This window comes from Xenorhabdus sp. SGI246 (genome assembly GCF_040838225.1).
Lineage (GTDB): Bacteria > Pseudomonadota > Gammaproteobacteria > Enterobacterales > Enterobacteriaceae > Xenorhabdus > Xenorhabdus indica.
The window spans coordinates 57672-115342 of record NZ_JBFPEZ010000039.1 but is presented as its reverse complement, the minus strand read 5'-3'; the positions used below and the strand labels follow the sequence as shown (position 1 = coordinate 115342).

The window sequence follows — 57671 nt, the reverse complement described above, 5'->3', positions numbered from 1 at the left end:
GGTTCACTGCTTGGGGATTGTGTCTCTGTCAGTGCAGCAGAAAGTTTTACTTTAAATAATGAAGGGAAATTTATCGGCAAACTACCTGAAAATCCCAAACATAATATTGTCTACCAATGTTGGCAGCTCTTTCGCCAGCGACTGGGTAAAGAACTGCCTGTTGCCATGACACTGGAAAAAAACATGCCGATTGGCTCTGGATTAGGCTCCAGTGCCTGCTCAGTAGTTGCCGCATTAGTAGCATTAAATGAATATGCCGGCCGTCCTTTTGAACCTAGCCAATTACTGGACATGATGGGGGAATTAGAAGGACGAATTTCTGGTGGTGTGCATTATGACAATGTTGCACCGTGTTATTTAGGTGGACTGCAATTAATTCTGGCTCAGAAAGATAACGTTTGTCAGTCAATCCCTGCCTTTGATGATTGGTTGTGGGTGATGGCATACCCCGGCATCAAAGTTTCGACATCAGAAGCACGCGCAATTTTGCCTGCTCGCTATTCCCGCAGCGATATTATTAACCATGGCCGTTATTTTGCAGGATTTATTCACGCCTGCTATACCCAACAATCCGATTTAGCGGCCAAATTGATGAAAGATGTTATTGCCGAGCCTTATCGCACACAGCTTTTACCCGGTTTTGCCAACGCACGTGACGGCGTAAAAAAACTGGGTGCTCTGGCATGTAGCATCTCTGGCTCTGGCCCGACATTATTTGCGATTTGTAATGAGATGGGGATAGCGAAAGAAGTCGCCCAGTGGCTGCAACAACATTACGTACAAAATGACGAAGGTTTTGTTCATATTTGCCGTCTGGATCTCGCAGGCGCACGACAGGTAGGGTAACAATGAAACTATATAACTTAAAAGACAATCACGAGCAGGTCAGTTTTTCACAGGCAGTCAAACAAGGATTGGGGAAACAGCAAGGATTGTTCTTCCCGCAGGATTTACCTGAATTCAGTCGTGCCGAAGTTGATGAATTATTAAAACTGGATTTTGTCAGCCGCAGCCAGCGTATTCTTTCTGCATTTATTGGCGATGAAATTCCTACTGAACAACTGGCTAAACGCGTTAAAAATGCTTTCACTTTTCCTGCTCCTATATCAATTGTCGAAGATGACATAGCTTCATTAGAGCTTTATCACGGCCCGACACTGGCTTTCAAAGACTTTGGCGGCCGTTTTATGGCTCAGATCCTTGCACAAATTGCAGGAGAACAACCGGTCACTATTTTGACTGCAACTTCCGGTGATACCGGAGCGGCTGTTGCTCATGCCTTTTATGGTTTAGAGAATGTACAGGTGGTGATCCTCTATCCAGAAGGAAAAATCAGCCCATTACAGGAAAAACTGTTCTGCACATTGGGTCGCAATATTCATACTGTCGCTGTTCAAGGCGATTTTGATGCTTGTCAGGCGCTGGTTAAACACTCTTTCGATGATGAAGAACTGAAAAAAGCTTTGTCCCTCAACTCTGCGAACTCAATTAATATCAGTCGCCTGCTGGCACAAATTTGCTATTACTTTGAAGCCGTTGCACAATTCCCAGTGGAAAAACGCGAACAGTTGGTAATTTCCGTGCCTAGCGGCAACTTTGGCAACCTGACTGCGGGCTTACTGGCAAAATCAATGGGATTGCCGGTAAAACGTTTTATCGCGGCAACCAATGTTAACGATACCGTTCCCCGTTATCTGGCAGAAGGCACATGGCAACCGAACCAGACTGTTGCCACTCTCTCCAATGCGATGGACGTCAGTCAGCCAAATAACTGGCCGCGTATTGAAGAACTTTTCCGTCGCAAGGGTTGGTCACTCAGTGAACTGGGCAATGGTGTTGTAGATGACAATATCACTCAAAGCACAATCCAGGAATTAGCTGCCAAAGGCTATATTTCCGAACCTCACGCAGCCATTGCTTACCGGGTATTACGAGATCAATTGCAGGAAGGAGAATACGGACTGTTTTTGGGCACGGCTCATCCCGCCAAATTCAAGGAAAACGTGGAAGCAATCCTCGGCCAGCCATTATCGTTACCACAAGAGCTGGCCGAACGTGCCGATATGGCATTGTTATCCCACGTCCTGCCTGCTGATTTCGCCACCTTACGCGAATTCCTGATGGAAAGAGCCCCGAAATAAATAGATTTGTCACTCCACAAGTCATTGTGGAGTGGCCTTGATCATGGTTGTTCAGGGCGTTTAAACACCAATTCATTGCTTTTAGAAAGAGATTCATCAAAAGCATATCCTTCCAGGTTAAACTCCACCAACCGTGCTGGATCGGTCAGTTGGTTTTGAATAATAAAGCGGCTCATTAATCCACGGGCTTTCTTGGCGTAGAAACTAATAACTTTATATTTGCCATTTTTTTCATCCAGAAAAACCGGCTTGATGATGTTGGCTGACAGCTTCTTGGTATTTACCGATTTGAAATACTCATCAGAAGCCAAATTAATCAGAACATCATCACCTTGTTGCTCCAGTGCAACATTCAAATTTTCCGCAATACGATCCCCCCAGAATTTATACAAATCTTTACCACGAGGGTTCTCCAGTTTGATACCCATTTCCAAACGATAAGGCTGCATCAGATCGAGAGGACGCAAGACCCCATACAATCCAGATAAAATTCTCAAATGAGTTTGGGCAAAATCAAAATCGGCATCTGAGAAAATTTCTGCCTGCATACCGGTATAGACATCCCCCTTGAAAGCAAGGATCGCCTGACGAGCATTTTCCGGGGTGAAATCGGGTTTCCACTCACCAAAACGGGCTGCATTCAATCCCGCCAGTTTATCGCTGATACCCATCAGGCTACTGATTTGTGCAGGTGTTAAGGTGCGGCAGACATCAATTAACTGTTTTGACTCCTCCAGCAAAGCCGGTTGACTATACTTTTCTGTTGCAAGCGGGTTTTCATAATCGAGCGTTTTGGCGGGTGAAATAGTAATAAGCATGATTCTGTTCCGAGTTTCTGAATGATTTTCTCAATAATCGAGGATTTTCCACTTTAATTTAGCAAAATTAACCTGAAAAAGGGGAATAACAGCGATAGAATTTTCCGACCTGACGAGCTGTGCTTGACCATGTTATTATCACAAAATGGCGAGGCAAACGTGCCAAAGATTTTACGTATAACGATGAGATATTAACCATGACCGATAAACTGACTTCCCTGCGTAAACTGACAACAGTAGTAGCAGATACCGGGGATATCGCGGCAATGAAATTGTATCAGCCGCAAGATGCAACAACGAACCCTTCCCTGATTTTGAATGCTGCACAAATTCCTGAATACCGCCAACTGATTGATGAAGCCATTGAATGGGCTCGTCGTCAGAGCAATTCCCGTGAGCAACAAGTTATTGATGCCGGCGATAAATTGGCAGTTAACATCGGTCTGGAAATTCTGAAACTGATCCCTGGCCGTATTTCCACTGAAGTTGATGCCCGTCTCTCTTATGACACAGAAGCCAGTGTTGCGAAAGCAAAACGTCTGATCAAACTGTACAACGAAGCGGGTATCGGCAATGACCGCATCCTGATCAAACTGGCTTCCACCTGGCAAGGTATCCGTGCTGCGGAGCAACTGGAAAAAGAAGGTATCAACTGTAACCTGACTCTGCTGTTCTCTTTTGCACAAGCGCGGGCCTGTGCAGAAGCGGGCGTTTACCTGATCTCTCCATTTGTTGGTCGTATCCTTGACTGGTACAAAGCGAATGGCGATAAAAAAGAGTTCGCGCCACACGAAGATCCAGGTGTCATTTCTGTTTCTGAAATTTACCAGTACTACAAAAAACATGGTTACAACACGGTTGTTATGGGAGCAAGCTTCCGTAATTCCGGTGAAATTCTGGAACTGGCTGGCTGTGACCGCCTGACTATTTCTCCTGCATTACTGAAAGAGCTATCTGAAACAAAAGGCGAAGTTGAATGCAAACTGGGCTATGAGGGCGAAGTTAAGCCTCGTCCAGCTCCAATGACTGAAGCTGAGTTCTACTGGGAACACCATCAGGATGCGATGGCAACCGAAAAACTGGCGGAAGGTATCCGTAAGTTTGCTATTGATCAGGGCAAACTTGAGAGCATGATCGCTGATCTGCTGTAATATTGAACAATCCGCTATTTTTTATTCTATAAAGGCGACATAATAGTGTCGCCTTTTTCACTATTTTTGCTGTTTTTATTTTTTTACTGTTAATTAAGGTTCGTATGAATGTATTACGCATTGGCCTCGTATCTGTTTCTGATCGTGCTTCAAGCGGTATTTATCAGGACATGGGTCTGCCTGCATTGGAAGAATGGCTAGGGAAAGCAGTCATCACTCCTTTCAGTATCGAAGCCCGACTGATCCCCGATGAGCAAATCCTGATTGAGCAGACCCTGTGTGAATTAGTCGATGAATTAGGCTGCCATCTGGTGCTGACTACCGGGGGAACAGGCCCTGCCCGTCGTGATGTGACACCAGATGCAACATTGGCAATTGCTGATCGTGAAATGCCTGGGTTTGGTGAGCAGATGCGTCAAATTAGTCTGCAATTTGTGCCAACAGCGATTTTATCTCGTCAGGTCGGTGTGATCCGCAACCAGGCGTTGATCCTTAACCTGCCCGGACAACCAAAAGCGATTGCAGAAACGCTGGAAGGGTTGAAAGATGACAACGGCAAAGTTTTAGTACCGGGAATTTTTGCCAGTGTGCCCTATTGTATTCAACTGTTAGATGGCCCTTATATCGAAACTGATGAAACCGTTGTGGCCGCTTTCAGACCCAAAAGTGCCCGCCGTTAACCCTTGGCTTCCTGTGTTCAGTGGCTGATTTCCGGCCATCAGCATTCGGTGATTAATGCACCGTTGTCAGAAAGCACACATTAAAAAGGTTCTGGATAAGATCAGAACCTTTGAGAAAAAAGTTTGTTCCAGTAGCTCAGGTCAGACTGTCACCATGAGTTTCAATAACCTGCTTGTACCAATAGAAGCTTTTCTTACGGCGTCGTTCCAGTGTTCCTGTTCCCTGTTCATTCTGATCAACATAAATGTACCCGTACCGCTTGGAAACTTCACCCTTTGAGGCACTGACCAGATCAATCGCTCCCCAGCTTGTATATCCCATAACCTCCACCCCATCTTCAATTGCTTCCCTGACTTGCACAAGATGGTCATTAAGATAATCAATGCGATAATTATCCTGAATACTGCCATCAGCTTCCACGGTATCTTTGGCTCCCAGACCATTCTCAACAATAAACAGTGGCTTCTGATAACGATCCCACAATAAATTGAGTAAGGTACGCAAACCGACCGGATCTATCTGCCACCCCCACTCTGAACTGGATAGGTGTGGGTTCGGGATCATGCTCAGGATATTACCCTGTTTTTTCTGATATTCAGATTCATCCCCTGATGCACAGCTACTCATGTAATAACTGAATGAAATGAAATCAACCGTAGCTTGCATTTCCTGTTTATCTTGTTCAGTTATCGTTACCTCAATGCCATTTTCGCGGAAATAGCGCAGCATATAGCCGGGATAAGCACCACGACACTGTACGTCACCAAAAAACAACCATTTCTGATTTTTCCGCAGAGTTGCCAGTACATCATCCGGTTTACACGTCAATGGATACGTCAGGTCACCCAATAACATATTGCCAATTTTGGCATCAGGGATAACCTGATGGCACAGTTTCACCGCACGGGCACTGGCTACTAATTGATGGTGGATGGCCTGATAGATCTCTGATTGTGTGCTGCTTTTAGGTAATCCGACTCCTGTTAGTGGTTCATATAGTGACATATTGATTTCATTGAACGTCAGCCACAACTTCACTTTTTTCCGATAACGGGTGAAAACGGTACGGGCATAGTGCTCAAAAAAATCGATCAGCTTGCGGTTGCCCCATCCACCGTATTTTTTGACCAGTGCCCACGGCATTTCATAGTGGGACAATGTGATCAATGGCTTAATCCCATATTTCGCCATTTCATCGAATAACTTGTCATAGAATGCCAGCCCTGCTTCGTTAGGCTGCGTTTCATCACCTTGAGGAAAAATCCGGCTCCATGCAATGGACGTCCGCAAACAGGTAAAACCCATTTCAGCAAATAGTGCAATATCTTCGGGATAACGATGATAAAAATCGATAGCAATATCTTTAAGATACTGTGTGTTATCACTCTCTCGCTCAGTAACAGGTCCCATAATACCCTGCGGTTGAACATCGGATGTTGAAAGCCCTTTCCCATCGGTTAAGTAAGCCCCTTCAACCTGATTGGCAGCAACTGCACCACCCCAGAGAAAATGTGTTGGAAACGGTTTCATGCGTATCTCCTCTTTGGGCGCGTGATGAATAACGATGTTAGTGGCATCTTTCATCCTTATTTTCTTTTGTGGAGAGTTTGGTTGAGACAGGAAGCCCGAACAACCATGTCAATAAAGTTGAAACGACAAAAGCCAGCACAGTACCAATAAGCGCACCCCATACCGTATTATTGATACCCGTTGGTGGAATAAGCTGAGTAAGGGTAAGAATATTAACCAGCCCCAATGAATAGGCAGCACTTTGGTAATAACCAACCACTGAACTCCCCATCGCTCCAGCAATACAGCCAAAAATAAATGGGCGTCGATAAGGCAAGGTCACACCATAAACCGCAGGCTCAGTAATACCAAATATCCCAGAGGTTACAGCCGAGCCAGATAATATTTTCAATTTAGCATCGCGGGTACGCAGAAACACACCAAAGGCCGCTCCTGTTTGTCCTATCACTGCGGGGAGTATCAAAGGCATTAACGTATCGTAGCCAATAGTAGTTAAGTTATTGATAAAAATAGGAACCAATCCCCAATGCAGACCAAAAATAACACAAATTTGCCATACTCCTCCCGTAATCATCCCGGCCAGTACCGGAGCGAATCCATAAGCAATTTGGTAACCTTGCGCCAGCAACTGGCTTAACCAAGTCGCCGTTGGTCCAATGACAAGAAATGTAAGAGGAACAATTAACATAAGGCAAACAAGAGGGGTAATGAAGTTCTTGATTGCAACAGGAAGATGAGCATCTAATACCTTTTCAACCTTGCAGCTTGCCCAAGAGGCCAGAATAATCGGGATGACTGAAGAACTGTAGTTCAGGAAGGAGAGTGGAATACCCATGAAATACTCAGTTGTACCACCAGCTACCGTCGATGTTTGAAAGGCAGAGATGATCATGGGATGAACTAATGCACCACCAATACCCATCGAAATAAAGGGATTACCACCGAATTTCTTACCTGCTGTATAACCGAGCACCAGTGGAAAAAAGTAGAACAGAGAATCACTGGCAGCATACCAAACATGATATGTCCCACTGTCGGGAGACATCCATTTCAGAGTAACAGTAACTGCAAGCAATCCTTTTAAAATACCTGCTGCTGCCATAATACCCAAAAATGGGCTGAAAACACTGGAAACGATATCAATGAAGTGGTTAAAAAGGCTGTCTTTCTTATTAGCTGAGTCTGTCGTGGCTTCTATCTTATCGGGAAGAGTTAACACTTGCTGAATTGCCTGATAAACATCACGCACTTCATTACCAATAACAACCTGAAACTGCCCCCCACTTTCAATAACTGTCATAACTTCTGACTGAGTTTTCAGCTTACCGATATCAGTAAATGCACTATCCCGCAGTTTAAACCGCAACCGGGTTGCACAGTGGACAAGACTGACAATATTCTCTTGCCCACCGACATCCGCAATAATTTCCTGAGCTAGTCGTTGGTACTTCATGCTATTTCCCCATTTTTTCCATTAGATAGACTGGGAAGTGCAAAACGGTGAATTTTGTTCAGGCAAAAAAAACTGACAATCCTCCCTTGCATACCATGCGGGGGAATTATTGTCAGGTGTCATATCCTAAAGATTTTCAAGTGACGCAGCCGAAAAAACTGCAACTTGAACGACAACAGGTATACTTCCTGTTACCACTAAAAGCAGTAATAATTCGCTTTCTGATATTAGTTGCTTTTAGTTATTACTCAAATTTCGAATAATAGAAGTGTGACTGTGATCGCGAAGCTCTATTCATAGAGACTCATTAACCGATGGTATTAAGCAGTCTAAGATCCAACTTCGACTCCCATCCCTGCCTCTGTCCAGCCTGAAACGCCTTTTTTAAAACGGCTGGCACGAATACCTTTAGCACGCAATAGTTCAAGGGCATTAGCAGAAAGAACACAATAAGGCCCACGGCAATAGGCGATAATATCCTGACGAGAAGGCAGCTCATCCAGCCTGTTTTCCAGTTCATCAACAGGGATATTGATAGCATTGGGTAAATGACCTTGCTCAAATTCCTCTTTGGGTCTGACATCCAGCAAGAATTTTGACGCCTCATTACAACGTATGGGGGGACACCCTTCCTTGCCGGATATTGAAACTGTCATTGGACTACTAAAAAAGTTTCTGTAACGACTTCCCGTCCTATTGGGGCTGGCACAAAAAGCCCGGCAAATTTCAAGTTGCCAATCTAATACTGGCAACTTGAAAAATAAAGAGGATAAATCATCACAACCAATGAAGAACACTTAAATCCAATCTATCGATTATCAGAAACTTTTTATCACCAAAATCCATTGACTGACAAAAAATTCCATTACAGGAATTACAGAATAAATGTCTTTTTAATATTGAATAAATTTTGCTTTTTCATTTAATAAGGTCTGATAGAGTCATAACTCTTACTTTATGATTTATGAGAATTCCACTTTATAACTATAAATCGGTACATTATGTCAGAACATCAAAGTCGTTCATTAAACAAACAAGATTATAAGACTCTGTTTTTAGCTTCCTTAGGTGGAGCTTTAGAGTTTTACGATTTCATTATCTTTGTCTTTTTTGCCGTCGTGCTTGGTGAGCTTTTTTTCCCTGCCGACATTCCTGAATGGCTCCGGCAACTGCAAACCTTTGGAATTTTTGCTGCCGGATATCTGGCCCGGCCCTTAGGTGGGATCATCATGGCACATTTCGGCGATCTAATTGGACGCAAGAAAATGTTCTCTCTTAGCATTTTGCTGATGGCTTTACCGACGCTAAGTATCGGATTGTTGCCAACTTACGACACAATTGGCATTACTGCCCCATTATTATTATTACTGATGCGAATTATGCAGGGAGCAGCAATTGGGGGTGAAGTCCCCGGAGCATGGGTATTTGTAGCGGAACATGTTCCCCACAACTATATCGGCTTTGCCTGTGGAATGCTCACCGCAGGACTGACTCTCGGTATTTTGCTTGGTTCTTTGATAGCAACAGCTATTACTTCAGCTTATACCAGACAAGAAATTTTGGACTGGGCATGGCGCATCCCTTTCTTTCTTGGTGGAATTTTTGGCCTATTCGCTATGTACCTGCGCCGTTGGTTGCATGAAACTCCGATATTTAAGGAAATGCAGGCACGTAAGGTATTAACAAAAGAAATACCCCTAAAGTCCGTGATCCTGAATCATAAACGTGCAATCACTGTTTCCATGTTACTGACATGGCTTCTTTCAGCGGGCATTGTGGTTGTTATCTTGATGACACCTAGCTATATGCAGACCGTTTTCCATCTGGAACCATCAATGACGCTGAAAGCTAATAGCCTGGCAATTATTGTACTTTTTATTGGCTGTATATTAGCCGGGCATTTATGCGATAAATGGGGTGCCAGTAAGGTGTTACTGGCTGGTAGCCTGCTGTTGGCTGCCGCAACATGGTTTTTCTACAACAATATCAGTGATGACCCCATCAGACTCTTCAGTGCATATGCTATCGCAGGTTTCTCTGTTGGTGTTGCAGGCGCAGTGCCTTTCGTTATGGTTCAGAGCTATCCACCTGAAATTCGGTTCAGTGGCATTTCATTTTCATATAATCTGGCCTATGCCATTTTTGGCGGATTAACTCCAATTGTGATCACATTGTTAATGAAATATACCTCATTAGCTCCAGCATACTATATGCTGACGTTATCTGTCGTGGGGATATTTTTAGCTCTATATTTAAATAAAACAACAGTATTAGATAGCAAGACAAGACACTAAGACAATCATTAGGACAAGAAATATAAGATAAAAAAACAGGATGAGCTACTGCGCTCATCCTGTTTTTTTATTAATCAGCAAATGCAACTGAAATTAAGCCTGTTTTCTTTCACCAATTGGCAAAATAGTACGGCCATACTGTTCGTTCAGAACTTCGGCCATAGCCAGATAGAAAGCACTGGCACCACAAATGACACCTTCATAACCGGCAAAAGTCAGCATGCTGGCATTGCCGGTTATGTTACCAATCGCCAGCAATGCAAACAGCAGGGTCAGGCTACCAAAAATAAACTGCAAAGTGCGGTTAGCTTTGAATGTTCCAAAGAACATAAACAGGGTGAAAATACCCCACAAAGCGAGATAAACACCAAGGAACTCACGGCTAGTCGCTTCCGCCAACCCCATGGTTGGCAGGAACTGTAGGCCAATCAAACTGAGCCAGAACATACCATAAGAAGTAAACGCAGTTGCACCAAATGTATTCCCTTTTTTGTACTCAATGATGCCAGCCAATACCTGAGCCAAACCACCATAAAAAATTCCCATGCTTAAAATGGCTGATGCCAAAGGGAAAAAACCTGCGTTATGCAAGTTCAACAAAATTGTTGTCATGCCAAAACCCATCAACCCCAATGGGCCTGGATTAGCCAACTGATTAGAACTCATAATTCCCCTAAAAAAAAATAGATAAAACAAAATACTAAAAATTTTCGCATGACATATTTCTACGCCAGAAAATCATAAAAGGCGGCGGATCATAATGTGATGGCATCAACTACACAATGGCCCCAGAAAAATTTTTTTATTAAATCTCAATTTTTTTTCAATCAGCCCCTTGATGATGAGATGAATGACCCCATTTAAGTCTCAACTACAGTTACTACTGACGTTTCAGTAACAACTGAAAACATAAAATGAGGAATTTCTGGCTGATCGTGCCATTGAAAAGAAAACATTTGTCCTCATATAGCTTAGTAACTTGACCGAATATATGAATTCTTTGTGGAGGCGTTTAGATGGGTAAAATCATTGGTATCGACTTGGGAACTACCAACTCTTGTGTAGCAATTATGGACGGCACAACAACTCGTGTGCTTGAAAACAGCGAAGGTGATCGAACCACTCCTTCAATCATCGCATATACTCAGGATGGTGAAACTCTGGTTGGTCAACCAGCTAAACGTCAGGCTGTTACTAACCCGCAAAATACGCTGTTTGCTATCAAGCGACTGATTGGTCGTCGTTTTCAGGACGAGGAAGTTCAGCGTGACGTTGCTATCATGCCATACAAAATCACCAACGCAGACAACGGTGATGCGTGGCTGGAAGTAAAAGGCCAGAAAATGGCACCTCCTCAGATTTCTGCTGAAGTTCTGAAGAAAATGAAGAAAACCGCAGAAGACTATCTGGGTGAGCCAGTCACAGAAGCAGTTATCACTGTTCCTGCTTACTTCAACGATGCACAACGTCAGGCAACTAAAGATGCGGGCCGTATCGCAGGTTTGGAAGTTAAGCGTATCATTAACGAACCAACCGCGGCTGCTCTGGCTTATGGTCTGGATAAAGAAGTTGGTAACCGCACTATCGCAGTTTATGACTTGGGTGGCGGTACTTTCGATATCTCTATCATCGAAATCGACGAAGTTGATGGCGAAAAAACTTATGAAGTTCTGGCAACTAACGGTGATACTCACTTGGGTGGTGAAGACTTCGACAGCCGCCTGATCAACTATCTGGTTGATGAGTTCAAGAAAGAACAAGGTATCGATCTGCGTAACGACCCGCTGGCTATGCAGCGCCTGAAAGAAGCCGCAGAAAAGGCGAAAATCGAGCTGTCTTCCGCTCAGCAGACTGACGTGAACCTGCCATACATCACCGCAGATGCAACTGGTCCTAAGCACATGAACATTAAAGTGACTCGTGCGAAACTGGAATCTCTGGTTGAAGATCTGGTGAAACGTTCTATCGAGCCACTGAAAGTCGCACTGAATGACGCTGGCTTGTCTGTATCTGACGTTCACGATGTCATTCTGGTTGGTGGTCAGACCCGTATGCCAATGGTTCAAAAAGCTGTTGCAGACTTCTTCGGCAAAGAACCACGTAAAGACGTTAACCCAGACGAAGCGGTTGCAATGGGTGCAGCAGTTCAGGGCGGTGTACTGGCAGGTGACGTGAAAGACGTTCTACTGCTGGACGTAACGCCACTGTCTCTGGGTATCGAAACCATGGGTGGTGTGATGACTTCGCTGATTTCGAAGAACACGACTATCCCAACCAAACACAGCCAAGTGTTCTCTACTGCGGAAGACAATCAGTCTGCGGTAACTATCCACGTGCTGCAAGGTGAGCGTAAGCGTGCCAGCGACAACAAATCCCTGGGTCAATTCAACCTGGATGGCATTCAACCAGCACCTCGTGGTATGCCTCAGATCGAAGTTACTTTCGACATTGATGCTGATGGTATCCTGCATGTTTCTGCGAAAGACAAAAACTCCGGACGTGAGCAAAATATCACCATCAAGGCTTCTTCTGGCTTGAACGAGGAAGAAATCCAGCAGATGGTACGCGATGCAGAAGCAAACGCAGAAGCTGACCGTAAGTTCGAAGAACTGGTTCAGATCCGTAACCAGGCTGATCAACTGATCCACGGTACTCGCAAGCAAGTTGAAGAAGCTGGCGACAAACTGCCAGCAGATGACAAGACTGCAATCGAAAAAGCTGTTTCTGAGCTGGAAACCGCGGTGAAAAGCGAAGACAAGACTGAGATTGAAGCTAAGATCCAAGCTCTGGTTGAAGCTTCTAAGAAACTTCTGGAAATCGCTCAACAGCAAGCTCAGGCAAGTGCGGCTGATGCAGACGCAGGCAATGCGAAAAAAGATGATGATGCTGTAGACGCTGAATTCGAAGAAGTTAAGGACAAAAAATAATAGCCCTTAGCGGGCAAAGTAACAGGACGCCTGTTACTTGTTAACTAGCACGGGCGTTGAGGTAACTCTACGCCCGTTTGTGCGTGTTAGGGGTAAACAATACAATGGCAAAAAAAGATTATTACGAAGTTTTGGGTATATCCAAAACAGCAGATGAAAAAGAAATAAAAAAAGCTTACAAGCGTCTGGCAATGAAATATCATCCTGACCGTAATCAGGGGGATAAAGACGCTGAGAGTAAATTCAAAGAAATTAAAGAAGCGTATGAGATCCTGACCGACTCACAGAAACGCGCTGCCTATGACCAGTATGGTCATGCTGCCTTTGAACACGGCGGCATGGGTGGTGGCGCTGGTGGTTTCGGTGGAGCTGACTTTAGCGATATCTTTGGTGACGTTTTCGGAGATATTTTCGGTGGCGGCCGCCGTCAACAGCGTCCAAGCCGTGGTTCTGATTTACGTTACAGTATGGAATTAACGCTGGAAGAAGCTGTCCGTGGTGTGACCAAAGAAATCCGCATCCCAACGCTGGAATCCTGTGAAAGCTGTCATGGCAGTGGTGCAAAAGCAGGCACCAGCCCAGAAACCTGTTCTACCTGTCATGGTGCTGGTCAGGTGCATATGCGCCAGGGCTTCTTTACTGTTCAGCAACCTTGTCCTCAGTGTCATGGCCGTGGAAAAATCATCAAAGAGCCTTGCAGCAAATGTCACGGTCACGGTCGTGTTGAGAAATACAAAACATTGTCCGTTAAAATCCCGGCAGGAGTTGATACCGGTGACCGCGTTCGCCTGAGTGGTGAAGGTGAAGCAGGTGAACACGGTGCACCAGCAGGAGATTTGTACGTTCAGGTTCAGGTCAAAAAGCACCATATCTTCGAACGTGATGGCAGCAACCTCTATTGTGAAGTTCCAATCAACTTCGCAACTGCGGCATTGGGTGGCGAAATTGAAGTTCCAACCCTTGATGGCCGCGTCAGCCTGAAAATTCCTGCGGAAACTCAGACTGGCAAACTGTTCCGCATGAAAGGCAAAGGTGTTAAATCTGTCCGTGGCGGAATTCAAGGGGATTTGTTGTGCCGTGTTGTCGTAGAAACACCGGTTAAACTGAACGAAGAACAGAAAGATCTGATGCGTAAACTGGGCGAATCTTTTGGTGGAAAAAGCGGGGAAACCAATAGCCCGCGCTCCAAAAGCTTCCTTGATGGTGTAAAAAAATTTTTTGATGACCTAACTAAGTAAATTGCTCTCTCTATAAACCTTCTGATAATGATCCCCCCATTTATCTTATAAAGCAGAGTCAAATGCCGTAAGATATAAGAGGGGGATTCAATTTTTTAGGTGATTAATAATGATTAATGTTATTTTACAAGAGACAATTAAATATGCTCACAGTATGTTTAAACATAAAACCGCAAATATATTCTATCGTGATTTAGAATTTTGTTCCCAATCTCGGCAAACAAAATATTCACAAGAAAAGATTAAAGATAAAAATAATAGACTGTATAACCTTCAAAATATTCTCCACTCTTTATACACTCCTGAAAATCAGTATAAATATATAAACAGATACTAAAATCACCAACGCATACTAATTTCTTGCGCATTTATAAATACAGTAATTATGGAACATGAGTGAAAATAACCAGATGGTAATTTTTAAACTTAAATGAATAACATGACCCTCATATTAATAAATAGTAAATTACTGCATTTTATTAGTATGAGCCTATTGCTGACAATGATATATAGTAATTTTGATTTCCCTTGTCTTTAATTTAAAGTTAGGTTTCCCCACATTCAGAAATCGCATTCGAACATACCTGTTTAATAGGGAACATTTAGTATGAAAATAATTCATTATTTTCATACACTATTCTAAATAAAATAACTCAAAGGAACAATAATATATTTTACGATCTAACCTCCTAATTTATTAAAAAATTAATTTCCCTATAACATCTATTAATATCAAAAAGAAAATAATTATCTGATCCTTATAATATTTAGATATAAAATAAGAATATCACCTAACATTATTAATGGAGATAAATATAATGCGAGATCATTACCCTAATGTCATTATTGGCGGAGAGCCCGCAGGACTCAATATGGCCCTTAAGTTTAATAAGCGCAAGCTACCAATTGTTTTAGGTTTAATAATCGATACGGCTTGGGTTACGACTGCACATGCAGTGAGTTCCCGCCCGTCTTTTACTGAAAAAAGAATGAAGCTGGTTAATCTTGCAGGAGGCGGGATCGTAATTTTAATAGCGATTGTATTAGCTACTGCTATAAACTCTTAAGTCAATCAGCACTGATTTCAATCTATTTATCCTAAAAAATTAATTTCAAATTGAAACAATTCGTATATTACGATACATGTATCACAAATAATCGATTTTTTCCGAAGTCATGATTAGCATAGTATTCATAACTACATTTAATTATGAATACATTATTTATAACAACAACATTTACTACTATAGCTTTTATAAACATCGTGTTTACAAACATAGTATCTACAACCTAATTCATCTTATAGGTTACTAATCTATGACTGCAATTATTCGCCAATTTTTGAAATTAGAGGCCGCAGGCGGGATCATCCTCATTATTGCTGCCATTATTGCGCTGGTAATGGCGAACACGCCATTTCAGAGTATTTATCATCAACTTCTTAACCTACCGGTTGCAGTTCAATTTGCTGCTCTGGAAATCAATAAACCATTCCTGCTATGGATAAATGATGGATTAATGGCCATCTTTTTCCTGATTGTTGGCCTGGAAGTTAAGCGGGAACTGATGGAAGGCGCTTTAGCTAGCCGTGATAAAGCCATTTTTCCAGTCATTGCCGCCGTCGGTGGTATGCTTGCCCCTGCTTTGGTTTATTTACTCTTTAATGGCAATAATGAAATCACTCGTCAGGGCTGGGCTATTCCTGCTGCCACCGATATTGCATTTGCGCTTGGCGTTATGGCTCTGCTAGGAAAACGTATTCCTACAGCATTAAAAGTGTTTTTGCTCGCTTTAGCGATTATCGATGACTTGGGCGTCATCATCATTATTGCCTTATTCTATACTAAAAGTGTTTCTATAGTTGCACTGGGATTAGCCGCAGCTATGATAGGGCTTCTGGCCTGGATGAACTGGCGCGGAATTGCTAAAACATCAGCTTATCTGGTTGTCGGCCTAATTTTGTGGGTATGTATCCTCAAATCCGGCGTCCATGCCACATTGGCAGGCGTTATTGTCGGGTTTTTGATCCCTCTGCGTTGTAAAAAAGGCCATTCTCCTTCCGAAGCACTTGAGCATAGCTTACATCCGTGGGTAGCTTATTTAATTCTGCCACTCTTTGCTTTTGCCAATGCTGGAGTGTCATTACAGGGCGTTACGCTAAACGGCCTGACAGGGCTGTTACCTATGGGTGTAGCACTTGGCCTGTTTATTGGCAAGCCTCTGGGTATTTTCTTGTTTAGCTGGCTCTCAGTAAAACTGGGGATTGCCAAATTACCGACAGGAATTGGTTTGACGCAAATTTTTGCCGTATCTGTACTTTGTGGAATCGGTTTTACTATGTCTATCTTTATTTCCGGTCTGGCATTTGAAGGTTTGAGCGATACATTCAGTACCTATTCGCGTCTGGGAATATTAATTGGTTCAACTACGGCAGCCATCATTGGTTATGGGTTACTGAATGCGCTCTTACCAAAGAAAATGGGGCAAAGAAAAAAACATAGCCAAATGTAGTCGAATGGACTAATTTAGGCGCACAATCAGAAATCATTCCAAATTAATTCATCCTTTTAATACTCACGGCATAACATCTTATCTGCTGTGCCGTGAATATTCATATTAGAGAAAGACAGGAGAGCACCATAATCTGGCGGCCTGAAATATAAGGTCATGGCTGTTATACAGATGTAAGGTGATACACAAAGGATAAATATATGCGGGTTTCACATTTAAACTTTAACCACCTTTATTATTTTTGGCACGTGTGTAAAGAGGGTTCTGTTGTTGGGGCTGCTGAAGCACTATACCTGACACCACAGACTATTACTGGCCAGATTAAGGCTCTGGAAGAACGCCTTGGTGGAAAGCTGTTTAAGCGTCAGGGAAGAGGATTAGTTCCATCAGAACTGGGGCAACTTATTTTTCGCTATGCTGATAAAATGTTTATGCTCAGTCAGGAAATGCTGGATATTGTCACTTACAGCAGAGAATCAAACCTGTTGTTTGATGTAGGTGTTGCAGATGCCTTATCTAAACGTTTAGTCAGCAAAGTATTAGAAACCGCAGTCGTGGAACAGGAAAAAATCCACTTGCGTTGTTTTGAATCAACCCATGAAATGCTGCTTGAGCAACTCAGCCAGCATAAACTGGATATGATCCTGTCAGATTGCCCGGTCGACTCCACCCAGCAGGAAGGTTTGTTTTCCGTCAAGTTGGGAGAATGCAGCATTAGTTTTTACTGCCGTTCCCCCATTCCCGAAAAACCATTCCCTGAATGCCTGGAAGAACGCCGTTTATTGATCCCCGGTCGCCGTTCAATGTTAGGCAGGAAACTGCTAACATGGATACGTAATAAAAATCTGCAAGTTGAAGTATTAGGCGAGTTCGACGATGCAGCACTGATGAAAGCATTTGGCATGTACCATAATGCTATTTTTATTGCTCCTTCGTTCTATGCCAATGATACTTTTGCTGACAGTGATATTATTGAAATAGGCAGACTGGATTCAGTGCACGAAGAGTATTACGTCATCTTTGCTGAAAGAATGATTCAGCATCCGGCAGTTCAACGCGTGTGTAATAAAGACTTTTCGGGCCTATTCAACGTCCCGTTAAAAAACAGACCAGAAAAATAACGTTGAATCCGCATCAACAGAGATATCTATGGATTTCAAGATGCAGCTTTAAAAATGATGGATATACAAAAAAACCGGCAAGAGCCGGTTTTTTCAGCATCATTAAAGCAAAGAGTTACATTGCTTTAATTTGCGCTGCCAGAGCAGATTTATGACGTGCTGCTTTGTTTTTGTGGATCAGACCTTTGCAGGCGTGACGATCAACAATAGGTTGCATGTCATTGAATGCTTTCTGTGCAGCTTCTTTATCGCCAGTAGCAATAGCCGCGTATACTTTCTTGATAAAAGTACGCACCATAGAACGACGGCTTGCGTTGTGCTGACGGCGTTTCTCAGACTGTACGGCGCGTTTCTTAGCTGATTTGATATTAGCCAAGGTCCAACTCCCAAATATATTCTATCGAGGACAATTCAAAGGCCGAGGAATATGCCTGTTCAACCTTCTTTTGTCAATGGATTTGTGCAAATAAGCGTCGTTGTACGGCGACGCTGGTTACGTTGTGATGGGGCAGGATTTTATCAGCTTACTGAGAGGGAATACAGTCTTTCACAATAAAAAACTCAATGAATCACCGATAAATGCGATAAATTAAATATTTTTCGGGCATCCAACCTGTTTTTATTGTATGAATCAGGTTATTAATTAAAAACCCTTTGTGATCGTGGGTTAACCTTGTGCGTTGTACAAGGTATAATCCGGCAATTTTCACGGTATTGAGCCAGCTATGGAGCTAATTCGCGGTATACACAATATCCGGGCGCGTCACCATGGTTGCGTGCTGACGATTGGTAATTTTGATGGTGTCCATCGTGGGCATCAAGCTTTATTGAAGCATTTGAAGCAAGAAGGGCTGCGGCTCGGATTACCGACAATGGTTATGATTTTCGAACCACAACCACTGGAAGTATTTCTCGCAGATAAAGCGCCAGCTCGCCTGACACGGCTACGAGATAAAATAAAATATTTATCTCAGTATGGCGTTGATTATTTGTTGTGTGTGAAATTTGACAGACATTTTGCAGCCAATTCACCAGAAGCCTTTGTTTCTCGGTTGCTCGTTGAAAAACTGGGTGTTAAGTTTCTGGCTGTAGGTGATGATTTCCGTTTCGGTAAAAACCGCTCCGGTGATTTTCACTATTTACAACAAGCAGGTAAACAATACGGTTTTGATGTTGCCAGTACAGACAGCTTTTGTGACAGTGGATTGCGGATCAGCAGTACCGTTATTCGTCAATCGTTGCAAGATGATGATCTAACATTGGCCGAAACATTATTAGGGTATCCTTACAGCATAAGTGGCAGAGTTGTTCATGGTAACCGCCTGGGGCGCACGATTGGCTTTCCTACAGCGAACTTACCTTTAAAACGTCTGGTTGCCCCTGTAAAAGGCGTTTATGCTGTTGAAGTTTATGGATTAGGCAGTAACCCTTTACCGGGTGTTGCCAACATTGGAAATCGCCCCACTGTTGCAGGTCAGGGCCAGCAACTTGAAGTGCATTTGATTGATACCCAAATGGATCTGTATGGGCGTCATATCAATGTGGTATTACGCAAAAAATTGCGTGATGAACAGCGGTTTGCTTCGCTTGATGCGCTTAAACAGCAAATCGCAAATGATGTGGTTGCTGCGAAGGAATACTTTTTGCAGCGATCCGAGTCATATATCTGATACCCATATATTAAGGGTATAGCGGAAAATTGGAACTGAGAATCGAGAATGAGTGACTATAAAGACACCCTGAATTTACCGGAAACAGGGTTCCCTATGCGCGGGGATTTAGCCAAGCGCGAACCAGATATGTTGAAACGTTGGTATAAAGAAGGTTTGTATCAGGCTATCAGAAAAGCAAAATCAGGTAAAAAGACCTTCATTTTGCACGATGGCCCTCCATATGCAAACGGCGATATTCATATTGGTCACTCAGTCAATAAAATTCTCAAAGACATTGTTGTTAAATCCAAAGGGTTATCAGGCTACGATTCGCCTTATATTCCAGGTTGGGACTGCCACGGTTTGCCAATTGAGCTCAAGGTTGAGCAAATTATCGGTAAGCCAGGTGAAAAATTTTCCGCCGCTGAGTTCCGTGCTGAGTGCCGCAAATATGCAATGAGTCAGGTCGAAACACAAAAAGCGGGTTTCAAACGTCTGGGTGTTCTGGGTGACTGGGATAAACCTTACCTGACGATGGACTTCAAAACAGAAGCAGACATCATTCGTGCACTGGGTCGTATCATCGGCAACGGTCATTTGTTGAAAGGTGTTAAACCTGTTCACTGGTGTACTGATTGTGGCTCTTCTCTTGCCGAAGCGGAAGTTGAGTATTACGACAAAACCTCCCCTTCCATTGACGTCTGTTTCACAGCCGTTGATGCAGATGCTGTGTATGCCAAATTTGCCAAATCGGGTATGAGGCTACAGGATCTGCCGGTTTCTCTGGTGATCTGGACAACCACACCGTGGACATTACCAGCAAACCGAGCGATCTCATTGGGCTCAGAAATCACTTACCAATTGGTCAAAGTTAACAATGAATGTCTGATTCTGGCTGCGGAATTGGTTGAATCTGTTATGCAGCGTGCAGGTATCACTGCATGGGAAGTCATCGGTGACTGCAAAGGCGCAGATCTAGAACTGATGCGTTTCAACCATCCATTTATGGGCTTTGACACTCCTGCTATTCTGGGCGATCACGTGACTCTTGATGCGGGTACTGGTGCAGTACATACTGCGGGCGGTCATGGCCCGGACGACTACTCTATCAGCCTAAAATATGGCCTTGAAATCGCAAACCCGGTTGGGCCAAATGGCTGCTACATTTCTGGCACTTATCCTTCTCTGGATGGCCTGTTTGTTTTCAAAGCGAACGATGTCATCGTTGAGCTACTGAAAGAAAAAGGCGCGTTACTGAGTCTGTCAAAAATTCAGCACAGCTATCCTTGCTGCTGGCGTCACAAAAAACCAATCATCTTCCGTGCAACACCACAATGGTTTATCAGCATGGATCAGAACGGCCTGCGTGAACAATCACTGAAAGAGATCAAAGGGGTTGAGTGGATACCAGGTTGGGGACAAGCACGCATTGAGTCTATGGTAGAAAACCGCCCAGATTGGTGTATCTCCCGTCAGCGCACATGGGGCGTACCGATGTCTCTGTTCTTACATAAAGAGACACAAGAACTACACCCTCGCACACCAGAACTCATTGAAGAAGTCGCCAAGCGTGTTGAAATAGATGGCATTCAGGCATGGTGGGATCTTGATGCATCAGAACTTCTGGGTGATGAAGCAGCAGATTACATCAAAACACAGGATACACTGGATGTCTGGTTTGATTCAGGAAGCACCCACGCCTCTGTTGTCGATGTTCGTCCAGAATTCAATGGCCATTCCGCAAACATTTATCTGGAAGGCTCTGACCAGCACCGTGGCTGGTTTATGTCCTCACTCATGCTGTCAACTGCGATCAAAGGTAAAGCGCCTTACCGTCAGGTTCTGACTCACGGTTTCACCGTTGATGAACAAGGACGTAAAATGTCCAAATCCATCGGCAACACCGTTAGCCCACAAGATGTGATGAACAAACTGGGGGCAGATATCCTGCGTCTTTGGGTGGCATCAACAGATTACTCTGGCGAAATTGCAGTTTCTGATGAAATCCTGAAGCGCTCAGCGGATGCTTACCGCCGCATCCGTAATACTGCTCGGTTCCTGCTGGCAAACCTGAACGGTTTCGATCCTGAACAGCACATGGTAAAAGCGGAAGACATGGTAACACTGGATCGTTGGGCGGTAGGTCGTGCACAGGCAGCACAAGCTGATATCCTCAAGCACTACGATGAATACGACTTCCACTCCGTTGTTCAGCGCTTGATGCAGTTCTGCTCCGTAGAGATGGGCTCATTCTATCTGGACATCATCAAAGATCGTCAGTACACCGCAAAACGCGACAGTGTTGCACGCCGTAGCTGCCAGAGCGCCTTATACCACATTGCAGAAGCACTGGTTCGCTGGATGGCACCAATCCTTTCCTTTACTGCGGATGAAGTGTGGAATGAATTGCCTGGCAAACGCGCACAGTTTGTCTTGACCGAAGAGTGGTATGATGGTCTATTCGGTCTGGCAGGTAGTGAAAATATGAACGATACTTTCTGGGCTGAATTGCTGCAAGTTCGCAGTGAAGTGAACAAAGTACTGGAACAGGCTCGTGCCGATAAATACATCCGTAGTTCACTGGAAGCGGCTGTCACACTTTATGCTGATGAAGTACTGGCAGAAAAACTCAACAAACTGTCTGATGAGTTGCGTTTTGTATTACTGACTTCACAAACCGAAGTTGCTGCCTATTCATCTGCGTGTACTGATGCACAACAGAGCGAACTTAAAGGGCTGAAAATTGCCTTTCGTAAAGCAGACGGTGAAAAATGCCCACGTTGCTGGCACTATGCTAAAGACTTGGGATTGGTAGCGGAACATGCAGAACTCTGTGGCCGCTGTGTGACTAACGTTGCCGGTAACGGTGAAGAGCGTAAATTTGCCTGATGAAGAAACCCATTTGTTCCACTGGCCTTCGCTGGCTTTGGTTAGTTGCTGTGGTATTGATTTTGGATCTAGGCAGTAAACAGTTAGTATTACAAAACTTCAGACTGTACGAATCCATACCATTAATACCGTACTTCAATCTGACTTATGCCCAGAATCTTGGGGCTGCGTTTAGTTTTCTGGCTGACAAAGGTGGCTGGCAGCGGTGGTTTTTTGCCTTGATTGCGATTGTCATCTCTATCACGCTACTGGTAATGATGTATCGCTCCAGTGCCAAACAGAAACTGAGCAACATTGCTTATGCTTTAGTAGTTGGTGGAGCACTGGGAAATCTGTTTGATCGGCTAGTACATGGTTTTGTTGTCGATTTCATCGATTTTTATATCGGAGCATGGCACTGGCCGACTTTTAATATCGCAGATACTGCCATTTGCATCGGGGCAGCACTCATTATCATTGAGAGCTTTATCAGTTCGGATGATAAGAAAACTGTATCAAAACAAACAGAATCCAAACAACAATCATCAAGAAAACAATAAGAAACCAGCCTCGGTTAATATAACCGGGGTTGATAGCTTCACCCACTTGCAATTGTTTATTATTAAATCGTTTTTACTAAGTCGTTTTTTACTAAAAGGTTTGAGCAACATGTCAATGCAGGTGCAAACGCACAGTGCAGTTTTGTTACACTTCACATTAAAACTGGATGATGGTTCAACAGCAGACTCGACTTATAGTCAGGGTAAACCCGCATTATTCCGTTTAGGTGATGGCAGCCTTTCCGAGCCACTCGAACAACAACTGATTGGTTTGAAAGCTGGCGATAAACACCAATTCATACTGGCAGGAGAAACTGTTTTCGGCAAATATAATCCTGATCTGGTGCAATACTTCACACCACGCGATTTTGCCAATTCGGATATTCCTGAGGTAGGTACTATTATGCTATTTACTGCTATGAATGGTAGCGAAATGCCGGGGTTTATCAAAGAAGTTGCAGGAGGTTCTATCACTGTTGATTTTAACCATCCACTGGCTGACCAAAACGTCACTTTTGAGATTGAAGTGTTGGAAATAGACCCTCAGTTGGAGGAAAACCATGCAAATATTGCTGGCTAACCCTCGTGGTTTTTGTGCTGGTGTTGATCGTGCCATCAGCATTGTAGAACGCGCATTAGAATTATATGGTGCACCGATTTATGTTCGCCATGAAGTAGTACATAACCGCTATGTGGTTGATGATCTGAGGAATCGGGGTGCTATCTTCATTGAAGAAATTTCAGAAGTTCCTGATGGTGCAATTCTGATTTTCTCCGCACATGGCGTTTCTCAGGCCATCCGTAACGAAGCTCGTTCCCGCAATTTAACCATGCTGTTTGATGCTACCTGCCCACTGGTAACAAAAGTCCATATGGAAGTCGCCCGTGCAAGCCGTAAAGGTAAAGAAGCTATTTTAATCGGACATGCCGGTCATCCAGAAGTTGAAGGCACGATGGGGCAGTATAATAATCCTGAAGGCGGTATGTATCTGGTGGAATCACCGGAAGATGTCTGGAAATTGCAGATTAAAGACGAAAATAATCTCTGTTTTATGACACAAACCACACTTTCTGTGGATGATACCTCAGAAGTGATTGATGCACTTAATGCCCGGTTCCCGAATATTATCGGCCCACGTAAGGATGATATCTGTTATGCCACCACCAATCGCCAGGAAGCGGTTCGTGATTTGGCAACAGATGCCGATATTGTCTTAGTCGTTGGCTCCAAAAACTCATCAAACTCAAACCGTCTGGCTGAACTGGCACAACGTATGGGCAAACCTGCTTATTTGATTGATTCTGCGGATGATATCAAAGAGGAATGGGTTGATGGTGTGAGTTCTATTGGCTTGACAGCAGGGGCATCCGCACCGGATATTTTAGTGCAACAAGTCATTAAGCGTTTGAAAATGTTTGGGGCAGAAACAGTTAATGAACTGTATGGCCGCGAAGAAAACATTGTGTTTGAAGTACCGAAAGAGCTACGAGTTGAAGTGAAAGAAGTTAATTAACTTCGGATTGACTTAAGAATCATTATTTCAGGATTGCTTCAACTTAAATTCGGCTTTTCTGTTGGAAGATGCAATTAGTTTATTCGGCATCTTTCTAACGAAAAGCCGGATATGAATGTCTTGCCCAAAAATTTAACAACATTCATAACGGCTTGTTATCTTATTCCATTTCCATTTATCATTTCTTGCCGCGGGATGTAATTCCATGTCCCCATTTACGTTCATAAACCCCATATTGATATATGCTTGCCTCGCCTCATCATATGGAGAAAGCTTTAACTTTCCTTCCATCCCTAATTGTTGTGATTTATTTACTGCATATTCAATAAGTAAAACACCACAACCTCGAATACCGCAATGAGTAGCCAAAAAAGAAACTTCAGGTAACTCATTTTCATGATTATCTTTCACTAATAATTGTAAAGCACCGACAGGAATACCTCTGAAATAAGCAATAACAAAAAACTTTTTTGAACCGTCAGTTTTATCTCTCATAGATTGAAGCTTTGCATTAGTCGAGAGGCAATTAAGTATACTAACTGCCTGATTATATCTCATTTTCCACCTTTGCTGTTCCTCATCAAGTTTAAGAAAATCAAAATAGAACCAATCCTCAGCCATAGTTTCTGTTAGTATCTTTTCCGTTGCATGGAATGCTTCTTCTGGGCTAACCTCCTTGATTGTGATAAATGTTTTCATATTAACCAATGTCATGTACATATCCGCACATGATCTAGATCGGTTTAAAGGGCCAAATCCTACAGAATGGTTGTTAATATTAAAAGATTTTGATCTGAACATTACATTAATCCCCCCCTCTTTAATATCTTGGAAGATGTAAATAATTCACCCGACTTCTCTCTAATAAAAATCCAAATATATTGGATACACGTCGTCTTTCAAGTTACATATTGAAATCTATAGGGTATAGCATATTAGGTGTCGCACCTGATATTCAGCAGAATCTATAACGGCCCGTTACCTCATCCCATTTCCATTTATCACTTCTATCAGCAGGATATAATTCTAGATTTTCCCCAACACTAGTAAATCCCATCTCTATATATGCCGGTATCGCCCCCTTATATGGCAAAAGTTGTAACTTCCCCCCCATGCCTAATTGTTGTGATTTATTTACTGCATATTCAATGAGTAAAACACCACAACCTCGAATACCACAATGAGTTGCCAAAAAAACGACTTTAGGTAACCCATCAGTAACTAACAACTGTAAAATTCCGATAGGAACACCTCTGAAATAAGATACAAAAAACAACATTCTTTTATCAGTTCCTTCAAGCTGAAGGCGAGCACCAATATTATTATAGAGAAATGTAAATATTTTCAATGCTTGGTTATATCTCGAATTCCATTTTATTTTCTCCTCATCAAGCTCAGAAGAGTTAGAGTACAACCACTCATCATTCATAGTTTCTTTCTTTATTTTTTGTACTGCATTAAATGCTTCTGGTAGACTAGCCTCCTTAATAACTATAGAACATCTGATATCAATTGATCTTGGCCATATTTCTGAAAAAGATTTTGATCTGGATATCATATTAACCTCCTTATAATATAAAAATTTCTTATTATTATATTGCTATCATTAACTAGCTAGAAACCTTTCTTTTTTCCATATTAATATTATCAATAAATTTATTTAAAGAAGCTGGGATAATTAAAATAATTTAATAGTTTTCATATTAGTTGATATAAAAATTCATCTACATCAAAAATAAAAACACCTTTGAATTAAGTCATAATACACCGTTACTGTATTGAGTCAATTTCTGTTACACAGAAATAAATAAAAGACGAACAGCAAAACCAATCAAAACCACGCCTACTGCGCGTTCGAACCAATGCCCTAGCCGGATAAACTGTAAGCGAACCGTAGAGTTGGAAAAAAGACAACTAACCAGAATAAACCATGCTGCATTTACTATACACATCCACACACCATAAAAAATCTGGACAGATAACGGCGTAGTTGCACTCACAACAGTTGTGAAGATAGCCAGAAAAAATAAAGTTGCTTTGGGATTGGTCGCATTTGTCATAAAACCAGTAAAAAAAGCTCGTCGCAAGTTTCTTTGTTGCGGAAGTGCCTTATTCGGGAGGATAAAATCCGTTTTTTCCGGCTTACTTCTAATAAATTGAATCCCCAAATAGCAAATATATATACCACCAATCATTTTTGCTATTGTCATCAACCAAGGTGTTGAATGTATTAATGCTCCAATACCAATCAATGTATAAATAACATGGACGGATATTCCCGCACCAATACCAATAGCGGTACAAATTCCCACCCAACGACCAAAGCGTATGCTCTGTCGTAGTGTTACGGCAAAATCTGGTCCCGGTGCGACAACAGCCAAAAAATGAATAAGTGCAAGTCCCCAAAACTCATGCAAGTAATCAGAAAGCATATTTACCCCGAAAAGCGTTTATATTTATAGTGGTATCACTTAGTCGAATCTATTATGACGCAATATATTACGTTGGCATCACTATGTCATATTGCACCGATAACTTGCCTTTCTTTTCCTTAATAGCTTGTATCTGAATTTTGTGAATATGTTTTAATGATGTCACATGTGTTCCGCCACAAGGGTAAGGGGGAAGTTCACCAAAACTGACTTGCCGAAATCCATCATCACGCAGAGTAATCTGGCAAGATAAATTTTCAGCGATAAGTTGATCACAACTTTCCTGGAGTGCTTCAACAAAAACAGCTTGAGCATGCATTCCCGGTTTAAAAATAACCCGGCTTTCTCCGGGCCAATGGTGTGCACTGACAGGATACCAACCCAAGCCTTCAACAATATGACCAATAAGATGACCTGCTGAATGTAGCTGTGAGTGTAATTGACGATGATTTTCGTCAACGCGCGCAAAAGCTATTCCTGTATTGATAGGATGTTTTGTGTAATGAATGATGTCATCATTTTCAAATGCGACGTGAACAACTTCCACATCATTCAGCCAGCCAACATCACTAGGTTGCCCCCCTCCCTGAGGATGAAATGGTGTTACGTTTAATCGGATTGCATAGCGTCCATCATTACAGGAAGAGACACCGCGAAAAGAACAATCTAACACTTCAACTTCCCTGCTCAGGATAGAACTGGATAAATAAAAACGTTCAGTCATATTCAATATTCTTCATATAAACAAATTTCCCTGATTGTATTAAATAAATACAATTGTGATAATCCATCCTCAACTCAAATAACTTTTGACCTATGAGCATAAATAGCACGATAAATTTAATGCGGGAAATGGCTATTTTCGCCAAAGTGGTTGAAACCGGTAGTTTCTCTGAAACTGCACGTCAGCTTGCCGCAACACCTTCTGCCATTAGTCGTTCTGTCACCAGACTGGAAAAAGCGCTCGGCACCCGCCTGCTGCAAAGAACAACACGCAAACTTCGTTTAAGTGAAAGCGGACAAACCGTTTATGAACATTGCCTGGACATGATGAATTCTGCTCAGGCAATCATGTCGGTATCAGGAAACTTTAACCAAGAACCACAAGGAATAGTCCGGGTCAGTGTCCCTAAAGCGGTTGGCCGTTTTGTTATTCATCCTCATATACCTGCTTTTCTTGCCCACTATCCTAAAGTTGATGTAAGTTTGCGACTTGATGATCGTTATGTAGATTTGATAGATGAAGAGGTTGATCTTGCAATACGGATCACAGATCAACCTCCTCCGGGCCTCATGGGAAAACGGTTATTAAATATTTGGCATATGTTATGTGCAACCCCCGAATACCTGGCAGAACATGGCACACCACAACATCCGCACGATCTGAAAAATCACAGTTGCATCTATCTTGGGGAAGAACCAGGAGATTCACGTTGGAAATTCAATCAGGGAAGTAAAAGTATTACCGTCAATGTTTATGGCCGTTACGCTGCTAATCATACAGGAGTTCGGCTTGATGCAGTGTTAAGACATATCGGAATTGGCAACTTACCTTATTTTACCGCTAAACATGCTTTACAACAGGGACGGCTGGTTCAAGTTCTGCCTGATTGGAACTTTAAAGCCAACCACACTGGCGAATTATGGATACTTTATCCACCAACACGGCATTTACCTCCAAAACTCAGTGTATTTATAGAATTTCTGGCCGAACGCCTCCGTCAGGAAAACATCGCAGATAATAAAAGGGTAGATAAGATTCACAATACCACTCATTACGAATTACCTGAAATGGGTGGATAATTATGTTCATGTAAAAGAGGTGAATTAGTTATTTTAACTCACCTCTTCCCTGTAATATGCAAAGGGGTTTATAATAATGAATAAGTTAATTGCCATTGGTAACAAAACAATAATTCCATATTAAAATCTGAATTATCATTCCCTATAAAAAGATCGTGTCATATTGTTTTCATTAATGTTTTTAATTAAGTCTATATTTTAGATTATTAACATCAATAGGTTCGGAATTACTGAGCATAGTTAGTACGTGATCTAAGCAATTATAAAACCCCCAAAACTCGGTATAATCATACTTACCCTCTTTAGCCAATTTTTCTGCATTAATTTCTCTCAATCTTGTATAGTCATACCACTCTTTAATATTACTTACCCGATGATGCCAATCATGACAAATCAGTGACCCCTGCACTATCAACATTCGAACAGGCAAATGGTAGAATAAATGTTTAAAGGCCCATATAATCCATTGTAGAGAATATTTCAAAGAAAAACTTTCAGGACAAGGTGAGCCACAAAAGCGTCCTAAAGAGTTTTTGATATGGCTATGAAGAATAGTCTCATTTTCACGACGTAACAACCACACATGCTCAGTCATTAACTGTAATAACGATGCTATCTGGTACACAATTATATAAGGGATAATGATGAATAATACAAAATTCATCATTCCCATCCACCAAGCAAGGTAGCCCAAAAATAGAAAATAAACAATAGTCATGATGAACCGATAAACAGGAACACCTATTAAATTTGATTTAATGCGGCCATAGAAATATGAAAAATGAAAATAAGGACTAAATAGGGTCAAAAACAGGTTAATATAGAGCTGTTTCTTTGTTTTTCCAGGTTCAAACCCTAATTTGTATACTGCCGCTAAATCTTTATCTTCTGTTGTTGAAAAATCCTTTCCATGATGCTCATATATATGAAACTGACGGTATGAATCGTAAGGTTGAGTAATGAATATGGTGGATAAAATTTCACATATAACTCTATTGCGTGATTTCGTTGAGAGTAAATTCCCATGCACCCCTTGATGAATAATAGTAGCAACAATATACCTGGCTCCAGAAGTGGAAAATAATACACCGACTAAATAGAGAATAAACTTGATAATTGATGACATATTACTATTTAGTGACAAGTAGATAAGTAGCGTACCAACCACAATCCAACTAATCGACCAACATATCATTTCAATTGAGCTGGATTTCCATAATGCTTTCCTGCCGGGAATATCCTTTCCTGTTAACCAACTCCACACACCTTGAAAAGGCAATATCTTATATGTATTCCGAATAGCGGTAGATTCCTTATAAAGGTCAATTCCTGTTTTCATAATTCCTCCTATTGATGAACAAAGTAATTTTAATATAATTATTTTTTATTACAAAGAGTGAAATATCAAAACATAAATTGTAACTATTACAATCTATAAATAAATTCGCAGTGAACGTGCAAAGTTATCTATATATATCAATTTGTTAAAATTTTATAAAAAAGAATCCCGCTTTGCGGCTATAAAATAGCCGATAACACATAAAAAGCAGCCAGACTGATAACAACACACACTACGATATTTCTGATAAAAAAAGCAAAAACGGTAGTTAATAATGCCCCCCATAAATAAGGATTATTAGAAACCTCTCTTAACTCCCCATGTTCCATTAAAATAATTGGCCCACATATCGCAATCAATAAACAAGGGGCAGAATATTTTAATGATTCATTTATTATTTTAGGAAGCTTTACCGGAACTTTAGGTTCCAGGAAAACATATCTATTAAATAATACAATACCAGCTAAAATAAAAAGCAAGACCCAACTCATATTGACTCCTTATTTAACCTGGCTATAAAAACAGAAAAGAACATACCACTGACACCAGCAATAATAATGGCACCTTCAACGTGCAGGTAAGATAATATCATTGACAAAAACAATGAAAAAATCACGCCCAAAAATACACTGAGTTTTTTTATCATCGGTACAACAATAGTAATGAAGGTAGCGACAATTGAGAAATCCAGATGATACTTATCTAAATCTGGAATAGAAGAAGCCATTAATATTCCCAGAAGACTGAATAGATTCCAGCATACATAAAAGCATAATCCAGCACCAATCAAATAGCCCGGAGTTAAAATCTGTTTATCTCTCTGAGCACAACTTAAAGCAAATAATTCATCTGTTAGTAAGAAACCGATTGGTAGTCGATAACGAAATTTTAATAAAGAAACATATTCGCGTAAAGTTAAGCCATAGAGAAAATGCTGAGCTGTGATAAAAAACACTGAAATAATAATAGTAAAGATACTAGCACCCGATGCTAATAAACCAAGTGTCACTAATTGTGCAGCACCAGCGAATAAGATTGCAGACATCCCTATACTTTGTCCCAGAGTTAACCCTGATTGAACAGCAACAGAGCCAGCAAGTATTCCCCAGGGAATAACCGAAAGGCAAAGCGGTAACATATTATATATTCCAGACCAAAATCCTTGCCAGGAGGATATTTTTGGTTGCAATTCAGTCATTGTTTTTTCCATAAACAGATCTACGCCAACAAAATAAAAGAACCATTGACAGGTAGCTTACGTGCGGGTAATACAGGAGTATTGAATAAAATTGTGGTGAAATAATTTCTTGCTAATCTGGTTGGAATCCTTCCCAATAAGGCAATAGCGCATTTTTAAGCTGTTTGTAGAGAACGGACAAACATACCAGGAGTGATCCCTAAGGCATTTTTAAAATGGCGGTTAAAATGGCTTTGATCGGCAAAACCACAGCGAATAGCAACATTTAGTATAGAATGTCCATCCAATAACAATTTTCGCGCCATACGTAAGCGGGCAAAAATTAAATAAACATGAGGGGTTACTCCGATAATCTCCTTAAATTGCCGCAAAAAATGCCATGGACTTAGCTGTACCATTTCTGCTAACCGATTGAGAGAAATATCTGTTTCTGCATGTGCATCAATATATTCTTTAGCCAATAAGATCTGCTTTTCAGCAGAAGGAAGTTTCTGTGCAGTAATACGTGTTTTGCCGTAATTCATTATCAACCAAGAAAGTGAAGAAAGCAGCATAGTTTCTTTGAATAAAGTATTACCTTTTTGTGACAATAAATTAAACATCAGACGTAATTGTTCAGATAACCCAGGATCATGAACCACAGCAGAAGGGAACCACGGTATACTGCCATCTGCATATTTTAAGTCGCGTGAAAGTGAACGTAATAAATCAGGTGGAGGGTAAATAGCTTGATATGACCAACCTGTTGTAACAGCAGCAGATCCGGTATGAATTTCATCTGAATTGACTAAAATAATATCACCTTTAGGCGCAATATGTTCCGCACCGGTACGATAGAAACGCTGAGCCCCCTCTTCTATGACTCCTATACAAAAGGTCTCGTGCACATGCCGAGAAAATACTTGCTTACGGTAACTGGCTTTGAGCATCTCCAAACCATTAAATTCTTTCAGACGAAAGAACTGAATTTTCTCTTTTACATTTTCTTGTTGCCACATAAAATAGTTACCCAAGTTTCTAATGAAAATTGATCTTTTTATGGTATTGAACTCTTTTATTTTTAAGTTATATATCCCATAGATTTTAGTCTGTAACTTGAAAGACAATGGGTCTATCACCCATTTTTCTACTCGCTTGTTTAATTAACTATGCGCTTTTTCCAGTCTGAAGAAAATTAAGATCTCACCTATAGAGTATAAAGAATATGGGCATTTTCAAGTATCACTGACGACTCATTGTTCTTATTCCAACAAATCTTTTTTGTAAAAAACACATCAGAGAGGATTTAGCGAGCCTTTTTCTTTTTTGTATAAAATTGCTATAGCAATGTTACTAAGGTAACCAGAATATTTATTTTTTCGTCAAAAATAATTTGAATGTATATATTTAATAATTGTTATAATAAATATTGCATTAATTTACTTTCTATCTGTTATTTTTATATACCCTATCATGTTATATCCACAGTTTAGATTTTGTTATAACTGTCCTTCTGATCACTGTTTTCCTAATGATCTCCCTTTGAGACTGGTGCAACCAGCCATTGACAGTTAAGCTGTAGACAATTTGCTTTATCACCTCAATTAAAACCAATATCAACTATAGTGAGGGCCTTATGGCTGATACAGATATTCGCATTGCTATCGTAGGGGCCAGTGGCCGCATGGGACGCAATCTTATTCAGGCCATTCAGCAGTTAGATGGCGTTACACTTGGTGCAGCATTAGAACACCCAGACTCTTCATTGGTGGGAGCAGATGCCGGTGAATTGGCCAGTATTGGTCATAACGGTATTACGATCCGTAATGATCTCCATTCTGTCATAGAAGATTTTGATGTCCTGATTGATTTCACCCGCCCAGAAGGAACGCTGACATATCTGCCAATTTGCCGGCAATACCGTAAAGCCATGGTGATTGGTACAACTGGGTTTGATGATGCAGGTAAGCAAGCAATCAAAGATGCTGCAAATGAAATTCCTATTGTTTTTGCAGCAAATTTCAGTGTCGGTGTTAACCTTGTCCTGAAACTGTTGGAAAAAGCAGCAACAGTGATGGGAGAGTATACGGATATTGAAATCATTGAAGCTCACCATCGCCATAAAGTAGACGCACCATCAGGAACAGCACTGGCAATGGGAGAATCTATTGCACATACGCTCGGTCGCGACCTGAAAACTTGTGCTGTATATGCGCGGGAAGGCCACACAGGTGAGCGGAACCCCAAAAGTATTGGTTTTGCTACGGTAAGAGCTGGCGATATTGTTGGAGAACATACTGCTATTTTTGCCGATATTGGTGAACGAGTAGAAATCAGCCATAAGGCTTCAAGCCGTATGACTTTTGCAAATGGCGCTGTTAAGGCATCTATCTGGATAACCAATAAAAACAGAGGCCTTTATGACATGAAAGATGTCCTTAACTTCGATAAATTATAATTATTTAACAATATAACCTATTGTAATTACGCAATTATTTATCATTAATTGCGTAATTTTTATTAATTGAAACATAAATATAAATATTACGTCATTTATACCTATTTTCTACATTAATCTCACTTTTTTACTACCTTTTATCCTATAGATACGAAAAATCATACTGTTTTTTCTGTTTTAAAATTTAATTTCCCATTAATCGTGAATATACTCGCACTTTTCTTATGTTTTTCAGGTAAATTTCACTGAAACAATAGTGAGTGTCGCAAAAAAAACAATAAAAAGGGCGTTTTTTGTAGACAAGGCCCTCTCTCATCATTAGAATGCGCGCAATTTGCCAAAATTTTGACAAACATCATAATTGGCATTGATTTAAAGGATTAATTCTGAATTAATATGCATTGAGTGCGATTTATTATTCATTCTGGAGGGTGTTTTGATTAAGTCAGCTATATTGGTTCTGGAAGATGGAACCCAATTTCACGGTCGCGCCATAGGTGCTGAAGGTGTGGCTGTTGGAGAAGTGGTCTTCAATACCTCAATGACCGGATATCAAGAAATACTTACCGACCCTTCCTATTCCCGCCAAATTGTTACTCTCACTTATCCTCATATTGGTAATGTCGGCATCAATGCCGCTGATGAAGAATCTCCCACCATCCAAGCCCAAGGCTTAGTAATCCGTGATTTACCTCTGATAACCAGCAATTACCGCAGTGAAGACAATCTGTCTAACTACTTAAAGCGTCATAACATTGTTGCCATTGCTGATATTGATACTCGTAAACTGACCCGTCTGTTACGGGAAAAAGGTGCACAGAACGGTTGTATCATTGCAGGTGATGAGGTAGATGCTCAAATCGCTCTTGAAAAAGCGAAAGCATTTCCCGGCTTGAAGGGTATGGATTTGGCGCAAGAAGTGACTACCACACAATCTTATCAGTGGTTACAGAGAAGCTGGACACTGGCAGATGGATTACCAGAAGCTTGTAAAGAGCAAGAACTGCCATACCATATTGTTGCTTATGATTTTGGAGTTAAGCGTAATATTCTGCGTATGCTGGTAGATCGCGGCTGCCGCGTTACTGTCGTGTCGGCAAAAACCTCCGCAGACGAGGTACTGAAAATGGCACCGGATGGTATTTTCCTGTCCAATGGACCCGGCGATCCAGAGCCTTGTGATTATGCAATCGAAGCAATCAAAACTTTCCTGAACACCGAGATCCCTGTATTTGGTATCTGTCTGGGCCATCAGTTGCTGGCACTGGCGAGCGGTGCAAAAACTGTAAAAATGAAGTTTGGTCACCACGGTGGCAACCACCCTGTTAAAGATTTGGATCGTAATGTCGTCATGATCACTGCACAAAACCACGGATTCGCCGTTGATGAAAATTCATTACCGGCAAATCTGCGTGTGACTCATAAATCACTCTTTGATGGTACTCTGCAAGGCATCCACCGTACTGACAAACCTGCATTCAGTTTTCAAGGACACCCTGAAGCCAGCCCTGGTCCACATGAAACCGCGTCTCTGTTCGATCACTTTATTGAATTGATTGAACAGTATCGTCAGCAAGATATTCAGAACACCAAATAATCAGGAGAAAAGGAAAATGGCAAAACGTACTGATATTAAAAGTATCCTGATCTTGGGTGCAGGTCCAATTGTTATTGGTCAGGCATGTGAATTTGACTACTCAGGAGCACAGGCTTGTAAAGCGCTGAGGGAAGAAGGCTATCGGGTCATACTGGTGAACTCTAACCCAGCCACTATCATGACCGATCCAGGAATGGCAGATGCCACTTACATTGAGCCAATTCATTGGGAAGTCGTACGCAAGATTATTGAAAAAGAGCGTCCGGATGCAATTTTGCCAACCATGGGGGGGCAAACAGCACTGAACTGCGCACTGGAACTAGAACGTCAGGGCGTACTACAAGAATTCGGTGTAACTATGATTGGTGCCACCGCAGATGCAATTGATAAAGCAGAAGATCGTCAGCGTTTTGACAAGGCGATGAAAAAAATCGGCTTGGATACTGCACGTTCTGGGATTGCCCATTCGATGGAAGAAGCACTGGCTGTAGCCGAAGACGTTGGCTTCCCTTGTATCATCCGTCCTTCTTTCACTATGGGCGGAACAGGGGGAGGTATCGCTTATAACCGCGAAGAATTTGAAGAGATCTGCGAACGTGGTTTAGATCTCTCCCCAACCAATGAATTGCTGATCGATGAATCTCTGATTGGTTGGAAAGAGTATGAAATGGAAGTAGTACGTGACAAGAACGATAACTGCATCATCGTCTGCTCCATTGAAAACTTCGATCCAATGGGGATCCATACTGGTGACTCCATTACTGTGGCTCCCGCTCAGACATTGACTGATAAAGAGTACCAAATCATGCGTAATGCCTCAATGGCCGTACTGCGTGAAATTGGTGTAGAAACGGGTGGTTCAAACGTACAGTTTGCTGTTAACCCTAAAAATGGCCGTCTGATTGTTATCGAGATGAACCCACGGGTATCCCGTTCATCTGCTCTGGCCTCCAAAGCGACAGGCTTCCCTATCGCAAAAATTGCAGCAAAACTGGCAGTGGGTTATACCCTTGATGAACTGATGAACGATATCACGGGTGGGCGTACTCCGGCCTCTTTCGAACCATCAATTGACTATGTAGTGACTAAGATCCCTCGCTTTAATTTCGAAAAATTTGTCGGCAGCAATGATCGCCTGACAACTCAGATGAAATCTGTCGGTGAAGTCATGGCAATTGGCCGTACTTTCCAGGAATCCCTGCAAAAAGCTTTGCGTGGCTTGGAAGTCGGAGCAACCGGCTTCGATCCGAAAGTCAATCTGGATGACCCGCAATCACTGACCAAAATCCGCAGCGAATTAAAAGATGCAGGTGCTGAGCGTATCTGGTATGTCGCAGATGCTTTCCGTGCTGGTATGTCCGTTGATGGTATCTTTAACCTGACCAACATTGACCGCTGGTTCCTGGTACAGATCGAAGAACTGGTACGTCTGGAAGAACAAGTTGCAGAGCAAGGCATCAATGGCCTGACTTCCGACTTCCTGCGTCAGCTCAAGCGTAAAGGTTTTGCAGATGCACGTCTGGCAAAACTGGTCGGCGTATCCGGTAAAGAGATCCGCAAACTACGCCATGACTACAACCTGTATCCGGTCTATAAACGAGTAGATACCTGTGCCGCAGAGTTTGCAACTGACACTGCATACATGTATTCCACTTATGAAGATGAATGCGAAGCTAATCCAAATAACGACAAACCGAAAATTATGGTATTGGGCGGTGGCCCGAACCGCATCGGCCAGGGCATTGAATTCGATTATTGCTGTGTACATGCTGCACTGGCGTTACGTGAAGATGGTTATGAAACCATCATGGTTAACTGTAACCCAGAAACGGTTTCAACAGATTACGACACTTCCGACCGCCTTTACTTTGAGCCGGTAACACTGGAAGACGTACTGGAAATCGTACGCGTTGAGCAACCAAAAGGTGTGATCGTCCAGTATGGTGGTCAAACGCCACTGAAACTGGCCCGCGAACTGGAAGCAGCAGGCGTACCCATTATCGGCACCAGCCCGGATGCTATTGACCGTGCAGAAGACCGTGAGCGTTTCCAGCAGGCAGTAAATCGTCTTGGTCTGAAACAACCAGCCAATGCTACTGTCACCACTATTGAACAGGCGGTAGAGAAAGGGAACAACATTGGCTACCCGCTGGTGGTTCGTCCTTCCTATGTATTAGGTGGTCGTGCAATGGAAATCGTGTACGATGAATCAGACCTGCGCCGTTATTTCCAAACCGCCGCGAGTGTATCCAACGATGCTCCGGTTCTGTTGGATCGATTCCTTGATAATGCTATTGAAGTCGATGTTGATGCTATCTGTGACGGGGAACGTGTCCTGATAGGTGGCATTATGGAACATATCGAACAGGCGGGTGTTCACTCTGGTGACTCAGCCTGCTCCTTGCCTGCCTATACCTTAAGCAAGGAGATTCAGAATGTTATGCGTCAACAGGTTGAAAAACTGGCTTTTGAATTACGTGTCCGTGGTTTGATGAATGTCCAGTTTGCTGTGAAAAACAACGAAGTGTACCTGATCGAAGTGAACCCACGTGCAGCACGCACGGTTCCATTTGTTTCCAAAGCGACAGGTCTGCCACTGGCGAAAGTCGCAGCACGTGTGATGGCCGGGCAATCCTTGCAGTCACAGGGAGTCACGAAAGAAATCATTCCTCCTTACTACTCCGTGAAAGAAGTGGTATTGCCATTCAACAAATTCCCAGGAGTTGACCCGATTCTGGGGCCAGAAATGCGCTCTACAGGTGAAGTGATGGGAGTTGGTCGCACTTTTGCGGAAGCCTTCTCCAAAGCGATGCTCGGTAGTAACTCCACTATGCGTAAAAAAGGCCGGGCGTTACTGTCAGTACGTGAAGAGGATAAAGAGCGTATTGTTGATTTAGCAGCCAAACTGCTCAAACATGGCTTTGAATTGGACGCAACTCACGGTACAGCCGTTGTATTGGGTGAAGCCGGGATCAATCCACGTCTGGTTAATAAAGTTCATGAAGGCCGTCCACATATTCAAGACAGAATTAAAAACGGTGAGTATGACTATATCGTCAATACCACTGCTGGCCGCCAGGCAATTGAAGATTCAAAACTGCTCCGTCGCAGCGCACTACAATATAAAGTGCACTATGACACCACCCTGAATGGCGGTTTTGCAACCACTATGGCTCTCAGTGCTGATCCGACTGAGCAGGTAATTTCTGTACAGGAAATGCACGCAAAAATCACCGGATAATATGCCCTATGGATTTCAAGATGCAGGCAACAAAGAGGCAACTTGGAAAACAAAGGATATAAGCGAATAAAATACAGCTCCCCTAAAGCGTTAGTTATCCAACAAATAAGGGAGCTGCTTTTTTAGCTGCTATTTTTATCTGGAGGGAATTTTGAATCCAAAGAGCGTCTTATTTTGAAATTAAAAAAAGCCACCCCCCATTCTGAGATGGCCTTCATGCAACATTAATAACTGTCTTTCTGAACAATATCAGTATAAGTCTAATATTGTTTCAGCTACACAGGTATATTGGTTGTTTATATGGGGCTTTGGGCCAGTGAAGCAATCTTCCAGAAACCAGCTTGCCGGTGTTTTCAGGGTAATAGAGACAACAACTAGCTGCTCCAGACTAATTCGGTTAGTTCCTCGTTCATAACGTGATAACTGCTGATGGCTGACGCCAATTCTGTCCGCCAGCTCTGCTGCTGTTATCCCAAGCTCTTTTCGCTTCATTTGGATCCTTTTACCTACCAGCATACTGACTCGCATAATCTCTTTACTCTCAATTTATAAATAGGTTAATAAAACAACTGCTGTACCTTCATACTTACCGGCTTTTGGTTGTGTTAATGTGTGCAATATTGATGTCAGGGTAAAATTTGAGGGAATATTTTTCCCCTGGGCGATAACATGCACGCCATCTGTCGCATCTCTTCCATCAATCTGCAATGTCGAGTAAATTTGCTTATTAGTATCGAGATAAATTTTGGGCTCACTATTAATGGATTTGACTTGCAACATTATCTTGTTGCTGCGAAGTGCACATTTAAATTGCCCATTAATTGAGCGAGTGGCGTTATTAACTTCTGAAGCTTTTAATTCCCCGTAGGCAATTTCAGAAGGTATGTTGATTTCACAGCTTTGATTTATAGGTGGTAATTTGTTGCAAGTGGAGTTAGGAAATTTCGTTGCAATACCATAACCCGATGATATCTGGCTGGTGTAAAACAAACCTATACATTCGGCATCTGCGGTAATAATAGGAAACGTCACCCGTATAGGGATTCCGATCTGTCTTTTATAAGCTCGCATGACTTCTGCGGTTGTCCGGTACTTTTGTGCGTCATTCAGGCATACATTTGCCTCAACACAGGAACCATACATGCCCGGCTGGTTGTTACTATATTGAACATCAGGGCCAACATAACATGGCTCATGACCGTAGCAAGGATTGCCAAGCCCCTCTTCTTCTGTCCATTCAATAATCTCCATGGTAGTGATAATTCGTTTACCCGATATAATAGTATTCACTGGCATAACATAAGCTCCACCATAGGCATATGAAGCACTAAAGAAAAGCAACAATGCTGCAAACTTCATCAACGATTTTTTAATATGGTGCATAATTTATTTCCCTAAATAACATCAAACTCAGGTTGAATATCATGGGGTGAAAAAGAAGCCGAAATCGCTATTCATAACTGAGCTCAAAAGTTGCCATTGCATTGAACTCTCCTACACCAATCTTGTTTTGCAGAAGCGCACTGGGATCAGCTTTTACATATGCCTGAAACGGGATTACATTGTTACTGCTCGTATCAGAGAGTCTAAATTGAGCCGTTTTATTAAAAGGGAGTGGTGTACCATCCAGTTTTTCCATACCAATGGCTGCACCTGAAGCACTGCTGCCATGACTGAATGCTAATAATCCGGGTTGCTCTCTGCTTTCCTGTCCGACAAACCTGATTTTCACTTTCTGAGCCACTCTGGGATCACATTCTTCCAAATGTAGCCGGAACTGTTGGCTTGGCGTACGGTGATACAGATAAAGGTCCCGGTTGATAATGTTGCCAAAATTGACTTCCATGATTTTATCTTCCGGTTTAATCACACAAGGGGGAGCGAGTACGGTCATCGTGATTCTGACATTTTGCCGTAAGTTATCTTTTGCATAAGCACCTTGCTGACTGCCAATCCCTAACAGAAATAATACCGGTGGCACCAATGTCTTTAGTGCATAGTAAAAGAGCTTCATACTTAACAAATTCATTATCATTTATCCCAAAACCCGTTACGATCTGGTGAAGTCTGCTTTTTGATCCCATCAAGTTGCTTATGACGGGATATGACTACCAAGAGTCTGTCAGTTCCCTTCATCTACAACCTTTGTCACTACACAAGTATTATCACTACAGTTGAATGTTAACTGTGGGCGTCCACCATAATCATTAACATAAGTCAGTACCGGTTGCTTACCGAATGAACTAACCGTTCCTCCCAGTTTGTCACTGCTTTTAGGCGCCAGCATTAAGGGCTTAAAACCGTCTACACTTTTACCATTTACCTTATTTGAAGCTTCTGAAATCGTGATGTAATAAGGGGTTGGATTGTTCACCACATATTGGTTTCCCTGACGACTTAAAGTCAGTTTTTCCTGCCACGGATTATCATGATCAATACGACGTGCGATAATTGCTTCCGGGCGGTAGAACAATTTGATTCTCGTTTGTAAAGCTATTTGCAAGACATTTGGTTTCTCACTGCGCGGTGGTATTTCACGAACATTGAAATAAAACACACTTTCTCTATCTTGTGGCAACTGGGCCACGGCGGGCAGTGTCTGGATCTTGATTTGGCTCTTCGCTCCAGCTTCAACACGCTGCACAGGGGGAATCACGACGAGTGGGCTGTTGATCTTATTTCCCTTATCATCTTCAAACCATGCCTGTGCTAAATGCGGCAAATCAAGATGTTGATTTTCAATATTCAGGCTGACAGATTTTTCATTCCCATTAAAAATAATGCGGGTACGATCCAATGCTATCGCCGCCATTGTCTGATGTACTGACATTAAACTTGTTACCGTTATGGCCGCCATCATTAGAATTTTTTTCAGTTTCATAGTGTCATCTGCTTATAATCAAAAAAGATCATATTGATATTGCCGGTGCCGACTAATATCGGTATACCTATGCCAAATAAAGCAACGCAATACTCTATTAAAGATCAACTAAATGGATTTTTTTATTACATTTTATTTATCTTCATCTTTTAAAAACTGACAAGGTAGCAAAAATGCAGTTAAATAATCTGCTGAAATTTCATCTGGCACAGTAATCTCACATTGAGCACGTCCATCCCAATGCACCTTCAGTTTTTCACCTTTGTTCATTCCGGTCAGATAGGCATATCCGTCATCATTGACAATCCCGATTTCCCGTTGGCTTGCATTAAGGATAGATGCCCCAAAAGGGGGGAATGAACCATCAGGCAAACGAATAGTTGTCATAGCTTTGAGCCCTGATATGACCTGAAATTTACGGTAACCAATCGCACCTTCTGTCAACGTTGCCAATTGAACAGAGCGCAATGCCTCTACATCGTCCGGTAATTTGTCTAAGTCAATATTTGCGGTATTACGGTAGTAATTGTTTACATCTACCAGCACAGCTTTACCAAAATGGTTGGTATATACTGCCGAACCGAATGCCCGGACAGGAACATTGCCAACACCTTCTGTATCCACCATCAGGCGGGTTGCGCCAGACATATTAGTGCGATGCAAAGCTGCACCATTGGCAGTGACAGTAACTCCCCCCTGCAAGCCGAGTGCTGCGGTAGTATTGCCACCATCCTGATAACTGGCACTGGCAGTCAGTAATGCCCGATCACCATAGTGGGTGTAGTAACCATTTGCTGATGCCTTACCATGAATATTCGTACCTGCTGATAGGCGATAGTTATTGCGATCATCAAGACGCTCAAAATAACCTATCAAATGGGAATTTCCCTGACGATTGGCCATTCCGTTATAGCTAAGGGTGCTACTTTCTCCCCACGGAATAGAAAGATTCAGGTACATACCGTCATCTTTTTTATTGTCAAAATTGTTACGGTAAGCTGACAGGTTCACATTGATATTTTTATAACGCCCAATATCAAGATACTTAGTCAGAGATACGTTATAGTAATCGTTTGCTGACCGATTCCAGTAGGTCTGATGGCTATAGCTGAGGTAAGCACTGAGGCCAATATCTGTAAACTGTTTATTAAACATCATGGTATACATCTCTTTTCCACTATCGGAAGAAACGTTGCGATAGCGGCGGTCGATATATTGCCCCATATTCATAAAGTTACGTTCAGAGAAACGATACCCGGCAAAAGTCACCTGACTGTTATATTGATCAAAACGTTTCGAATAACTGAAACGATAAGATCCCCCGGTAAAGGTTTTTCTCTCTCCCGGCAATTTTGCTCTTGACTCCGTCACGTCAAACGACAACGCACCTAATACCATCAAATCACGACCAACCCCCAGTGATAAAGCGTTGTAGTCACCTGCTCCCAAGAAACCACCATACAATGACCAGCCGTTATTGATCCCCCAGGAGAATTCTCCAAGACCGAAGGCTGGCCCTTCACGACGATGCTTATCATTGGTAGATTGTCCACCCACCAATTTGTATTGCACACGTCCGGGGCGTGTCAGGTAAGGGATCGTTGCCGTATTAACCTGAAACTGTTGTACACTTCCATCCTGCTCTTCAACTCTGACATCCAAAGCACCTGACACTGCATCACTGAGATCCTGAATTCGGAATGGCCCTGACGCAACCTGAGTTTCATACAATACTCTCCCCATCTGACTCACCGTCACCTTGGCATTGGTTCTCGCGACACCAGTAACCTCAGGAGCATAACCACGTAAGTTCGGCGGCAACATGTTCTCATCAGTCACCAAACTGATACCGGTATAACGGAAGCTATCAAAGAGGTTTGAATTGAGGTAATCCTCTCCCAACGTCAACTTCGCTTCTAAATGAGGAAGTGCACGATACAGGTAGTATCGGCTCCAATCCCAGTCACGGCGTTCTTTGCTACCTGAACGATGTGAGTTGTCTGCTTTATCATGTTTGGTCTTGAAACGATGATATCTGGCCTGCCAGTCAGCCCGAAAACGCCATGCACCAAAATTCATGCCCGCCGTTCCGTTAGCACTTATTTGTTGGTTATTACGATCATGAGTCGGTTTCGATGTTTGCGCATTAACGTTATAGTCAAACAATAATCCGGTTATTCCCTCATCCCAACGGGAAGGAGGGTCCCAATCCGGCAAGTCATATTCCAGATAGCTTTTAGGAACAATCAGATACAACGTATAGGTGGCCAGATCCCCCCTGGCCGACATACCCGGTAGTGTATTGAGATCAAGACATTTTCCATCATTCTGCCAACCTAATTTTTCCACCCACTTTGGTTTAAGAGCGATTTGTTTGATTAATTCGGGAGATATACAGGCTTCACTCCCTTTCGAATCATCAGCCGAAGCAATAAAATCGATAGAATGGGTATCTGGGAATTCCTGCTTATTCATCCGAACAGCCATCATATAATTCCCTGGCATGATATAGCCTGCCCGAGAGAATTGTTCTAAATTAATATTGCTACGTTCAGTGATATCCAGCGCATCAATGTTGAATTCAATTGGCTTAGAATAGGCGATCTGAATACCGGATACCGCAAACAGTATCAAAACAGAAAGAGGTTTAATTCCGGATATTAAGTGTTCTATTTGTATTTTATTCGTTATCTTCTTTTTATTAATCACGTATTTTTTATTAAAGGTGTTTATCCTATTACTGTTCTTTTTTTTATTAATAGAAGAAAAATAATGATTCATAGAATCTGAAAAAAAAGCCATAACATCCTCTGAGCAATGAATCGTTAATAACCCAATTTGAAATTAGCTGTTGTCTGATACTGCCAAGTCTGTATGCGTATAGGACTATCGCCTAATAGATCGCATCATTAAAGTTCATCGCTCTCACTTAAGGATCCTACAGATACCGGGGATTGCAGGGGTAACCACATGCCCTGCTTATCCATAATATATTACGTTCTCTGTTTGTGATTGACTGAATTACCGTACAGCGGGAAGTAGAGAAAACATGTCACCATCGGTAGCCATTAAAAATTACTTAACATGGCAAAATATCTTTATTTTCCGAATACCACCAATAGAGAACACCATAGATTAAATCAATAAAAAAGGGTATTTCAAATTACTTCTATGGGAATAATGCTATTAATGCCATACTCTGCTGACTAATTTGACAATAATATTGATTTATATCAATAAGACAAAGCACATTATAGAATATTCTAATTATGTCCTGCTAACATATTAGTTCCCAGAAATACCCTAAAGACACTATCAAGAAACCCGGTAAATCAATAGCAATGAATTTCCTGATGTTCAATTACCAAAATTATCAGTCAGTAAAAGTATTATTGATAATTTAATGTAAAGTTAGCAATAGCAGTGAAGTTACCAGGGACAACTAAGTTTTCACCTTTCTCATCACTTAAATTAGTACCTTGCAGGTACGCTGCAAATTGCAAATCATTGTTACCTTCGTGCAGAGATAATAGTTTACTTGCTGTTCCCAGAGGCAATCTGTTATTACCAGCATCAGTAATAGCAATTGCCGCACCTTTCGCTGTTCCTTCAATACCTAAATAACCTGGCTCACCACTAGCCATAGAGCCAGTGAAAGTCGTTTCTACACCTTTCAGAGTCTGTGTAGTGCAGTTTTCTAATTCAATTTTGAAATGTTTAGATTCTGAACGCCCTTGTTTTTTCAAGATGTGGCTGGAAACAGCCCCCATATCAACTGCAATATTGGTATTTTTAATTGAACAAGGTGCATCAATGATAGAACCAGTAAATGTAACCGTACCATTACCCTGGTTAGCCGCATTTGCAGCACCTGCGGTTAAAGCCACACCAAAACCTAAGATCATTGCCAATTTATTCATTTTCATAATCGAATTTATACCTTTTAATTAAAAAATGACAGACTTATATAAAAAGAGAAACCGAAGTACAGAAATTAATTTCTGATACTCAGGATAATGACTATTTAGTTTTTTGACAGATAGCTAGACTGATTCAAATAAACCAAACCGGCAGTATCATTCTACACAAAAATCCTTAAGTCAAATTTCAGCCGATAAAACTGGCAATGCTCCTTAACTGCGTATGAAATATGAGTTTTTATCAAAAAGCACCCATAAGCAGTAGTATATTTTACTGTCAATTTTGTGAATTTGGGTTATTTTCCTAAATTGTATCGAACAAAGATGAATAGTTCAGAATCTTAGTTTGTGTGTTTTTATTGAGCAACTTTATCTTCCCGAAAAAAATAATCATATAATTATATCAAGATAATTATTAAATATAGTTTTTACTATTGTCTTTATGGCTTATATCAAAATAAAAACAAACTATTTATCCAAATAATAAAATTAACAAGCTAATTATATTATAATTAAATTATTATTTTTATTTAAAAGACTTACTTTTTGTTAAATTAATTTCTCCATTCTTTTTACAGGTGAATTAATGTGGAATAAAATGGCAACGGAATAAATAGATGAGAGTCATTTTTAACCAATCTGTTTAAATAAGGTATTAATTTAAGCAACAAAAAAGCTCTTCCCATTATTGAGAAGAGCTTTTATTTTTAATCAGGGATTAAAATTACTTAGGCTTTTTTAATTATCACCTAACAAAACAGATTCAAGTGCAATTTCAATCATGTCATTGAAAGTTGTTTGACGCTCTTCAGCAGTCATTTTTTCACCTGTGCGAATATGGTCTGAAACAGTGCAGATCGTCAGTGCTTTTGCACCAAATTCAGCCGCAACACCGTAAATACCTGCTGCTTCCATTTCAACACCCAGAATGCCGTATTTTTCCATTATATCGAACAATTGGGTATCTGGGGTATAGAACAGATCTACAGAGAAGATATTGCCAACACGTGTATTAATATTTTTCGCTTTAGCGGCATCAACGGCATTACGAACCAAATCAAAATCAGCGATTGCCGCGAAATCATGATCTTTAAAACGCACACGATTGACTTTAGAGTCAGTACAGGCCCCCATACCAATCACAACATCACGAATTTTAATGTCTTTACTCACTGCACCACAGGAGCCAATACGGATAATCTTTTTGACACCAAACTCGGTAATCAGCTCTTTCGCATAAATGGAGCAGGATGGAATGCCCATACCGTGACCCATCACTGAAATGCGACGGCCTTTATAAGTACCGGTGAAACCCAACATACCACGAACATTATTAACCTGACGGGCATCTTCTAAAAATGTTTCCGCAATGTATTTTGCCCGTAGTGGGTCACCTGGCATCAGGATAACATCAGCAAAATCGCCCATCTCAGCATTAATATGTGGGGTAGCCATAAATTGATTCCTTGTTTTTATTAAGTAATTAAAAATAGGTAAATATCGGGGCAGCCAATGACTTCCCCGGAAAAATCAGAACATCGCTTTACCATAATCCATTGGCGTCAGGTTGAAATATTTCGCCACTGTCTGACCAATGTCTGCAAATGTTTCACGATGCCCCAATGAGCCAGGTTTCACTTTTGGCCCATAAACCAGTACTGGAATGTGCTCACGAGTATGATCCGTGCCTGCCCAGGTCGGATCACAGCCGTGGTCAGCCGTCAGGATCAGAATGTCATCTTCTTTAACCAGTTTCAGCATCTCCGGTAAGCGGCGGTCGAATAGTTCAAGCGCTGCCGCATAACCTGCCACATCACGGCGATGGCCATAAGATGAGTCGAAATCAACAAAATTGGTAAACACGATTGTGTTATCCCCGGCCTGTTCCATTTCAACCAATGAAGCATCAAACAGAGCATCAATCCCTGTTGCCTTCACTTTTTTGGTAATACCAACATTAGCGTAAATATCGGCTATCTTGCCGATGGAAACCACTTCGCCCTGTTTTTCATCAACCAGTTTTTTCAGAATGGTTGGGGCAGGGGGCTCAACTGCCAAATCATGGCGATTACCGGTACGCTGAAAGTTACCCGCTTTATCACCCACAAACGGACGGGCAATAACACGACCGATGTTATAACCACCGAGATTCAGTTCTTCACGGGCGATCTCACATAATTCATACAGTTTATCTAAACCGAATGTTTCTTCATGGCAAGCAATCTGGAAAACGGAATCCGCAGAGGTGTAGAAAATCGGCTTACCGGTTTCCATGTGCTCTTCTCCCAGTTTGTCCAGAATAACTGTACCGGAAGAGTGACAATTACCCAAATAACCTGGGAGATTAGCTCGCTCAACCAGCTTGTCCAGTAATTCCTGCGGAAAGCTGTTTTCTAAACCCTGAAAATAGCCCCAATCGAACAAAACCGGAACACCAGCGATTTCCCAATGACCTGATGGCGTGTCTTTACCAGAAGAAAGTTCACTTGCATAGCCATAGGCACCAATAATGTCGGCATCTTTGTCTAAACCAATCGGGAAAGTCCCGCTGGATTCTTCTGCCGCTTTACCTAGCCCCAAGCGGCTCAGATTCGGCAACTTCAACAATCCCTGACGGCCGATATCAGCTTCACCACGGGCACATTGCTCTGCAATATGTCCTAAGGTGTTAGATCCTTTGTCACCAAATCTGTCTGCATCTGCACTCGCACCAATGCCAAAGGAATCCAATACCATGATGAATGTACGTTTCATAATTTTCTCCTGCGTCAATTCACGCTATCAATGCGGAAACTGCCAGCTATTAAATTCTATTTTTAGTGCCTATGTCGGTTTATCAACTAATATGACGATAAACCATCTGTGTGGCGACTTTCGTTCCTACATTTGATGCTGCCAAAACATTCGTCTTTTGTGAAGCATCCACCGGCTGTAACGCTTTATGTTGTAGAACAAACGACTTACGCACAGCCTCCGCCGCTACATGCCACTCATCTTCACTATTGGCATGGATCGTCATCAGAGGGGTATCTGTGTTGACTTCTGAACCAAGTGCAATAATATCACTCAGCCCCACACTGTAATTAATCGTATCCGTGGCCTTTCGACGGCCACCCCCTAACGTCACCACGGCCATCCCCAAAGCTCGGGTATCCATCTCTGTCACAATGCATTGTTTTTCAATAACACGCTTTTCAGCAAATACAGGTCTGCTGAAAGAGGCCGTCGGCAAATAATGCGCATAGTTTTCAACAAAATCGGCTGGCCCTTTTTGCGCAGCAACCATACGTCCAAAAACTTCCGCTGCTTTACCACTGTCGAGAACTGCCTGTAACTTACGATATGCAACGTCACGGTTTTCTGCCAATTTACCTGATACCAGCATTTCAGCAGCCAATGCCATAGTGACTTCAAATAGGCGGGGATTACGGTATTCTCCCGTCAGAAACTGAACCGCTTCACGTACTTCCAGTGCATTACCCGCACTGGACGCCAGCACCTGATTCATATCGGTTAACAATGCGGTCGTTTTGCAACCCACACCATTAGCTACCGCGACGATAGATTCCGCCAGTTGTTCCGATTGCTCATAAGTTGGCATAAATGCCCCGGAACCTACTTTCACATCCATAACTAAGGCATCTAATCCCTCAGCTAATTTTTTGCCCAGAATAGAGGCGGTAATCAGTGGAATAGAGTCAACAGTAGCAGTAATATCACGTGTTGCATAAAAACGCTTATCCGCAGGTGCCAATGAATGGGTCTGACCGATAATCGCAATGCCAACATCCCGGATAATGTCACGAAAACGAGGTTCATCAGGGAAGATGTCAAAACCAGGAATGGATTCTAATTTATCCAACGTTCCTCCGGTATGCCCCAATCCGCGCCCTGAGATCATCGGGAGGTAACCTCCACATGCTGCTACCATCGGCCCTAACATCAGGGATGTTACATCGCCCACCCCACCCGTCGAATGTTTATCGACAACTGGACCAGGCAAGTTCAATTTATTCCAATCCAGAACTGTACCGGAATCACGTATTGCCAATGTTAAAGCAATACGTTCCTCCATCGTCATATCCTGGAAATAAATGGTCATCGCTAATGCAGCGATTTGCCCTTCGGATACTGTGTTATCACACACACCGTTAATAAAGAAACGGATTTCCTCTTCATTCAGTGGATAACCTTCTCTCTTTTTGCGGATAATTTCCTGTGCCAGAAACAAAGCTACCTCCCAATCATCATTATTATCTGAAAAGAATGGCAGTAATGAACCTTATCTTAGCTAACCTTCATATGTTGTTATTGATCTCAATAACGATTGTTTTCAATCAATAATGGTTCTAAATATGGGTTATCAATAACTACTACTTTGTTTTTGTCCCTGATGCCCTAACGTTGTCAATAAGCTCCCCAATAAACTGGAAGCACCAAAACGGAAATGGCGGGAGTCTACCCATTTATCACCCATGATTCTATCTGCCAAAGCCAGATACTGTGCTGCTTCTTCTGCGGTACGCACACCACCCGCAGGTTTAAATCCAACAGTATCCCCTACCCCCATATCACGGATAACGCTGAGCATGATCTCTGCACTTTCCAGTGTCGCATTCACGGGGACTTTTCCGGTTGAAGTTTTAATAAAATCTGCTCCCGCTTTAATTGATATTTCAGATGCTTTGCGGATCAGATCAACCTCTTTCAGTTCGCCAGTTTCAATAATAACTTTTAGCCAGACACCTGCTCCAGCGCAGGCAGCCTTGCAGGCTTTAACCAAATCAAAACCAATTTGTTCGTTACCCGCTATCAGTGCACGATAAGGGAAAACAACATCCACTTCGTCAGCACCATAAGCAATGGCTGCACGGGTTTCCGCCAGTGCGATATCAATATCGTCATTACCATGCGGGAAGTTGGTGACAGTGGCAATACGAACGTCAGGCGTTCCTTGTTCACTTAATACCTTACGTGCAACCGGAATAAAACGTGGGTAGATACAGATAGCTGCGGTATGCCCTGCCGGGCTGTTCGCCTGATGACAAAGTGCCGTTACCTTTTCATCAGTATCGTCATCATTGAGTGTTGTTAAATCCATCAAACTCAGCGCACGCTGAGCCGCTGCGGTTAAATCGGTCATAAAACTCTCCAACGATTGTGATTCAATCAGTTCACACATTCTTTAAACACTTATGCTGAATAATTATCCTGAATGATTAGTAAGTTCTTATGTTGGCGAGCGGACTTGGTTCCTTGAAGATGTTGCGATGATTCTATTTCTCAGCAACAACAGAGTTCCTTTTCTCCGCACTTATTTCTTTAGTTTGATTTTCTTTAGCTTATCCTGCACCGACAGGCATTAGCTTACTCCATGAAATCTTAGAACATCATTATTTGAACATGTAAACGCACAATAATGCGTGTGAAAACTCACATTAATTAAATGAGAATTGCATTAATTATCATTTAATTGCGATACTAATCACAATAATTAACCTTGAGAAAAATAAAATGCAGGTGAGTTGACCTCCCCTGCATCTAATTTAGTAGATGTTTTCTAATTAGACTTCTCTAACTATTACAGCGAGAAGAAAAATCCGGCAATTGTGGCACTCATCAGGTTAGAGAGTGAACCAGCCAATACGGCTTTCAGACCGAAGCGCGCAATGTCACCGCGGCGGTTTGGTGCCATACCACCCAGACCACCGAGCAGAACGGCAACAGAAGACAAATTAGCAAAGCCGCACAATGCGAAAGAAATAATCACTTTGGTGTGATCAGAAAGTACTTGCAGACCTGCTGCCTTAACTACGTCATCTGGTTTCAGGTATTCACCAAAGCTCATGAATGCAACAAATTCATTCACAACCAGTTTCTGTCCAATAAAAGAACCTGCAACTGTTGCTTCATGCCACGGTATACCAATCAGATAAGCAATTGGTGCAAACACCCAACCCAGAATCAGTTCCATTGACAATTGAGGATAACTAAACCAACCACCGATGCCACCTAGCATACCATTCAACAAAGCAATCAATGCAGTAAATGCCAACAACATTGCACCTACATTCAGAGCCAGTTGCATACCAGATGCCGCACCAGATGCCGCCGCATCAATAATATTAGCCGGACGCTCTTGAGCAGTAACCAGAGACATTGCATCAACAGTATCGTGTGTTTTTTCAGTCTCTGGCACCATCAGTTTTGCAAACAAAAGGCCACCCGGTGCTGCCATGAATGAAGCTGCGATCAAGTATTCCAATGGAACGCCCATGGATGCGTAGCCTGCCAATACAGAGCCTGCTACAGAAGCCAGACCACCACACATAACAGCAAACAGTTCAGATTGAGTCATGGTCGCGATATAAGGACGAACAACCAGAGGGGCTTCTGTCTGACCTACGAAAATATTCGCTGTTGCGGACAGAGATTCTGTACGAGATGTTCCCAACACTTTTCGCAAGCCACCACCAAGAATTTTGATGATAAGCTGCATAACACCAATGTAATACAGAACTGCAATCAGAGAAGAGAAGAAAACAATGACCGGCAGAACACGCAGTGCAAAGATAAAGCCACCGCCGCCAAACAGTTCAAACATTTTGTCGGAAACCAATCCACCAAAGATGAAATCAGTTCCCTTCTGACCATATCCGATTACATTGGAAACACCTTTTGACATTCCACCCAGAATGTCTTTACCTGCCGGCACATAAAGTACAAATGCCCCAATAGCTACCTGAATAAGAAAGGCGCCGAGGACAGTGCGGATTTTAATAGCTCGGTAATTACTGGAGAAAAGTACTGCGATAAAAATCAGCACTACCATCCCTATCAGGCTCATAATGAGTTGCATTGGAAGAATCCCTGTTCACTAAATGAATTAGAAATATGTCAGTTAATTTGTAAGTTCCTACTGACACTGTGTGTGGAGGCGATTATACCTAGTAGTAAAAAAGAACAAGCAACTAACATCACAAATTAATACAGCAAAAAGTAATATAAAAACAGAAAATGAGACCTATATCACATATAACCACACTATTTATTGGGGATTAGATAATATTGCGGAAAAAAAGGGAGAAATAAGAAGATAATGCCAGTTTAATATTATTAATATTTATTTAAAACGGAAGACCATCTTTTACCTGACAAAAATGGCCTGATTTTTATTCAACAGAAACTAGCTTAATGCAAACAGTGTCATGCTATTTTGATAAATTTGGCGGGAAATTTCATCTACAGATTCAGAACGCAATTCACACAATGCAGAAAAAACCTGAACAACTCTTTCTGGTCGGTTTGGTTGCCCCTGAAACCCTGATAAGGGCATATCAGGTGCATCCGTTTCTAACACAAGAGATGACAGTGGTAATCGTGCGATCGTATCTCGCGTCTTTTTTGCTCTCTCATAAGTAATAGTTCCACCAACACCAATGTAAAAACCCAAACGAATAAAAGCCTGTGCCTGAGACAAACTTCCGGCAAAACCGTGGATCACCCCGGTACGTGGCACACTGTGTTTCCGTAACATTGCTGCCAATTGATCGTGGCTTTTGCGGGAGTGAAGTATCACAGGCAATTCATACTTGCTGGCCAGCATGAGCTGCGCTGCTAAGAGTCTTTTTTGCTTTTCAAACTGAGGTTCAGGCATATACAGATCAAGCCCGATTTCACCTACCGCTACACAGTTAGCCTGTTTTTCCTTGAGTTTCCGTTCCAGTTCATCCAGATGCACCTCAAGATGTTCATTGATATACAAGGGATGTAACCCAAACGCAGCATGAATTGCGTCATAGGTAGCGGCCAGATCGGCAACACGTTGAAAATTCAACTGACTGACTGTCGGGACAATGATTTTTTCTACCCCTGTTTGTCTGGCACGCACTAGACTTGCTGTTTCATCATCAGCAAAAGGAGGAAAATCAAAATGGCAATGTGTATCGATAAACATCTACTTATCCATCATGGTAGTTCCCGTCAGTGGAGTCGGGGTAATATCATTCACTTCTGTTGCCTCAATCTCCGGGCTATTCATATCGTCCAAAAAACCATTGTGCCTGAAAGCATTACGGTTCATTCCCTCATGATTTAAACCGTTGCGACAAACACCATAACTTTTACGTTCTGCCAACCCGAATTTACCTCCAACAAAAGTATGTCCGATGGTGGCCAGGAAATACCGCCCACAACGCCGCCCCAAGTGATAATCCTTATCCAATGCACTGATCCTGCTTCCCAGTGCCATTGCCGCTAATGGGGCTGGTGGATAAATTTCAAATACCTGCACATCATCCGGCGGATTTTCAATAAATTGCTGTGTCCGATAGTAACTTTTAGCATGCAACTTCAACATCTGAATCATCTTTTGTGAGCTACTGCTTTCCAGCCAGCGCTCTATGCGTTTAATCCACTGTTGCGTGTAATAGAGCTGTGCAGGCACTGTCCTGACCACCACAATGGTATCTGCACCACGACGATAAGCCTCTTCTACCGGGATCGCATCACAAATGCCACCATCCTGATAAACAGTGCCATCAAGCGCCACGCCATTGCGATAAAAGCCAGGAATGGCACTGGAAGCCTTTATAATCTCCATCCAATTCTTTTCCTCAGGATGAAAATAATTAGCTTCAAAATCATCTGCTCGACAGGCGCACATATAGAATTCACGCCCTGCATCAAAATGCCGCATCGCAATAGGGATATTCAAGGGTGATTTTTCAGAAACGATATCAATATACCAATCCAGATCGATGAGATGCCCGCCCCGGACAAAGCGCAACGGATTAAAAAAGGTAGCATTAGTTGTATAATTTTTAATTACTTTACGGGCATATCCTCTCTGACCACAAATATAAGCAGAAAGGTTCTGGGCACCTGCGGAAGTACCAAGAAATAATTCGAATGGGTTAAAATCAAGCCGGAGAAATTCATCCAATACACCCGCGGTAAAAATTCCCCGCTGCCCACCACCTTCACAGACAAGTGCAATTTTTCCCGCTTTAATCCGTGATGTATAAGCTAACGGCTCTATGTTACCTAGCGTAATCGGAATATGTTTCCCCATAGTCCCCCCTAAAAAGTCAATGTCAGTTTCAAGATGCAATTTGAGTTATACCCTTCGTTTTTCAAGTTGTCTCTTTGTTGATTGCGACATCTCTTGACATCCATTGGGCATATGACTATCTATCAGTATATTGTTATGCAAACAAAGTGCTTGTAAAAAACAGTGTACTTGTAAAAAACAGTGTACTTGTAAAAAACAATGTGGTTGTAAGAACTATTGTGGTTGTAAAAACAATTGTGGTTGTAAAAATAATGTGCTTATAAAACTTGCATTAGATAATGAAGATTAATTCACAAACAGGCAAGCATTTGCTTACTTTCTGAATAGACAGCACATATTGTGCTTCTTGAAAAGTGACTCGCTTAATCAGGTTGGATTTTATTTGGAGAATAGAAATAAAAAGAGTGGCTTATTATCTGCCACTCCATCAAAATACACATTATTTTTTGATAGTTAACGTACTATTGACGAACTTAACACCATCTACTTGATGGGCAACTTTGATCACTCGCTTAACCTGTTCTTCATTTTTGACAAAACCGGAAAGAGAAACTACGCCTTTTTTCGTTTTCACTGAAATATCATTACTATTGATCCCTTTATATTCCAGCAACTTCTCTTTTATTTTGGCAGTAATTACACTATCATCAATAGAATTACCTACTTTTTTCAGTGAGTTATCAATTTTTTCCTCTGCATTCTTGATTGCATTATCAATTTTCTGGCCCGTATTTTCTAACGCTTTATCTTCTAATATTCTCTTTTCTAAAGAATTACCTTCTGTAGTATTGCCTGAAGATGTTTCTGCGGCTGATACGCTGCCATTTATCAATACCAAGCCTAAAACCGAACCTAAAATAACGGCCAGGAGTGAGTGTGTGAACGTTGATTTTTTCATCCTACGACCTTCCCTTAACTAAGCCAAATTGTCAAAAGATGATATATCATCAAATTATGGGGAAGAAATGGGCTTTACAATAAATAACGTATATTTTCTTAAGCCAGAAATTATGCTTCAAATAAAGCATAACCAATATATTTTGGAATGGAGTAACAAATTTAAAAGGGCCAACTATTTGTTAGCCCCGAAAAAATATTAGTGTTCCCGTGTCTTACGAAAAACAATATCAGGATAACGTTCACTGGTCAGATTTAAATTAACCATGGTTGGTGCAATGTAAGTCAGGTTATCGCCACCATCAAGTGCCAGATTTTGCTCATTCTTGCGTTTGAACTCTTCCAGTTTCTTGACATCATTACACTCTACCCAACGTGCAGTAGAAACGTTGACAGGTTCATACAGCGCTTCAACGTTATATTCACTCTTCAAACGAGCAACAACGACATCAAACTGAAGTACACCCACTGCCCCAACGATCAGGTCGTTATTGGTTAGTGGGCGAAATACCTGTACTGCGCCTTCTTCTGATAACTGAACAAGACCTTTCAACAATTGTTTTTGTTTCAGTGGGTCACGCAACCGAATACGACGGAACAATTCAGGGGCAAAGTTTGGAATGCCTGTGAATTTCAGCTCTTCACCCTGGGTAAAAGTATCACCAATCTGAATCGTGCCATGATTGTGCAGGCCAATAATATCTCCCGGATACGCATCTTCGACATGGGAACGATCTCCGGCCATAAAGGTCAGCGCATCTGAGATAACCACATCTTTTTTAATGCGCACCTGACGCAGTTTCATGCCTTTTTCGTATTTACCAGAAACAACACGCAAAAATGCCACACGGTCACGGTGTTTTGGGTCCATATTAGCCTGAATTTTGAAAACAAAACCCGTGAACTTCTCTTCTTTTGCAGTGACTTCACGAGCATCAGTCTGACGAGGCATTGGCATCGGTGCCCATTTAACAAGGCCATCCAGCATGTGATCAACACCAAAATTACCGAGTGCAGTACCGAAAAATACCGGGGTTAATTCACCTTGTAAGAAAGCATCCAGATCGAATTCGTGTGATGCACCTTTGACCAGTTCCAGCTCTTCACGTAACTGATTAACCAGATCCTCACCAACTGCCGCATCCAGCTCAGGGTTATCCAACCCTTTAATAGCCCGGACTTCCTGAATCGTATGCCCCTGACCAGATTGATACAGATAAATTTCATCCTGATAGAGATGATAAACCCCTTTAAATGATTTACCACAGCCAATCGGCCAGGTGATTGGGCTACAGGCGATATTCAACTCGTTTTCCACTTCATCCATCAATTCCATCGGATCGCGGATATCACGGTCGAGTTTATTCATGAATGTCAGGATCGGCGTATCACGCAGACGGGTGACTTCCATCAGTTTACGGGTACGGTCTTCAACACCTTTTGCAGCGTCAATTACCATCAAACAGCAGTCAACCGCAGTCAAAGTACGGTAAGTATCCTCGGAGAAATCCTCATGCCCCGGAGTGTCCAGTAAGTTAACCAGACAATCACTATAAGGGAACTGCATCACCGAGGTGGTAATGGAGATACCACGTTGCTTTTCCATCTCCATCCAGTCCGATTTAGCGTGCTGATTGGAACCCCGGCCTTTTACCGTTCCCGCTTTTTGAATCGCCTGTCCGAACAGCAATACTTTTTCAGTAATAGTCGTTTTACCCGCATCGGGGTGAGAAATTATTGCAAAGGTTCTTCGCTTCGCGACTTCTTGCAAGAATGAGGAATTTGACATTAATTGAAATCTTCTAGTCTACGCGCGGATAACTACCATGTGTGAAGCACAGAATGACACTTCATCTTCGAATCCGGCCTGTTAATCGTGATTGGTGCTTATTTTCGCTGAACTTGGCGTTATAAACAACTAATGATGCTTAAGATGGTATAAAACTCCGTTACTCTCCAAATAACGGCAACGCCATAATAATTGCGTCTTCTTTTCCTGTCGCGGTTGGATAATAGTTTTTGCGAATGGAAACTTCGTTAAATCCCAAATCTTCATACAAACGAACCGCCGACCTGTTTGAACGCCGGACTTCAAGCCATAGTGTATTAATCTGTTTGTGAGGCAATACATCGACCAAGTATTTCAGCAATGTTTTTCCATGCCCCTGTGATTGATATTCAGGACGAATAGCGATATTAAAGAGTGTCGCTTCATCCAAAACACACTGCACTATTGCAAAACCAATCATCTGGTCATTAAGCGTGATTTTGTAATTGAGATAACGTTCTCCCTGATTAGAATAAAAAGTTTTTTCACTCCAGGGAAAAGCATGGCTAGCCTGTTCTATTTGAAATGCAACGGGAAGATCAACGGGAGTTAATAGAGAAATATTC

At 42.0% G+C, this 57671-nt stretch carries 49 protein-coding genes and 1 pseudogene (3 of these 50 running past the window's edge); 19 read left to right on the top strand and 31 right to left on the bottom strand.

Annotation, left to right across the window (positions count from 1 at the left end):
* Both thrB and thrC read left to right on the top strand, forming a co-directional pair.
* Positions 1-846, top strand: partial view of a homoserine kinase gene (gene thrB / locus ABLA85_RS09510; RefSeq protein ID WP_367963466.1) — the 3' portion only. The gene continues 105 nt to the left of window position 1, outside the view; 846 of the gene's 951 nt are visible here — the last part of the coding sequence; the start codon falls outside the window, past its left edge; the stop codon is at positions 844-846.
* Positions 847-848: 2 nt separating this feature from the next.
* Positions 849-2141 carry a threonine synthase gene (gene thrC / locus ABLA85_RS09505; protein ID WP_367963464.1) on the top strand — a complete coding sequence of 431 codons (1293 nt, stop codon included), beginning with the start codon at positions 849-851 and terminating at the stop codon, positions 2139-2141.
* 41 nt (positions 2142-2182) lie between these two features.
* Here the strand turns inward: thrC and yaaA are convergent, their stop codons facing one another.
* Positions 2183-2959, bottom strand: coding sequence for a peroxide stress protein YaaA (gene yaaA, locus ABLA85_RS09500; protein ID WP_367963461.1), 777 nt, complete (start codon positions 2957-2959; stop codon positions 2183-2185).
* Between the two features lie 197 nt (positions 2960-3156).
* Here yaaA and tal point away from each other — a divergent pair, with 197 nt between their 5' ends.
* On the top strand, positions 3157-4110 hold the full coding sequence (tal, locus tag ABLA85_RS09495; protein ID WP_367963460.1) for a transaldolase: 954 nt from the start codon (positions 3157-3159) through the stop codon (positions 4108-4110).
* A gap of 104 nt (positions 4111-4214) precedes the next feature.
* Positions 4215-4790: a molybdopterin adenylyltransferase gene (mog, locus tag ABLA85_RS09490; protein ID WP_367963458.1), complete on the top strand. Its 576-nt coding sequence runs from the start codon at positions 4215-4217 to the stop codon at positions 4788-4790.
* 136 nt (positions 4791-4926) lie between these two features.
* Here the strand turns inward: mog and ABLA85_RS09485 are convergent, their stop codons facing one another.
* From ABLA85_RS09485 to ABLA85_RS09475, 3 genes and pseudogenes are all read right to left on the bottom strand, one after another.
* The gene (locus ABLA85_RS09485) at positions 4927-6321 is read right to left on the bottom strand and encodes a glycoside hydrolase family 1 protein (protein ID WP_367963456.1); all 1395 of its coding nucleotides are present in this window, start codon (positions 6319-6321) and stop codon (positions 4927-4929) included.
* Between the two features lie 88 nt (positions 6322-6409).
* Positions 6410-7774: pseudogene (locus ABLA85_RS09480) on the bottom strand (PTS transporter subunit EIIC); the annotation flags it as partial.
* Positions 7775-8103: 329 nt separating this feature from the next.
* Positions 8104-8430, bottom strand: a complete 327-nt coding sequence (locus ABLA85_RS09475; protein ID WP_367963455.1) for a rhodanese-like domain-containing protein — start codon at positions 8428-8430, stop codon at positions 8104-8106.
* 345 nt (positions 8431-8775) lie between these two features.
* On the opposite strand from ABLA85_RS09475, the gene ABLA85_RS09470 reads away from it, so the two are divergent.
* Positions 8776-10068: an MFS transporter gene (locus ABLA85_RS09470; RefSeq protein ID WP_367963453.1), complete on the top strand. Its 1293-nt coding sequence runs from the start codon at positions 8776-8778 to the stop codon at positions 10066-10068.
* Between the two features lie 93 nt (positions 10069-10161).
* Here the strand turns inward: ABLA85_RS09470 and satP are convergent, their stop codons facing one another.
* Positions 10162-10734: an acetate uptake transporter gene (gene satP, locus ABLA85_RS09465; RefSeq protein ID WP_367963451.1), complete on the bottom strand. Its 573-nt coding sequence runs from the start codon at positions 10732-10734 to the stop codon at positions 10162-10164.
* Between the two features lie 350 nt (positions 10735-11084).
* Between satP and dnaK the strand changes: the two genes are divergently transcribed.
* The 5 genes from dnaK to nhaR all read left to right on the top strand — a co-directional run bounded on the left by dnaK (position 11085) and on the right by nhaR (position 17865).
* On the top strand, positions 11085-12995 hold the full coding sequence (dnaK, locus tag ABLA85_RS09460) for a molecular chaperone DnaK (protein WP_367963449.1): 1911 nt from the start codon (positions 11085-11087) through the stop codon (positions 12993-12995).
* Positions 12996-13099: 104 nt separating this feature from the next.
* On the top strand, positions 13100-14233 hold the full coding sequence (gene dnaJ, locus ABLA85_RS09455; protein WP_367963447.1) for a molecular chaperone DnaJ: 1134 nt from the start codon (positions 13100-13102) through the stop codon (positions 14231-14233).
* 818 nt (positions 14234-15051) lie between these two features.
* Entirely contained in the window at positions 15052-15300 is a 249-nt protein-coding gene (locus ABLA85_RS09450) for a hypothetical protein (RefSeq protein ID WP_367963445.1), read from the top strand.
* A 250-nt stretch (positions 15301-15550) separates the two neighbouring features.
* Positions 15551-16744, top strand: a complete 1194-nt coding sequence (gene nhaA / locus ABLA85_RS09445; RefSeq protein WP_367963443.1) for a Na+/H+ antiporter NhaA — start codon at positions 15551-15553, stop codon at positions 16742-16744.
* Between the two features lie 200 nt (positions 16745-16944).
* Positions 16945-17865, top strand: coding sequence for a transcriptional activator NhaR (gene nhaR, locus ABLA85_RS09440; RefSeq protein WP_367963441.1), 921 nt, complete (start codon positions 16945-16947; stop codon positions 17863-17865).
* 115 nt (positions 17866-17980) lie between these two features.
* Here the strand turns inward: nhaR and rpsT are convergent, their stop codons facing one another.
* Entirely contained in the window at positions 17981-18241 is a 261-nt protein-coding gene (rpsT, locus tag ABLA85_RS09435) for a 30S ribosomal protein S20 (protein WP_038269713.1), read from the bottom strand.
* A 349-nt stretch (positions 18242-18590) separates the two neighbouring features.
* On the opposite strand from rpsT, the gene ribF reads away from it, so the two are divergent.
* The 5 genes from ribF (at position 18591) to ispH (ending at position 24459) form a co-directional block, all read left to right on the top strand.
* Positions 18591-19535 (top strand): bifunctional riboflavin kinase/FAD synthetase, encoded by a 945-nt coding sequence (gene ribF, locus ABLA85_RS09430; protein WP_367963438.1) that lies wholly within the window; start codon positions 18591-18593, stop codon positions 19533-19535.
* Positions 19536-19583: 48 nt separating this feature from the next.
* Positions 19584-22406, top strand: a complete 2823-nt coding sequence (ileS, locus tag ABLA85_RS09425) for an isoleucine--tRNA ligase (RefSeq protein WP_367963436.1) — start codon at positions 19584-19586, stop codon at positions 22404-22406.
* Positions 22406-22945 carry a signal peptidase II gene (gene lspA, locus ABLA85_RS09420; RefSeq protein WP_367963433.1) on the top strand — a complete coding sequence of 180 codons (540 nt, stop codon included), beginning with the start codon at positions 22406-22408 and terminating at the stop codon, positions 22943-22945. Before ileS ends, lspA begins: the two co-directional genes overlap by 1 nt.
* A 109-nt stretch (positions 22946-23054) precedes the next feature.
* Entirely contained in the window at positions 23055-23525 is a 471-nt protein-coding gene (gene fkpB / locus ABLA85_RS09415; RefSeq protein ID WP_367963431.1) for an FKBP-type peptidyl-prolyl cis-trans isomerase, read from the top strand.
* On the top strand, positions 23506-24459 hold the full coding sequence (ispH, locus tag ABLA85_RS09410; RefSeq protein ID WP_367963429.1) for a 4-hydroxy-3-methylbut-2-enyl diphosphate reductase: 954 nt from the start codon (positions 23506-23508) through the stop codon (positions 24457-24459). The genes fkpB and ispH overlap by 20 nt, the downstream gene beginning before the upstream one ends.
* A gap of 132 nt (positions 24460-24591) precedes the next feature.
* On the opposite strand, the gene ABLA85_RS09405 is transcribed toward ispH, so the two are convergent.
* The 4 genes from ABLA85_RS09405 to ABLA85_RS09390 all read right to left on the bottom strand — a co-directional run bounded on the left by ABLA85_RS09405 (position 24592) and on the right by ABLA85_RS09390 (position 27615).
* On the bottom strand, positions 24592-25173 hold the full coding sequence (locus tag ABLA85_RS09405) for a GNAT family N-acetyltransferase (RefSeq protein ID WP_367963426.1): 582 nt from the start codon (positions 25171-25173) through the stop codon (positions 24592-24594).
* 241 nt (positions 25174-25414) lie between these two features.
* Entirely contained in the window at positions 25415-26017 is a 603-nt protein-coding gene (locus ABLA85_RS09400) for a hypothetical protein (RefSeq protein ID WP_367963423.1), read from the bottom strand.
* Between the two features lie 235 nt (positions 26018-26252).
* Complete coding sequence (locus tag ABLA85_RS09395; protein ID WP_367963421.1) at positions 26253-26891, bottom strand: LysE family translocator; 639 nt, start codon at positions 26889-26891, stop codon at positions 26253-26255.
* 67 nt (positions 26892-26958) lie between these two features.
* A complete protein-coding gene (locus tag ABLA85_RS09390) occupies positions 26959-27615 on the bottom strand; it encodes an alanyl-tRNA editing protein (protein ID WP_367963419.1) in 657 nt (218 codons plus the stop codon).
* Positions 27616-27707: 92 nt separating this feature from the next.
* On the opposite strand from ABLA85_RS09390, the gene ABLA85_RS09385 reads away from it, so the two are divergent.
* Positions 27708-28694: a LysR family transcriptional regulator gene (locus tag ABLA85_RS09385; protein ID WP_367963416.1), complete on the top strand. Its 987-nt coding sequence runs from the start codon at positions 27708-27710 to the stop codon at positions 28692-28694.
* A 181-nt stretch (positions 28695-28875) separates the two neighbouring features.
* Here ABLA85_RS09385 and ABLA85_RS09380 read toward each other — a convergent pair whose 3' ends face one another.
* The 4 genes from ABLA85_RS09380 to ABLA85_RS09365 all read right to left on the bottom strand — a co-directional run bounded on the left by ABLA85_RS09380 (position 28876) and on the right by ABLA85_RS09365 (position 32229).
* Complete coding sequence (locus ABLA85_RS09380) at positions 28876-30033, bottom strand: fatty acid desaturase (RefSeq protein ID WP_367963414.1); 1158 nt, start codon at positions 30031-30033, stop codon at positions 28876-28878.
* Positions 30034-30212: 179 nt separating this feature from the next.
* Positions 30213-30524: an AzlD domain-containing protein gene (locus ABLA85_RS09375; RefSeq protein WP_367963412.1), complete on the bottom strand. Its 312-nt coding sequence runs from the start codon at positions 30522-30524 to the stop codon at positions 30213-30215.
* Positions 30521-31231: an AzlC family ABC transporter permease gene (locus tag ABLA85_RS09370; protein ID WP_367963409.1), complete on the bottom strand. Its 711-nt coding sequence runs from the start codon at positions 31229-31231 to the stop codon at positions 30521-30523. The genes ABLA85_RS09375 and ABLA85_RS09370 overlap by 4 nt, the downstream gene beginning before the upstream one ends.
* 155 nt (positions 31232-31386) lie before the next feature.
* Complete coding sequence (locus ABLA85_RS09365; RefSeq protein ID WP_367963406.1) at positions 31387-32229, bottom strand: AraC family ligand binding domain-containing protein; 843 nt, start codon at positions 32227-32229, stop codon at positions 31387-31389.
* A gap of 617 nt (positions 32230-32846) precedes the next feature.
* On the opposite strand from ABLA85_RS09365, the gene dapB reads away from it, so the two are divergent.
* The 3 genes from dapB (at position 32847) to carB (ending at position 38506) form a co-directional block, all read left to right on the top strand.
* Positions 32847-33668, top strand: coding sequence for a 4-hydroxy-tetrahydrodipicolinate reductase (gene dapB / locus ABLA85_RS09360; protein WP_367963404.1), 822 nt, complete (start codon positions 32847-32849; stop codon positions 33666-33668).
* Between the two features lie 436 nt (positions 33669-34104).
* On the top strand, positions 34105-35265 hold the full coding sequence (gene carA, locus ABLA85_RS09355; protein ID WP_367963402.1) for a glutamine-hydrolyzing carbamoyl-phosphate synthase small subunit: 1161 nt from the start codon (positions 34105-34107) through the stop codon (positions 35263-35265).
* 16 nt (positions 35266-35281) lie between these two features.
* Positions 35282-38506, top strand: coding sequence for a carbamoyl-phosphate synthase large subunit (gene carB / locus ABLA85_RS09350; RefSeq protein ID WP_367963401.1), 3225 nt, complete (start codon positions 35282-35284; stop codon positions 38504-38506).
* Between the two features lie 249 nt (positions 38507-38755).
* Here the strand turns inward: carB and ABLA85_RS09345 are convergent, their stop codons facing one another.
* On the bottom strand, positions 38756-39022 hold the full coding sequence (locus ABLA85_RS09345; RefSeq protein WP_367963618.1) for a helix-turn-helix domain-containing protein: 267 nt from the start codon (positions 39020-39022) through the stop codon (positions 38756-38758).
* Between the two features lie 30 nt (positions 39023-39052).
* Positions 39053-39889, bottom strand: a complete 837-nt coding sequence (locus ABLA85_RS09340) for a pilus assembly protein (protein WP_367963399.1) — start codon at positions 39887-39889, stop codon at positions 39053-39055.
* 67 nt (positions 39890-39956) lie between these two features.
* Positions 39957-40535: a fimbrial protein gene (locus tag ABLA85_RS09335; protein ID WP_367963396.1), complete on the bottom strand. Its 579-nt coding sequence runs from the start codon at positions 40533-40535 to the stop codon at positions 39957-39959.
* A gap of 93 nt (positions 40536-40628) precedes the next feature.
* On the bottom strand, positions 40629-41387 hold the full coding sequence (locus tag ABLA85_RS09330) for a fimbria/pilus periplasmic chaperone (RefSeq protein WP_367963393.1): 759 nt from the start codon (positions 41385-41387) through the stop codon (positions 40629-40631).
* A 132-nt stretch (positions 41388-41519) separates the two neighbouring features.
* Positions 41520-44168 carry an outer membrane usher protein gene (locus tag ABLA85_RS09325; RefSeq protein WP_367963615.1) on the bottom strand — a complete coding sequence of 883 codons (2649 nt, stop codon included), beginning with the start codon at positions 44166-44168 and terminating at the stop codon, positions 41520-41522.
* A 608-nt stretch (positions 44169-44776) separates the two neighbouring features.
* Positions 44777-45313 (bottom strand): fimbrial protein, encoded by a 537-nt coding sequence (locus tag ABLA85_RS09320; RefSeq protein WP_367963391.1) that lies wholly within the window; start codon positions 45311-45313, stop codon positions 44777-44779.
* A 732-nt stretch (positions 45314-46045) separates the two neighbouring features.
* Positions 46046-46762, bottom strand: coding sequence for a purine-nucleoside phosphorylase (gene deoD, locus ABLA85_RS09315; RefSeq protein ID WP_367963389.1), 717 nt, complete (start codon positions 46760-46762; stop codon positions 46046-46048).
* 75 nt (positions 46763-46837) lie between these two features.
* Entirely contained in the window at positions 46838-48061 is a 1224-nt protein-coding gene (gene deoB, locus ABLA85_RS09310; protein WP_367963387.1) for a phosphopentomutase, read from the bottom strand.
* Between the two features lie 82 nt (positions 48062-48143).
* Positions 48144-49538, bottom strand: coding sequence for a thymidine phosphorylase (gene deoA / locus ABLA85_RS09305; RefSeq protein ID WP_367963385.1), 1395 nt, complete (start codon positions 49536-49538; stop codon positions 48144-48146).
* A 132-nt stretch (positions 49539-49670) separates the two neighbouring features.
* Complete coding sequence (deoC, locus tag ABLA85_RS09300) at positions 49671-50450, bottom strand: deoxyribose-phosphate aldolase (RefSeq protein WP_367963383.1); 780 nt, start codon at positions 50448-50450, stop codon at positions 49671-49673.
* A 438-nt stretch (positions 50451-50888) separates the two neighbouring features.
* Positions 50889-52154, bottom strand: a complete 1266-nt coding sequence (locus ABLA85_RS09295; RefSeq protein WP_367963613.1) for a NupC/NupG family nucleoside CNT transporter — start codon at positions 52152-52154, stop codon at positions 50889-50891.
* Between the two features lie 339 nt (positions 52155-52493).
* Positions 52494-53264, bottom strand: coding sequence for a TatD family hydrolase (locus ABLA85_RS09290; protein ID WP_367963381.1), 771 nt, complete (start codon positions 53262-53264; stop codon positions 52494-52496).
* Positions 53265-54380 carry a patatin family protein gene (locus tag ABLA85_RS09285; protein WP_367963380.1) on the bottom strand — a complete coding sequence of 372 codons (1116 nt, stop codon included), beginning with the start codon at positions 54378-54380 and terminating at the stop codon, positions 53265-53267.
* A 439-nt stretch (positions 54381-54819) separates the two neighbouring features.
* Complete coding sequence (locus ABLA85_RS09280) at positions 54820-55278, bottom strand: BON domain-containing protein (protein ID WP_367963378.1); 459 nt, start codon at positions 55276-55278, stop codon at positions 54820-54822.
* Positions 55279-55476: 198 nt separating this feature from the next.
* Positions 55477-57066 (bottom strand): peptide chain release factor 3, encoded by a 1590-nt coding sequence (gene prfC / locus ABLA85_RS09275; protein ID WP_367963376.1) that lies wholly within the window; start codon positions 57064-57066, stop codon positions 55477-55479.
* 160 nt (positions 57067-57226) lie between these two features.
* Positions 57227-57671, bottom strand: the 3' portion of a protein-coding gene (gene rimI, locus ABLA85_RS09270) for a ribosomal protein S18-alanine N-acetyltransferase (RefSeq protein ID WP_367963374.1). It continues 5 nt past the right edge of the window; 445 of the gene's 450 nt are visible here — the last part of the coding sequence; its start codon lies beyond the right edge, outside the window; the stop codon is at positions 57227-57229.
* On the bottom strand, positions 57645-57671 hold the 3' end of the coding sequence (locus ABLA85_RS09265) for a DNA polymerase III subunit psi (RefSeq protein ID WP_367963372.1). It continues 384 nt past the right edge of the window; the window shows 27 of its 411 coding nt (coding positions 385-411); the start codon falls outside the window, past its right edge; it ends in the stop codon at positions 57645-57647. The genes rimI and ABLA85_RS09265 overlap by 32 nt, the downstream gene beginning before the upstream one ends.

What these genes read in the sequence shown, in the direction of transcription:
- thrC (WP_367963464.1), top strand. Translation starts at nt 849, where the DNA reads ATGAAACTATATAACTTAAAAGACAATCACGAGCAGGTCAGTTTTTCA.
- yaaA (WP_367963461.1), bottom strand. Translation starts at nt 2,959, where the DNA reads ATGCTTATTACTATTTCACCCGCCAAAACGCTCGATTATGAAAACCCG.
- tal (WP_367963460.1), top strand. Translation starts at nt 3,157, where the DNA reads ATGACCGATAAACTGACTTCCCTGCGTAAACTGACAACAGTAGTAGCA.
- mog (WP_367963458.1), top strand. Translation starts at nt 4,215, where the DNA reads ATGAATGTATTACGCATTGGCCTCGTATCTGTTTCTGATCGTGCTTCA.
- ABLA85_RS09485 (WP_367963456.1), bottom strand. Translation starts at nt 6,321, where the DNA reads ATGAAACCGTTTCCAACACATTTTCTCTGGGGTGGTGCAGTTGCTGCC.
- ABLA85_RS09475 (WP_367963455.1), bottom strand. Translation starts at nt 8,430, where the DNA reads ATGACAGTTTCAATATCCGGCAAGGAAGGGTGTCCCCCCATACGTTGT.
- ABLA85_RS09470 (WP_367963453.1), top strand. Translation starts at nt 8,776, where the DNA reads ATGTCAGAACATCAAAGTCGTTCATTAAACAAACAAGATTATAAGACT.
- satP (WP_367963451.1), bottom strand. Translation starts at nt 10,734, where the DNA reads ATGAGTTCTAATCAGTTGGCTAATCCAGGCCCATTGGGGTTGATGGGT.
- dnaK (WP_367963449.1), top strand. Translation starts at nt 11,085, where the DNA reads ATGGGTAAAATCATTGGTATCGACTTGGGAACTACCAACTCTTGTGTA.
- dnaJ (WP_367963447.1), top strand. Translation starts at nt 13,100, where the DNA reads ATGGCAAAAAAAGATTATTACGAAGTTTTGGGTATATCCAAAACAGCA.
- ABLA85_RS09450 (WP_367963445.1), top strand. Translation starts at nt 15,052, where the DNA reads ATGCGAGATCATTACCCTAATGTCATTATTGGCGGAGAGCCCGCAGGA.
- nhaA (WP_367963443.1), top strand. Translation starts at nt 15,551, where the DNA reads ATGACTGCAATTATTCGCCAATTTTTGAAATTAGAGGCCGCAGGCGGG.
- nhaR (WP_367963441.1), top strand. Translation starts at nt 16,945, where the DNA reads ATGCGGGTTTCACATTTAAACTTTAACCACCTTTATTATTTTTGGCAC.
- ribF (WP_367963438.1), top strand. Translation starts at nt 18,591, where the DNA reads ATGGAGCTAATTCGCGGTATACACAATATCCGGGCGCGTCACCATGGT.
- ileS (WP_367963436.1), top strand. Translation starts at nt 19,584, where the DNA reads ATGAGTGACTATAAAGACACCCTGAATTTACCGGAAACAGGGTTCCCT.
- lspA (WP_367963433.1), top strand. Translation starts at nt 22,406, where the DNA reads ATGAAGAAACCCATTTGTTCCACTGGCCTTCGCTGGCTTTGGTTAGTT.
- fkpB (WP_367963431.1), top strand. Translation starts at nt 23,055, where the DNA reads ATGTCAATGCAGGTGCAAACGCACAGTGCAGTTTTGTTACACTTCACA.
- ispH (WP_367963429.1), top strand. Translation starts at nt 23,506, where the DNA reads ATGCAAATATTGCTGGCTAACCCTCGTGGTTTTTGTGCTGGTGTTGAT.
- ABLA85_RS09405 (WP_367963426.1), bottom strand. Translation starts at nt 25,173, where the DNA reads ATGACATTGGTTAATATGAAAACATTTATCACAATCAAGGAGGTTAGC.
- ABLA85_RS09400 (WP_367963423.1), bottom strand. Translation starts at nt 26,017, where the DNA reads ATGATATCCAGATCAAAATCTTTTTCAGAAATATGGCCAAGATCAATT.
- ABLA85_RS09395 (WP_367963421.1), bottom strand. Translation starts at nt 26,891, where the DNA reads ATGCTTTCTGATTACTTGCATGAGTTTTGGGGACTTGCACTTATTCAT.
- ABLA85_RS09390 (WP_367963419.1), bottom strand. Translation starts at nt 27,615, where the DNA reads ATGACTGAACGTTTTTATTTATCCAGTTCTATCCTGAGCAGGGAAGTT.
- ABLA85_RS09385 (WP_367963416.1), top strand. Translation starts at nt 27,708, where the DNA reads ATGAGCATAAATAGCACGATAAATTTAATGCGGGAAATGGCTATTTTC.
- ABLA85_RS09380 (WP_367963414.1), bottom strand. Translation starts at nt 30,033, where the DNA reads ATGAAAACAGGAATTGACCTTTATAAGGAATCTACCGCTATTCGGAAT.
- ABLA85_RS09375 (WP_367963412.1), bottom strand. Translation starts at nt 30,524, where the DNA reads ATGAGTTGGGTCTTGCTTTTTATTTTAGCTGGTATTGTATTATTTAAT.
- ABLA85_RS09370 (WP_367963409.1), bottom strand. Translation starts at nt 31,231, where the DNA reads ATGACTGAATTGCAACCAAAAATATCCTCCTGGCAAGGATTTTGGTCT.
- ABLA85_RS09365 (WP_367963406.1), bottom strand. Translation starts at nt 32,229, where the DNA reads ATGTGGCAACAAGAAAATGTAAAAGAGAAAATTCAGTTCTTTCGTCTG.
- dapB (WP_367963404.1), top strand. Translation starts at nt 32,847, where the DNA reads ATGGCTGATACAGATATTCGCATTGCTATCGTAGGGGCCAGTGGCCGC.
- carB (WP_367963401.1), top strand. Translation starts at nt 35,282, where the DNA reads ATGGCAAAACGTACTGATATTAAAAGTATCCTGATCTTGGGTGCAGGT.
- ABLA85_RS09345 (WP_367963618.1), bottom strand. Translation starts at nt 39,022, where the DNA reads ATGCTGGTAGGTAAAAGGATCCAAATGAAGCGAAAAGAGCTTGGGATA.
- ABLA85_RS09340 (WP_367963399.1), bottom strand. Translation starts at nt 39,889, where the DNA reads ATGCACCATATTAAAAAATCGTTGATGAAGTTTGCAGCATTGTTGCTT.
- ABLA85_RS09335 (WP_367963396.1), bottom strand. Translation starts at nt 40,535, where the DNA reads ATGAATTTGTTAAGTATGAAGCTCTTTTACTATGCACTAAAGACATTG.
- ABLA85_RS09330 (WP_367963393.1), bottom strand. Translation starts at nt 41,387, where the DNA reads ATGAAACTGAAAAAAATTCTAATGATGGCGGCCATAACGGTAACAAGT.
- ABLA85_RS09325 (WP_367963615.1), bottom strand. Translation starts at nt 44,168, where the DNA reads ATGAATCATTATTTTTCTTCTATTAATAAAAAAAAGAACAGTAATAGG.
- ABLA85_RS09320 (WP_367963391.1), bottom strand. Translation starts at nt 45,313, where the DNA reads ATGAAAATGAATAAATTGGCAATGATCTTAGGTTTTGGTGTGGCTTTA.
- deoD (WP_367963389.1), bottom strand. Translation starts at nt 46,762, where the DNA reads ATGGCTACCCCACATATTAATGCTGAGATGGGCGATTTTGCTGATGTT.
- deoB (WP_367963387.1), bottom strand. Translation starts at nt 48,061, where the DNA reads ATGAAACGTACATTCATCATGGTATTGGATTCCTTTGGCATTGGTGCG.
- deoC (WP_367963383.1), bottom strand. Translation starts at nt 50,450, where the DNA reads ATGACCGATTTAACCGCAGCGGCTCAGCGTGCGCTGAGTTTGATGGAT.
- ABLA85_RS09295 (WP_367963613.1), bottom strand. Translation starts at nt 52,154, where the DNA reads ATGAGCCTGATAGGGATGGTAGTGCTGATTTTTATCGCAGTACTTTTC.
- ABLA85_RS09290 (WP_367963381.1), bottom strand. Translation starts at nt 53,264, where the DNA reads ATGTTTATCGATACACATTGCCATTTTGATTTTCCTCCTTTTGCTGAT.
- ABLA85_RS09285 (WP_367963380.1), bottom strand. Translation starts at nt 54,380, where the DNA reads ATGGGGAAACATATTCCGATTACGCTAGGTAACATAGAGCCGTTAGCT.
- ABLA85_RS09280 (WP_367963378.1), bottom strand. Translation starts at nt 55,278, where the DNA reads ATGAAAAAATCAACGTTCACACACTCACTCCTGGCCGTTATTTTAGGT.
- prfC (WP_367963376.1), bottom strand. Translation starts at nt 57,066, where the DNA reads ATGTCAAATTCCTCATTCTTGCAAGAAGTCGCGAAGCGAAGAACCTTT.